This window comes from Shewanella sp. 125m-7 (assembly GCF_052977045.1).
In genome coordinates, this window is record NZ_JBRILQ010000027.1 from 1 (window position 1) to 57,671 (window position 57,671).

The following is a 57,671-nucleotide window of genomic DNA, read 5'->3' on the forward strand; positions in this document are numbered from 1 at the left end:
GCCGAATATATGGGTGCAATGAACTCTTCTCAAAATTGATATCAAACATCTTGCAAACTGGATGGGTCCATATATGCCGAACTGGCTTTTAAACATGGAAGTTGTTTGTTTTCGTTAAGCTCACATGGCCAATTCTGTTCCATACAGAATTTGGCATTTCCTCCATCCTTGGAGGTCCGATGTGCTTGCAGCGTGTCACGGCAGTATCTGCACATACGCTGGCCGCAGGCCATTGGAACCACTAATGGTTGATTTCAAGCAGTGCTTAAATAAGTTTACGTAGCCTCGCTGGTTCTAGGTCCTAGGTCCTAGGTTCTAAAAGAATAACCACCATTCAAAAACAACAAAAAAGGCTATGGGAAAACTCCCATAGCCTCTTGAAAATAGCCTTTTTAAACTAACTTTTTAGCAAAAAGCTAAACCAACTATTTGCCAGCAATCACTGTCTTAATGCTATACAGCATTGAGCGATCCGTTCGGGCTTTCTTAAGCTTGCGAACACTCTCTTTAAGCGATGCGTCAGCTAAGCGAGTGAAAATACCGTTATATTCTTTCTCGGCAATCTCATCGTCAGTCTCAGCCATCTCGGCAATATCTTGCGCAACGCGGCTAAGTTGAAACCAAGCGTTAGCAATGTAAAAACCGTGGAAGTCTTCTTTCGGCAATAGGTTCTTGGCGCTCGCAGGTAGTGCATCCCAACCTGCGCTGAACTTAAGATCGGTATCTTCAATTAGCTCATTGCAAAGGTTTGCATAGGCTTCGAACAAGCCCTCTGGAATGTCGCTCATCGGCATTACTGTGTTGCACACGTTTAATGCTACTTGCTCGGCGCGTTCTTTGTACGCTGCTGTTACTTCAGTCATTTCTTTCTCTCTACAGATATCGCTAAAAATTGTTTCTACAAACTGCTTCTATTCATTCACGCTAGAACTTACCGCTAACATATAGGCCGTAATGACCATTGCCAACCACTGGCGTGATGGTGATGCCTTTATATGGGTCGGTAAAGTATAGGCCTGATAATATGCCTATTGCGGCGCCAGCTAATACGTCTTCTACATGGTGCTTGTCGCTTTCTACGCGGGTATAGCCTACGTAAGTCGCACCTATATAGGCAGGTATAGCCCACTGCCAACCGTATCTTTGCTGCACAAAGGTTGCCGCGGCAAAACTGTCGGCGGTGTGCCCTGATGGAAACGAGTCATCGCCTGAGCCATCGGGGCGGTCTTTATCAACGCTGTACTTAAGGCCTTCCACGACTAAACGTGACACTATGCCCGTTTTGGCTAGCTGCCATGCGCCCTCAAAGTCGTCTTCATAAATAAGGCTTGTGCCCAATGCTGCGGCAGGAATTAATAGGTGCAATACATCACCTGACTTTTCTAAATCAGATGCTGCAAACGTTGACCCACTTGCCAGCAACAGTAAACAAGCAAAGACTGTTCTCATCCTTATGACCTTATTGACGAACTATTTTAAGGCCGTTGTTATACAGGCTGCTCAGCACAAATGCAAAAACTTGTCTAAGGTGTGATCTATTTGCGCTTACTAACAATTTAAGTTTAGTGAAACTCCGTTACCATCATGTATCCTACCGCATGAATATAAAGGACTTTAATACATAAAATAAATCTCAATGAACAAGCTGACTCTGTTACCTATTTTTATGCTCACCCTAAGCTTACTCTCTGTAAGCCACCCCGTTATTGCTACTGAAATCGATATAATTCAAGCTGACAAGCTATTTGATATGTTCGATAGCGGCGTCGTTGAGAATAACGCCGAGAGAAAACAATACCTAGATGAACTCACATCGTTAGTGCCTAAAAATGACATTGCTAGGCAGTTGCGTTTAACTCGCGCCACCTGCTGGTCGTTTAACATGAATGATGATGCTGAGACAGCCCAGGCTCTGTTATTCGCTAACAAGGCCCTAACCCGACCAGAGTTAGCCAACTTTCCCGAAGACAAATTGGATTTAGAGCTATGCTACGCTTGGTTTTCAGAGCAAAGAGGCGATGTTGACACCGCCACCACCTATTATAATCGACTCATAAATGAAGCCTATAAGCTTGAAAATTTACGCCTGATGGCTGACGTGCGCATGATGCGCGGATTTTTAGCATCCCTCCAAGGTAACTACACCTTGGGGCTAGAAGACTTAATGACTGCTAAAACCCTTTATAAAAGTCTCAATGTCACAACCTGGGTACAACACAGCCTATACGAGATCGCGACCATCTATCGCCGTTTAGGTGATCAAGACAATGCCATTCGCTATTTCAACCAATTACGTGAGAGCCACATTGATAACGAGCAGTTTGATAAAGCCAATGTTGTGAGCTCATCAATTGCCATCGCAGAAGAAGAAGCGAATAATTTTGCTGAGGCTAAAAAGCTGTTTTTAGAAAGTTACCACTACTGGGATAGCAAAGGTGAAGCGTTCAAAAAAGCAGGCGTAGCCGTTAATATGGCGGGAAGCTTAATCAAATTAGGAGAGATCAACTTAGCCCGCCAGTATTTAGACGAGGCCGCCCACGCTATCACTCCATCTGCGTCAGGGTTTTATAATTATATGCAGTTGTTTTATGCTCAGGTTTACTTGGCGCAAGGGCAATTTTCCCAAGCTCACAACAGCATACAGTTAGCTCGACAAGCCTTTCAGCGAGTCAAAAGCTTGCGGGGTCTGGTGCAGCTGCAACTGGTAGAAAGCCAAATATTTCTTAAGCAGTACGATTGGCAAGCAGCCTACCGATCGCTACACAAATATATGGAGCTTCATATGGAGCTCGATAAAAAAATATTCTCTCGCTACAACACAGAGATGCGAACTCGCTTTAATGCTGAACAAATAGAGGAGGAAAATCGTCACTTAATTGAAAACCATAAACTCAAAGAACTTGAGTTGGCGATGCTGGAACAAAATGAGGCGCAGCAATGGATTATCATTTTTATGGGCAGCATAATCTTGATTATCGTGTCAGCTTTCACCTATAAGCAAATACAAAAGAATCGATTATTGTCTGTGTTAGCGCTCACAGACGATCTCACTCAGCTGCCTAACCGACGTTACATTTACACTCAGGCCCAGCACTGTTTTGAACGAGCAATGAAAACTAAACAGCCTTTGTCTTTGATTAGCTTCGATGCTGATTACTTTAAACGCATTAATGACAAATACGGCCACGAAGTCGGAGACGTCACCTTAAAGCTACTGGCTGATACCTGTAGAAAAGTCCTCGGCACAAAATATGAAGCGGCGCGAATCGGCGGCGAAGAGTTCCTTATCCTTCTGCCTGATACCGACAAAGCGCAGGCATTTAAGGTTGCCCAAGACTTGGTTAACCAAGTACGCAGTGCGGATTTTAGTTCATTCCCGCCGGACTTCGCGATTACTATCAGTGCTGGCGTTTCGACGCTTCGCGAGAGTGACGATAAGCTGTCACTGCTACTAAAACGTGCCGATGACGCGCTTTACTTAGCCAAAAAAGAGGGGCGAGACCAAGTTAAAATGTGCTAAGCAACTAGGCACTGCTGCTTATTAGCCATATACCTAAGGCCTGCTATGTCTAATAGCAGGCCTCGCCCCTGAAATCCCCGTCCAAGTAACAGCCCCAGTAGCCGTCCCAGTTGCAGCCCCTATCCTCGCCAATAATGCTAGCTAAGCCGGCATTCGACTGTTAGAGATGCAATCACACGCCATAACTAAGCAATGCATTAAAAGAGGCATTTGATAATTAGCCATGATTGATTCTGTTAAAAAATAACTAAAATATATATTTTATCGTGTATGCTTGTGCATGATTATCAATGACTTTAATGCTAAGAAAGCGCTAAATGCCCAAACCGTTTTTATTAATAAAACTCATTCTGTTTTTAAGCTTACTTTGTGTGAGTGTTTTCGGCTATGCCGAGCAGAACTATGCCGAGCAGAACTATGCCGAGCACAGCTATGTTGAGCAAAGCAATGCAGAAAAAGCCGATGCGATTTTTACACTACTCGATAGTGGCACCGTTAATAAAAATGAAGTTCACCTCGCTTATATCGTCGAGCTTGAAAGCCTCATCGCTAAAGATGATATTCCAAGACAGATGCGCTTAACCCGAGCGCAGTGCTGGTCATTTAATGTATTTAAAGAGGGAGAGGTTGCCAAAGCGTTAGCATTTGCTCAGCATGCCCTTATCCACCCTGATTTAGCTCGCTTTCCTAACGACAAGCTGGATTTAGAACTCTGCCTGGCCTGGTATACCGAGCAAGACGGCAATGTTGAGCTAGCGCTGCAAGGCTACAACAAGGCGATCAATCAAGCTTATGCACTTGAGAACTTACGCCTCATTGCCGATGCCAGAGGTATGCGCGGTTACCTTCACTCTTATCAAGGTAACTTTACCCAGGGGCTAGAAGACTTAATCACCTCACAATCCCTCTATAAAAGTCTTAACTTACCCGCTTGGGTCAGTATTAACCTGTACGAAATTGCCACTAGCTATCGCCGCTTTGGCGATCAGAAAAATGCCATTCGCTACTTTAAAAAACTTAAAAAAAACTATATCAAGAATGAAGATTTTGATAGCGCTAATGCGGCTACGGTTTCTATCGCCATTGCCGAAGAAGAGCTAGGAAATTTAGTACATGCCAAGAAACTGTTTGAGGAGAGTTACTGGTACTGGAAAGCTAAAGGGCGCGAACTCGAGCAGGCAACCGTCGCGGTTAACATTGCAGGCACCCTCATCAAACTCGGTGAGTTTGATGAAGCTAAGCGATATTTAATTGAAGCTAAACCTTTTATTTTGCCATCTGATGAAGGTTTCTTCAGCTTCATGCATCTATTTCTGGCTCAAGTGGATTTAGCCGATGGTCAATTATCCCAGGCCCATGAAAACATAGCACTGGCGCGTAGTGCCTTTAAACGAATAAAAAATATACGTGGCTTAGCACAACTGCAGTTGGTCGAAAGCCAAATATTTCTCAGCCAAAATAACTGGAAACAAGCTTACCTCGCCCTTGCGGAGTACATGACTATCCATAACGAGCTTGATGCCAAACAGCTATCGAGCTATACCACTGAAATGCGCACACGGTTCAATGCCGATCAAATAGAGCAAGAAAACCATCATCTCATCGAAAACCAAAAGCTCAGAGAGCTAGAGCTGGCCATGTTGGAGCAAAACGAGCTCCAGCAATGGATCATCATCTTGCTAGGCGGCTTTTTGATGCTGATGGTGTCGGTGTTTGCTTACAAGCAGATCCAGAAAAACAAATTGTTGTCAGCTCTAGCGCTCACCGATGATCTGACCCAACTCCCCAATCGCCGCGACATCTTTGGCAAAGCACAAAAGTGCTTTGAAGCTGCGCGAACAATACAGAGTCCGCTTTCTGTCATAGCCTTTGATGTGGATAACTTTAAACTGATTAACGATAACTTTGGCCACGAAGTGGGTGACCACGCGCTCAAGCAGCTCGCCGAGATCTGCCGCAGCGCCCTCGCCCCAGAGCATCAAACCGCGCGTGTCGGCGGGGAAGAGTTTTTGATTATCCTGCCTGATACCGACAAGTCGCAGGCCTACAAAATAGCGCAAGCCTTAGTGCGAACCGTCTGTAATAGCAGCTTTAGTCAGTTCCCGCAGGGCTTTAGCATGACCATCAGCGCCGGCGTTGCCAGCTTAAGTTCAAGCGACGACAAGCTGTCGCAGCAGCTAAAACGCGCCGATGATGCACTCTATCTAGCTAAGAGCGAAGGCCGTAATCAAGCTAGAATGGGGTAGCCCACTGAGAGTCGAATAAGAGTCCAATAACATCTCAGGATACCTATTTACTCTCAATAACTGCTATCATTAGCGCTTACTTTAAGCCGTTACTTTTCGCCGTTAATAGGTCTATGTCTGACTCTCCTTCACAACTTGCTGCAATCGACACCTTAACGCCCACTCAGCTCGGCGAATTAGCCCTTAATATTAAAATATGGGGTAAAGAGCTAGGCTTTGCTCAAATCGGTATTTGCGATACAGACTTGAGCGCTGAAGAGCCAAAATTACAGCAGTGGTTAGACAAGGGCTATCATGGTGACATGAGTTACATGGCCAATCACGGCATGATGCGCGCTAGACCTTATGAACTTCACCCCGGCACTAAGCGAGTTATTTCCGCTCGCATGAACTATCTACCGCCCGAAGCCGGTTTTGCGGTTAACCTTAAAGATCCTAATCTTGGCTATATCTCGCGTTATGCTGGCGGACGTGATTATCACAAGATGATCCGTAACCGCCTTAAAAAGCTGGGTGATAGAATCGAAGCCGAGTTAACAGAGTTAGGCGTTAGCAAGCCAAACTCTCGCCCTTTCGTTGACTCAGCCCCTATCTTAGAGCGCCCTCTCGCCGATAAGGCTGGCCTTGGCTGGACAGGTAAACACAGCTTGTTACTCAACCAAGACGCGGGCAGCTGGTTCTTCTTGGGTGAACTATTAATCGACCTGCCTTTGCCCGTCGACATTCCTATTAGTGAAGGCTGCAACACGTGCGTAGCGTGCATTAAATCTTGCCCAACCAATGCGATTATTGAGCCCTACCTTGTTGACGGTAGCCGCTGTATCTCTTACTTAACCATTGAGCTACAAGGCGCCATTCCAGTAGAGTTTAGACAAGCTATTGGTAACCGCATCTACGGCTGTGATGATTGCCAGCTCGTCTGCCCAGTCAACACCAAGGCGCCTATAACAGATGAAAGCGACTTTCATACTCGCCCCTCACTTAAGCAGCCACAGCTACTTGAACTGTTTGCGTGGAGCGAAGCTGAATTTTTAAAGTTAACTGAAGGTAGCCCGATTCGCCGGGTTGGCCATGCACGTTGGCTTAGAAATATCGCCGTTGCGCTGGGTAATGCGCCCCACAGTGAAGCGATTATCGCAGCGCTTAAGGCTCGTAAACTATCGAACGAAACCGATGAGATGGTAATAGAACATATCGACTGGGCGCTTGCAGAACAAGCCTTAAAACAACATACAGCGCTGAGCAAAAATGAACAAATTCAGCCTGAAGCTGCGCCTATTGATGAAGCTCAAACGTGTAAAAAACTAGCGAGTACAAACCAAGCTAATACAAACCAAGCTAATACAAACCTGAGTCGCAAAACGCAAAGAGTGATCCGCTGTATAGAAAAGGGCTTGCCTAGAGACGCTTAAGGGCTATCAGCGCTTGTGTTTGCCGTGACGCTCACTTGCTCTAGTGTTAATTTAAGCCTTAACGTTTTACTTTAACACTATGCCTTTGGATCCAAGGTAAAGCCGACTTTGATTGTTACCTGCCAGTGCGCCACTAGCCCCTCTTCAAGGTGGCCGCGAGTTTCAATCACCTGAAACCACCTCAGATGTTTCAATGATTCATTGGCCGCAGCAATCGCATTCTTGATGGCCTCATCAGAGCTAATGGGAGATGATCCTGTTAGTTCGATAATCTTATAGGTATGGCTCATAGTAACCCCAACGATGATGAAAATAATAACCTTAGTCAGTATAGAACAACATCCAAGGTTGGCTGGTTAAAGAGCCACCATCCTTTACCCTTGAGGCATAGCTAATTGCTCACTTCAAAGCTACCCACACCAAAGTCGAACGTTTTCGCTAGACGGTTCCACGCATTTACCTGGATCACCACTAATGTCAGCTCACTGATCTCTTTATCAGAGAAATAAGCCTTTAAGCTGCTAGTGGCATCAACTAAACGCGTCTCCTCATGGGTTACGCCAGCATGAGGTAAATCGGTTAATGCCTCAGTCCAATTCAATAGCGCACGCTCTCTATCGGTGAAATAAGGCGTTTCTCGCCAGATAGTTAATGATGTTAATCGTTGAGCGGTTTCACCGGCTGCAAGGCCTTCTTTAAAATGCATATCGATACAATATGCACAGCCATTAATTAGTGACACGCGGTAACGAATAAGCCCCAACAACGTATGCTCAATACTGCAATTATTGACATAGCGCTCAGTCTTTAGCATGCAGCTCATTACACCGCTGCTTATCTCTGCACTATCTAGTGCCGCAGTAATTGAAAGCCTTTGATTAGTCGATTGAGTCATATTTCACCTCTTATGGATTGAATAGCAATTTGAATTAGTTGTTAGAACAGCAACTATTATCCACACATACAAAAAAGCTGGAATACAGACAAAAACTGCTTTACCTTTGCATAAAACGCAAAAGCAAATTTAAGGTTAATCATGCTAGGTGCAATGCGGATCTTCATCAAAGTCGTCGAGCTAGGTAGCTTTTCCAAAGCAGCAGAGGTGCTCAATATGGCGCCTTCTAGCGTCGCCCGTAACATCGATAACCTCGAGCAAGACTTTAATGCCGTGCTATTAAAGCGCAGCACTCGACAATTGTTACTGACCGAGGCCGGAGAGCAGTTTCTCACTGGTGCACGCAAACTTGTTAGCGATGAGGAGTCACTTAAGGCCTCTTTGTCGCAGCAAGAACTGCAGCCAGAAGGTGTGTTAAGAATTTCGGTATTTGAAGGCTTTGGCAGGGTTAAGGTGTGCCCTATTCTGCCAGGCTTTTTAGCTCAATATCCTAAGGTAAAGATTGAGATTGATTTAGATAATCAGCTTGTTGATTTGCATTCAGAAAACATTGATATCGCAATTCGTATTGGTAGCCCAGCCGACTCCAGTCTGCATGCCAGAATGCTGATGCCTAACCAAACCTCACTCTGCGCTAGCCCTCGCTATTTAGCCCAATTTGGTACACCCAAAAAACCAGAAGACCTGCAGCAACATAACTGCCTGTTACTCGACCGCGATCGGCAGCGCACCTATTGGCACTTTCGTAAAGCCAAGCAATATAAAAAAGTCCCTGTACAGGGTAATTTAACCTCAAGAGGCGGCACGCCCATTTTAGAGGCCGCGATTCATCATGGCGGTATCGTGTTGCTATCAAGTTGGATGATGGATGACTTAATCGAAGATGGCAGCTTAGTGCGCTGTCTCCCCGAATGGACGCCTTCTTTGTCAGAGCAATCCAGCGGTGATATCTACGCGCTATACAGTGGTGGCAAACATATGAGACCGGTGATCCGCGCCTTTATTGATTACTTACTCAAGTCGCTAAAGCTATAAGCAATAGCTAATCGCTATCTAAAAGTAATAAGCCACATACGCGAATGATATGCGGCTTATTATGTCAGTTTGTCTTAGCTCACTTTAACCCAATAACATCCGCCACCACATACCTGGTAAACTAGTAAAGCCGGTGGTATAAGACACCACTTTGCCTTCATTGATGATAATCAGAGTCGGTGTAACATGTACCGACCAGTCTTGGGCACTGCGATTATCAGCATCATTAATCACAGGAAAGTGATAATCATGTTCCTGCATATAATCATTTATCTCACGATTAGTGCCCGATGCAATGGCCACACTCACCACTGGGAAATAAGCCGAAATAGCCTCAACAGATGGGCTTACCGAACGGCAAATAGGACACCATGTACCCCAGAAATACACCAAAACGGGCCCATCGGTACTAAGCGTCGATACGTTAATCTTCTCGCCTGTGATAGCAACACCACTAATCACCGGAAAATCATTGACCTCTAAGTTTCTACTACGCCACTTATCCATGACCCAAGCTACGGCGCTCAGCATGATAAGCAAAATCAATAACTGCTTAATCCAACCACCAATACGGTGCTTCAATCTCGGCTTTTTTTCTGGCGATTGTTTTTCTGTCGGTAGCTTTTCTGCCGATTGTTTTTCTGTCATTTTCTTTTCGGTCGCTTTCTTTTCGGTCATAGCGCTCAGCATTATCCGCATCATATTGCGGCAGTAAAATGAATATGACTCTATAAGACCGGATAAGTAAACAAATAGTTCATCACAGCACTCACTCTGGCAGCGTCGCCCTTTAATCACCAAGCATTACAGGCAACACACTAGGCAAACGAATGCTGACGCCGAGCAAACTATCAGCTAATAACGAGCAAACTATCAGCTAATGACGAGCTAATGACGAGCTAATGACGAGCCAATGATGAGCCAATGACGAGCCAATGATGAGCCAATGACGAGCCAATGATGAGCCAATGACGAGCTAAAGCGCCGTTAGACGGGTAATGCTTTAGCTCGTTTGCTTAATTAACTCACTAGGGGAATAGCGCTAGCCTAATTTGCGCCGCAAAATCTTCGTCGCCTCAACAAGATTAACCAATGCTGGTTCAACTTCATCCCAAGTACGTGTTTTTAACCCACAATCTGGGTTAACCCACAACTGTTCAATAGCGATTTTACTGGCAGCCTTTTCCATCAAACTGACGATTTCATCAACCGTTGGCGTATTTGGCGAGTGAATATCGTAAACACCCGGACCAATTTCATTTGGGTAGTTAAAATCTTCAAACGCGCTTAACAACTCCATTCTAGACCGTGAGGTCTCAATAGTGATCACATCAGCGTCCATCGCAGCAATTGCGCCAATGGTCTCGTTAAATTCGCTGTAACACATGTGAGTGTGAATTTGGGTTTCGTTAGTCACTCCTGCGGCACTCAGTTTAAAGGCGTTAACAGCCCAATCTAAATAATGCTGCCAATCGCTCTTTTTCAACGGTAAGCCCTCACGAAAAGCGGGCTCATCAATTTGTATAATACCAATACCCGCATTTTGCAGTTCGACCACCTCATCTCGAATCGCTAAGCCTATCTGAATGGCAATCTGCTCACGGCTGATATCTTCACGAGCGAAAGACCAATGCAAGATGGTGACAGGCCCCGTTAACATGCCTTTAACTGGCTTTTCCGTTAGGCTTTGGGCAAACTCTGCCCACTCAACAGTCATTGCCAGCGGACGCGCTACATCACCATAAATAAGTGGTGGTTTAACGCAGCGAGAGCCATAACTTTGCACCCAACCAAACTGAGTAAAGCCAACACCCTCTAGCTGCTCGCCAAAATATTCAACCATGTCGTTGCGTTCAGCTTCACCATGAACCAGCACATCAATATCGAGCTTTAACTGACGTTCGATAGTGTCTCTGGTTACTTGGCGCAACTGCTCATTATAGTGTTCTACACTAATTTCACCTTTGCGCCAGCGACTGCGCAGGCCACGAATTGCAGGGGTTTGTGGGAAGCTACCTATAGTGGTGGTTGGCAATAGCGGTAAACGATACTTTTGCTTTTGCGCTGCTTGCCTTACAGCAAATACATCATCACGCAGATAATCATCCTCGGTCAATGCCTCGACTCTGGCTATCACCTCTTGATTAGCGGCTTTGGCACGGGCACCGCGTCTTGCTTGGCACTCACTAATAATGGCGTGGGCGTCTGCCGAATTTGGCTCGGTTAGCAAGACTTTGAGCTTATTGAGTTCTGCCAACTTTTGCTTAGCAAAAGATAATTGCAGCTTTAGTGCTGGCGCGAGCCCTGTTTCTACCTCTAAATCCACCGGGCTGTGCAATAACGAACACGAGGGGGATAACCATAAACGCTGCTTAAGATCTCGAGCAACACTCGATAGTTGCTCAGCTAAGTTATCAAGCTCAGCCGCCCACACATTGCGGCCATTAATCACCCCCGCCGATAATATTTGCTCTTGCTTTAAGGTCGCTGCAAAGGCGTTTAATTGCTCTGGTGCTGTGACAAGATCTAAATGTAAACCAGCAACCGCAAGCGACGACACCAGCTGATGATGATGTTCAATACTGCCATAATAACTGGCCAGCAAGATCTTGAGCTTGCTTTGAGCCAAGTCAGCATAAGTCAGGCTAATTGCGGCTTGCCAGTCACTTGCTAACTCTAGAGCCAAGATAGGTTCATCTAACTGGATCCACTCAACACCTTGGCTTTCGAAGCGGGCAAGGATCTTGTGATATGCCTCAATCAATGCAGGTAGCAAGCTTAGCTTGTCGAAATTTGAACCCACCGTTTTAGACAAATAGAGAAAAGAAACCGGCCCGAGAATAACGGGTTTGGCCTTATAACCTAAGGCCTGTGCCTCTGTCACTTCATCAAATAACTGCTCATAGCCAATATCAAAGCTTTGGTCTGCGCTGAGTTCGGGCACGATATAGTGATAATTGCTATTGAAAAACTTAGTCATTTCAGCGGCTGGCGCATCAATGCCTGTCGGTGCACGGCCACGTCCGACACGAAATAAGGTATCAATATCTGTTGCAGTATCGCCACGATGACGAGCGGGGATTGCATCTAACGTCGCGCTTAGGGTTAACACCTGATCATAGAAAGCAAAATCACCAACGGGTAATAACGCTACCCCAGCATCGGCTTGCCACTGCCAATGGCTTTGGCGTAATTCTTTGGCAATATCAAGTAACTGAGACTGCTCAATTTCACCACGCCAATACTTCTCTAAGGCAAATTTTAGTTCTCGTAAACGACCAATTCGTGGAAATCCCAAACTATTTAATTGCATATTGTATACCTTTTGGTGTTAAGATGAGCAAAATTCAGAGTTAGCGCCCGTCTGAATTTCATAAAACTAAACATAACAACGGGCGTCTGGACGTCTAGAAGTTTATTGTGTTAGCCTATGTATTCGCAATCGAAACGAATTCAAGCGCAACATGAACGAATTTCATGTGAGGATAAAATGATAGAGCTTAGACATTTACGTACGTTAGTTGCCCTAAAAGAAAGCGGCAGCCTCGCTGGGGCGGCAAAAAAACGCTTCGTCACTCAGTCAGCACTGTCGCATCAGATCAAGGAGTTAGAGACTCGAATTAACTCAGCTATTTTTGTGCGTAAGAGTAAGCCCCTCTCTTTCACGCAAGAAGGCGCGAGATTACTCAACCTTGCTGAAGATATTCTGCCAAAAGTGATCGAGACTGAAGTTGACTTAAAGAAAGGTTTGGCCGATGGAGACAATCATTTAGGCGTCGGCATCGAATGCCACAGCTGCTTCCGCTGGTTAATGCCTGTAATGGAAGAGTTTAGACAACAATATCCACAGGCCGATCTCGACCTATCAAGTCGTCATCTGTTCGACTCTTTGAACGCATTAGAAATTGGCGAGTTAGATGTGGTTTTGACCTCAGATCCGGTACCCGGCCAGTCAATTGCTTATCAGCATCTATTTGATTTTGAAGTTAGGTTAGTTGTTGCCAGCGATCATCCTCTGGCGCAGCAAGAATATGTCACACCAAAACAATTAGAGAACTTATCGATTTTAAGTTATCCGGTTTCACTTGAGCGTTTAGATATATATCGCCATTTCTTAGAGCCTGCGGGCATAAAAGCTGGCCCTCAGGTGAAGTGTGATTTAACCATGATGTTACTTCAGCGTATCGCCTGTAAAGACGGTATAGCCGCACTGCCGAGTTGGTCTATTAGCGAAGCACATGGACTTAGCCTAACGAGTGTAAAGCTTGGGCCTGAAGGCCTAAAACGCCCATTGTTTGGTGCGTATCGTCGCAATGGAGCCAATGCGCGTCTAGCTCAACATTGGCTAGAGTTGGTCGCCAAAGAAGGCTTAGCCAAACAGAAATTAATCTAGTGCATTTTACAGATGAAAAAGCCTGCTTATTGCAGGCTTTTTATTGAACGCTCATATTGGTTTAAGCAATAAGCCTCTTTTTGCCAATACACGCCTCAATACTAATCCAGGAGAATTTACATTATGAGTCTGACGTAAATTATGTGCGATTAAAAACTCTTCACGTAGATCTTCGTCTAAACCTAACGACTCGAATGCTTCAAGGGTTAATGTTTTTTGCTGGCCTTCAATCACCGATTTTAGGGCGCTAATCGGGTAGTTTTGCTCACCCTCTGAGTTCAGGTACGCAAATGCAGTCAGTGCAATAATGTCACCAAATACACTAAATAATGCCAAGGTTTGCACCTCGTCAGGGTTTATCTGTAGACCCTCCATTTGATACAGCTGATCAATCGCATCCACTGCAATCGCTTCCGTCAGTGCCCAATAGCCGTATACCAGCTTTTTATAAGGCTCATTCAATTCATCTAAACGCTCTTTTAGATAAAAAGTAAATGCATAGCGATAGATATTGACTTGCCCTAAGCGCACTAACGCATCTTTCAATGAGCGATTTTTACTCGATTGAGGCGTTGAGTGATCAGCGCTGTTACTACGCCAAAGCAGGTGGGCCGATAAAGCAGGATCTGATGAGACGATATCAATAACATTACGAATATCACCGTCTGCAATAATAGCTTTTTTCAATGGGATAAGGATCCCTCTACGACCAATTACCTGCTCTTCATTGCTGATAATGGCACGTACTTGAGTAAATACTTGCTGCTCAAGATCTGTCATGCGAAACGTTAAACCTTATTATTATTAAATAATTGTATGGACTAAATTATGTGCAAATTAACCCACAATAGTACGCTATAGGTTAAGCCATATAAGCGACTACCTTATCAAGTTTCTGCCGTCTGCGGAGCAATAATTTAACTCCATTGTATAAATTTGTGGATCAACCAACACTGTTTTACTGATACCACTCAAACATCTGCTCGATGGCGCTGTGAAAACCAACGAGCAATTCAAACATAACTAATTGTTAAATAGAGTTAAAAATAGCATTAGCGAGTACTAAATAGCCCTCATCATTCAAATGTATTGCATCTGACTTTTTACTTGGGCTTTTTAATAAATCACTCAAGGCATCTTCGACTAAAACCAGTTGATATTGCTCTGCAAGCTCCTCATAAATCGGCGATACCGATAGAAATAGACTTTTTTGCGGTACAGCAACCAATAAAACGGGGATCTGCTTCGATTGCGCCATTTCAATCATGGCGGCCAAATTCGACTTAGTCCTGGTAATAGAATGATTTCTCAAAAAATCATTGCCGCCTTCAAGCAAGACTAATAACTCTGGCGAGTATTTATCGAGTAATGGTCCTAAACGCGATACCCCCGCCGTAGTTGTCTCACCCGACACCCCGGCATTAATCACCTCAAAGCCACTTATTGTTGCAAGCTGACTTGGGTAATCCATCCCCTCAGAGGCGCCTACACCGTAGGTGAGACTATCGCCAAAAGCTAAAACCCGTGCGTTACCGGGTAATGGGGGAATGCTTGCACCAGAGCATGCCTGTAATAACAGTAACGCTGAAATCACGATCAATCGACTAACGCAGTTACGCATCAATAAAGGTTTCATTAATAAACTTTCGGCTGATGGTTTCTTCAAAAAATAACATAAAAAAAGCCAGACACAAGTTCTGGCTTAATATTCGCTTTTATCTGCGGCTCTAGAACGCTTGATAACTGACGCTCAAGAACAACTCTCTGCCTGGGCTAAAGTAGTTTTGATCTGAGATAATCTCTGCGTCAAACAGGTTGTTAGCTTTTAAACGCAGGCTCCATGCATCATCGAGCTGATAACCAAGACTCAAGTCCAGCTTATGATAAGCATCCAAGAACTGATCGTACCCAGCATAGCGCTTACCTTGGTAATGGTAGTTAGCCAACACATCAACACGCTCCCAGCTATAGCTCAACATATAGTTAAACTCATTCTCGCTGCGACCGACTAGCTGCTCACCAGTTTGTTTATTCTCCGCATCCAGATAGGTATAACCGAGCTGATGCTCAAGGCTGAACAACTGATAGTTTGCCGACACTTCGATACCACTAATCTCGGCATTATTGATATTGGCTGGCTTCCAGATATCCCAACCGTAATCATCTTTTTCTCCCGTAGGCGCCCAAGCAATCAAGTTATCAATGCTATTTTTAAATACACTGACATAAGCACGGATATCTTTAGCATTAAAATGCAACGTTAAATCATAACTTTGTGAAGTTTCAGAGATGAGCTCAGCATTACCCGAATCCGGCCAATAAAGGTCGTTAAAGGTCGGTGCTTTAAAGGCCGTGCCCGTTGTCGCAGCGAGTCGCCATTGGTCGTTAAACTGATAACCAAGGCTGGCATTATAAGACACTTCACTATCGACATTTTCTACGTCATCATAACGCACAGCCACTTCTGCGAGTAAATGCTCCCACTGCTTTTCAACTAGCCCGTATGCAGCAAAAATATCACGCTCATCTTGGGCATAATCGCCCTTAACAGACTCATTTGACCAATCGATGCCGCCCGTTAACGTCAGTTCATTTGCCGCTAAGTATTGGTTACTCCAGTTGATCTGGTCGCGCTTAGTTTCAAACTCAGAAATGGCCACACTGGCATCATCACCACGGAAGTTCTCGTTATAGTCGCGAGATTGGCTCAAGGCTAACTTACTGGTAAATCTGTCATTAGTGTATTGTGTTGCTAAGTTCCAGAGGTAGTTCTCATAATCTGACTCATCCGCCGAACCTGAGGCGTAGATATCATCATATTGAGTATTTCCCTTGTCGTACATGCCATTCCATAATGCTTGCCAATTTTGATTAATTTGCTGCGAGCCTATCAAAGAAAGTGCATTGCGCTTGTAGCCATCATCGTCATTTTCAACTTCAGCGCCGTTATACACATCATAACCGTCAGATTGTTCGTGGTTTACGCTCAGTGTGGTATTGCCGTTCCCATGTGTCATGCCTGCGCCAAATGAACCACGTATATAATCGTTAGTGCCGTATTCGGCTCCCGCAAACCACTCACCGCCTTTCAGCTGACGGGTAAATATTTGAATGACGCCGCCAATGGCATCGCTGCCCCACACTGACGCTCGCGGCCCTTTTAATACTTCGATTCGCTCAATATTTTCAGGTGATAAGGTGTTAAAGCTAACGGTACCTAATGTTGCAGAGCCGACCTTCACACCATCAATCAGCACTAACACATGGTTTGAATTACTACCACGAATACTAATTGAAGTGGCCTGCCCCGCACCGCCATTACGCGAAACACTAACACCGGGCAGTGTTTCTAAAACGTCTGCAACAGATTTGGGGTTAAGGCGTGCAATCTCTTCACGCTCAACGGTATTGATAACCGTTAACTGCTGCAGGGCCGTTCTATCAAAACGTGAACCGGTTACGGTAATCGTTTCATCGACGTTAACAGCGTTTGAATTGCCGTCCTCGGCGACTGCCGAGAATGTGGATAAACTGATAAGACTGCTAACTAGCAGTGCAATTTTTGATGGTTGTGTTCCCATTTTACCTTTGACTCCTAAAGGAAAACGGGGCAAATACGTCACGGTGACACGACCAAATAAATGGAAAATTCCACTCTTTGTCTTGCTCGTAAAATGCCGCATTTCGAGATCTGCCCGCCGAAATCATCGAAATCACTTTGTTGGCCGGTCTCCGGACTTAGGTTCTGTATTAACGTATTAATACCCGAATACAAGCTTTCAACACCTATCCATTAAGGCGCACTTGTCTCTCACCATTCACCGTTGCGGGGGCAGTGTCAGAATTTAACTGACTTCCCGATTATCCCTAAGTTACGCCGTAACCTGAGGCACCAATAAAGTTGACTGAAATTGTATTTTTTCTAATAGCATGCTTTTAATAACATGAGTTTGCGCTCAAGAGTGAAAAAACACCACTGTTGAGAGTGCGCGCATTATAGACGTCTATACGGTTAAATGTCTAACCTAAGCACAATTTAAACGCCGTCACAAAGACGAAGAATATTCACCCTCGTACACTAAAAAACACATCAAGATTAAAATCAACAACTTAACACCAACTCTCTGTACTTTCTTAATACATTAATAAAGGCTTAAGGGCATAATCGTCGATAGGAATTCTTGATAATTTTGCGCTTTGATGGGTGGATTTTCTTTCGTAAAAACCTCACCTCGAATCGATTTATGAATTAAATACAGATCCTGCTCGCCTCTCACTGCGGTGTAATGGCCAATCTCACCTTGGGTGAGCACCTTACCGTAAGCAATGCCTTGTACCGAATTAATATGAGAGTTAGGCATGTTAGTACAGCCTATAATCGCACTGGCTGTTTGATGATCATTGAGCGGCTCGCTCGCTAACGCTTCAAATACCGATTCGCCTTGGCAACTTTCAAAATAGACTTCAGCCATTGTCTGTAAAAATGCTTGTGGGCTAATGTCTTCTGTCAGCCCTTTAAAGCCTTGCACACACAACATTGATGACCAAGTTTGTAACGTTTGAGATGCTGGCACGAACTCGGCGGAGAACATGTCATCTTGCTGATTGGTAAAAGCCAACTTCCAGTCTAGCGGTAAACTGAAATTAAAAGTTTGGCTAAATATAGCTAGCTGTTGGGGTGTTTTATCAACTTCTACCTTAATAGCTTCATTGCTTAAACTGTACACAGGAAAAGTGAATAAAACGGTGCTCATCAGGGCACAATTTATACGAGGAAAGTATGACGTCATACCTTTACTATCCTTGTTGAGGGCACGTTGTGAGCAGTATTCTATCTGCGCATGTATCAAAGTGGTACTTAAAAATTCATTTCGGCTAAACACTCTGACATTTTCAGTGATACCCACGCGGTACAACACTTATTAAACAATTACTTATATAAACACGGCTTATATAGTTCAAGATTTATACAAAATAACTCTTGCACAATTCGATTACATTTGTAATCTTAAATATACATTACAGCTGTAATCGTAACAATAATGAGGCAAGGATAACCATGAAAGAGAGCTTATTAACAAGGATTTGCTATGAAAGAAATCAGTAATGCCGAGCTGTGTGTGCTTAATATTCTTTGGCAATCTTCGCCGATTAGCGCCAGTGATGTGATCAGTGAATTATCTCGCACTAATGACTGGCACGAGAAAACCATAAAAACATTACTCAATCGTCTGGTAAAAAAGCAAGCCATTGGATTTGACAAGCAGGGACGCTCTTACCTCTACTTCCCGCTCATCGAACAGAGTGAATACCAGCTCAAAGAAAGCGAATCTTTTATTGAGCGCTTGTTCTCTGGTCGCGTTGCTCCCTTAGTGGCTGGTTTCGCAAAACAAAACAAACTCAGCGCCGATGATGTCGCCGAGTTACAACAACTGATTGACACCTGGCAAAAGGACAACAAATCATGATGCTATGGATGGCACAGCAAACCCTATTACTCAGCCTGATTTGCGGTGGCTTATTAATAGGACACCGCTTTTTACAGCAGCGATTGGGGGCCCGTAAAACCTACCAGCTATGGTTAGCTGTCCCCGCTCTGCTGATAAGCTCTGCGTTAATCACAAGCATGCCCTACACTCTTGCTGCAGCCCAAGCAGAACAATTCGCTCACTATAGCGTTATCGCTAGCAAAACTATGGCTACAGTTCAAACCAGCGATTACGCCAAGATTGCACTGTCGATATGGTTAGTCGGCATTGCGGCTATGGTGACTCTGCTCAGCCTACAAGCGATTACGTTAACGCGCTTATTAAGCACTGCGACTAGAGTCAATCACACTGGCGCCAACTTACCGAGCTATAGCCACCCCAATGTGCAATCACCAATGCTCGTCGGGGTCCTTAACCCGAAAATCATACTGCCCTCTAATTTTATTCAACTTAACGCCGATGAGCAGCAATCGATTATCGCCCATGAGCAATACCACCACCAGCGCCGAGATCTGTTCAGTAATTTATTGGCTTACAGCGCACTCAGCCTGTTCTGGTTTAACCCTATTTGTTGGCTCGCTTATCGACGATTTCGAGATGATCAAGAGTTAGCCTGTGATGCCTTTGTCACTCAATCATTGAATAAACAACAAAGAATCAGCTATAGCCAAGTGCTGTTAGCCTACTCCCAGCAAGCTCATCATGGCCTGCTACACACACATTATGGAAATAAAAACATACTCAAGGAGCGTATTATGCAAATGAAGACATTTCAACAAGGTCAGAGCGGTTTTGCCATTATCGGTTTGACTATCGCATTAGGGATCAGTGGCTTGCTGCTCAATCAGCAGGTGCAAGCCGGCGATCACAACCATGACGCTGTTCACCCAACAACCCGTATCGAGCCTAAGTATCCTATTGAAGCTGCTAACGCTCACCAAAGTGGTTTTGTTGTCTTACAGTTTGATATCAGCCCAAGTGGTGCGGTTAGCAATGTCAGCGTTGTTAAGTCATCACCTGAAGGGGTATTTGATAGCTCTGCGACAACGGCACTTAAGCAGTGGCAGTACAGTGAAAGCAGTAAAGGCCTTAAACAGGCAAAGGTACAGCTTGACTTTATGATTGATCCACCAGCGACTGACGTTGAGCGCATCAAAGTTACGCCTTAAACAAGCGGCTATCACTTAAACGAGCTCTGATAAAGAATCTCGCGATATACATGTGATGTGATAAAAAATAGCTAAACCGATAAAAGCGCCAGCAGCTGGCGCTTTTATCGGTAAAAAAATAATGATATCAATAGGTCAAACCTCAACCCTTGTTTATCTAAACCTTAGCTTATTTAAACTTTAACTTATTTCAATAAAACGACCGCTTCTTTCAACGCCGCTACAAGTTCAGGATTTCTCAACACTTGCGTTTCCATATCGAAGTTATCAAAAAAGCTTGGCACTGAGAGCGTTGCCCTGACATCTGCAGCAAAGTATGGCGCAGATCCTGAAGCTGCAGCTAATACGCTTGATGCACCGCCCGGCCCAGGAGAGGTAGCAAGTAATAGCATTGGCTTGTTTTGAAACACTTTCATGTCGATACGTGATGTCCAGTCAAACAGGTTTTTATAAGCGGCAGTGTATGAACCATTATGCTCAGCAAAAGAGATAATAATGGCATCGGCTTCACCAATCTTGGCAAAAAACTGCTGCGCCAGCTCTGGGTGACCAAGCTCTTCTTCTCGGTCCTGACTAAAAAGTGGCATCTCATAATCGTTAATATCAAGAATTTCAACCTCAGCTCCCTGCACTAATGATGCTGCATAGGTTGCAAGTTGCTTGTTAATTGACTTAGTGCTGCTGCTGGCTGCGAAGGCTAATAGTTTCATAATAGGACTCTCATATTCAGTGACTGCAGTTAACTCTGCAAAATGCGTTGGGTTCAAGTACCGTGCTCACAATTAAGCAAAGGTTAAGTTTAGAACGACAACTCGATGTAGAGCAGTGTATATTGATGACAAATAAAGATTAATAACCTCAAAAGATAATCACTATTTCCATATAGCTATTAATCAAGGGATGAATATGACTATAAATAAGCTATTTGATGGAATTGTAATATTTGTCCAAGTCGTAAAAAGTGCTGGCTTCTCAGCCGCGGCAGAGGCTTTAGGTCACTCTACCTCTTATGTGAGTAAAGAGGTCAATAAGCTTGAAGCTCGACTTGGGGTCAGGCTACTCAATAGAACCACCCGCTCTATCGGCTTAACACCCGAGGGAGAGGCTTACTATCAGCAGTGCTTACAGTTAATAATTGATGCCGAACAGGCGGTGGGCTTGGTCACTCAACATGATGTCAGCCCCCGCGGTGTACTTAAATTAAGTTGCCCGGTCGGCTTTGCGCAAAACTACCTTAAGCCTATTATTTCTGAATACCTGCAGCGATACCCCAATGTAAGTTTAGACTTAGATTTAAGCGATAAACGCACCGATGTGATTGCCGACGGTTATGATTTAGCTATTAGAGCATCAGCACACCTTGAAGAGTCGAGCCTTATTTGCCGCAAACTTTATAGCTGCAAAGCCTACACTGTGGCGTCGAAAGCGTATATTTCACGCCACGGAAAACCCCACCATCCCAGAGAATTAGAAACACACTACGGCATCTGCTACTCCAATCATAAGCAGCCAAGCCGCTGGGATTATATTGATCATGACGGCAAACATTTTGTCGTTGATATTCGCCCAAAAATACTCTGCAACAATGGTGATATGCAGCTGGATATGGCACTGGCGGGTCATGGCATCACTCGTTTACCGAGTTTCTATATGCGAGATGCGCTTGAAAGTGATCAGCTAGAGATTTTATTTGAACACTTTCCTAATTCCGATATCGATGTTTTTGTCGTTTACCCGAGCCGTAAACACTTATCGCCTAAAGTCAGGGCATTTATCGACTTAGCGGCTAAACACTTAACCCGCTGCTAATGTTAACCTTTATGCCCAAGTTTTAAATTTATTGCTTTAAAGTAAACCAATACCGAACTTATAATAAATAACATTTCCCAGTCACAGTTAACGCTTCTTTTTAACTGTGCTAAAAATCTTTCCACTGGGATCTCAAACTACTTAGGTGATGTGCGTGCTAAAGAAAGCTCTTGCAATGTCCAGCTCAACCCAGATGTTAGTGGCCATGTTTGTTGGTTTTGCCGTGGGGCTGTTTTTCGGGGAATCCATCGCTTGGATGGCGACCATAGGCACAGGGGTGATCTTGCTGATGCAGATGACGGTACTGCCCTATATCGTTGTGTCACTCGTTGGCGGTATTGGTAAACTGCAAAAAAACACAGCCAAACTTATTTTTAGCCGCGCCGGTCTTATCATGTTGCTGCTTTGGCTATTAGCGATTGTAATGATTGCTTTAATGCCGCTGTCTTTCCCTGTTATCGAATCGGCCTCCTTCTTTAGTACCAGCAGCATTGAACCTGTTACACCAATCGATTATTTCAAGCTGTATATTCCCTCTAACCCCTTTGAGTCCATGGCTGATGGTTATGTGCCTGCCATGGTGGTATTTAGCATCGCTATGGGGCTTGCGCTTATCGGCATGCAAGGCGAGCATAAGCAGCAAATACTGACCTTTATGCATACCAGCTCAGAAATTTTTTCGCGCATTACTCAAGGTCTAGTGAAAATTCTACCTATCGGTATTTTTGCTATGTCGGCCTCGGCAGCAGGCACCATGGGAGTCGATGAGTTTGCCAGTATGCAGGTTTACCTTATCAGCTACTTTGTGCTGTGTTTGCTACTCACATTTTGGGTATTGCCCTGGATTGTGGCATCACTGACGCCCATTACCTTTGCTCAAGCTCTGCGCATTTCTAGATCTAGCCTAGTCACCGCTTTTGCTACCGGTAACATCTTCATCGTAATCCCGGTGATTGTTGAAGAGTGTAAGCAGGTGATGCGCGAGCACGATGACTTATGTGAAGACGGGGCAACCTTGATTGAAATTTTGGTGCCTATTGCCTTTACCTTCCCTAACATCGGTAAGCTCACCGTTATTATGTTCGTCTATTTTGCTGGCTGGTTTAATGGTACTCCCGTGGATATTGCCAACATTCCATCGTTATCGTTCAGTGGGCTATTAGCACTATTTGGCAGTGTCTATGTGGCAATTCCATTTATGCTCGATTTAGTGAAACTGCCTGCCGATCTGTTTCAGCTATTCGTGATGTCTGGCTTTATCACAGGTAAATTTAACTCGATTGCGGCGGTAATGAATCTGTTTGCACTCACCTTATTAACCGCATCGCTGTTTCAAAAGTCACTAAAAATACGCCCGCCGCAACTATTGAAGATGAGTTTAGGCATTGCTATCAGTGTGTTTGCAACCTTATTAGTTTGCCGCGTCGGCATGGGGATGTTTATTCATAGTCCAGAGATCACCAGTGGCGTTATCGCCAACATGCAGGTTGCCGATAAAGTGCCTACAAAGGTAAAGAAGCAATTCCCCATTGTTGGGCAAACACCCACCACACCCATTAGAAGCGTACAAGCGATTAGAAATGCAGGCACCATACGCGTAGGTTATATCCCTAGTAACGTGCCCTTTAGTTATTACAACAATGCTGGACACTTAGTCGGGTTTGATACCGCTATGGCGACGAAACTTGCAGAAGACTTAAAGGTGAAAATTGAATTTATTCCCTTTAAAAAAGACCAACTGGTCGCCTCTCTAAAAGCGGGTTTTTTTGATATTGCCATGTCAGGCCTTGCCATGGACATCGAGCAGATGGATGCCTTAAGTTACGCTAACCCAGTGCTGGAGCTTAACCTTGCTATAGCGACTAAAGACTATTTGGTGAACGACTTTAAAAGTAACGAAAAAATTAAAGAGATGCAGGGCATGACCATAGCTTATGTTGAACATAGCGACGCTATCGAAGAGGCTAAGCGTTTCGCCCCCAAGCTCAAGTTTGTAAAAATTGAAGGCTACAAAGACTTCTTTAGGCAGAAAAAACACAAATATGATGCGGTAGTGATCAGTGCTCAGGCAGGCTCTGCCTGGACCTTGTTCTTCCCGGGCTACGGTATTGCACTGCTGGAAAATAAAACACATTATCCTGTGGCGTACGCAGTCGCACAATATAACCAGTCGCTGCTCAACTACATCAATAATTGGCAGCGCTTACGTAAAGTTGATGGTACCCAAGCAGCTATTTACGATTATTGGATGCTAGGTAAAGGCGCTAAAAAAGTAGAGCCGCGTTGGTCAATCATTCACAATGTACTGCACTGGACTGACTAATCGCCAAATGAAGCAAGTGCCGAGTGAGTTTGAGTTTGAGTTTGAGTTTGAGTTTGAGTTTGAGTTTGAGTTTGAGTTTGAGTTTGAGTTTAAGTTTGAGCCGAGTGGTTACTTAGCTGACGATTCCTTTAAGGGCCGTGTCGGCGTTGGTGTCGACAATTGCTTAACTTCAATCTCGCTCAGATAGCGCCACAGCCCCAGCTCAACATCGAGTTTAAGCTCGCCTATCTGCTCACGATGCAAGCCGTTGACGCGATTACCCACAGCGGCAAACATCCGCTTCACCTGATGATACTTGCCCTCGGTAATGGTGAGTAACACCTCTTTAGGCGTGACTATCTCAAGCTTCGCAGGGAGTGTTAGTGCCTTTTCATTTTGCAATTGCACACCCTGTATAAACTTTTCAGCAACGTCTTCGGCAACCGGGTCTCTTAAGGTCACTCGGTAGGTCTTTTCACACTGTTTGTCGGGTCTGATAATATCAAACGACCAACGACCGTCATCGGTCAGTAGCACTAAGCCTGTCGTGTCGGCATCAAGCCTACCTACAATGTGTAAATCTTCCACTCTTTCGAGCTTAATACAGTTAAACAGGCTTGGATAATCGCCATCAACATTCGAGCTTAAGGTATGGATTGGCTTATGTAGCATAATATAGCGCGACGGCCGTGCAACCAACCTCTGCCCTTGAAACAAGATGGCATTGCTTTCATGTACCTGAAAGCCAACATCTGTGACCCATTTACCATTGACGCTAATTTCAGCGCGCTCGATACACTCGCTAGCCTGCTTGCGAGTCAGTTCGGTACTTTTACAGATAAATTTGTCTAAACGCATACCAGCTTATTTCAGATAGAAAGAGCGGGGAATTATCGCAAGCAACAAAAATAGCACAAGCACTATCTGAAATATTACTCCTGAGTCATCGCGCTTAGTGTCAGCTATGAATATTTAGCACGGATTAAAGCAGGGTTAGTTAAGGTTCAAGCTATTAAGCTCATGCAATTTCAGGCACAATACAGCGCTTATAAAAAAGCCTAATACTTTGTCGTAAACGCTTAGGAACCTATAATGACGCAGATCACCCTACTTACCCCTGACGATTGGCACCTTCATTTTCGCGATGGCGATATGTTGCAAGAAACCGTTCCAGCAACTGCTCGCTTGTTCCAACGTGCAATCGTAATGCCTAACCTTTTGCCACCTGTCACTGATGCCAAGATGGTAACTGAGTATCGTGAACGTATTTTGGCTGCGCGCCCTGCAGGTTCGACTTTTGAGCCGCTAATGACCATCTTCTTGACCAACAACACTACAGAGCAAGACATCATTGATGCTAAAGCTGCCGGCGTTGTTGCAGCAAAGCTTTACCCAGCTGGTGCAACCACCAACTCAGACGCAGCAGTCAAAACGCTTGATGCGCTGTTCCCTGTGTTTGAAGCCATGGCTAAGCACGGTATGTTGCTATTGGTACACGGTGAAGTCACTGAATCGCATATCGATATTTTCGACCGTGAAGCCATATTTATTGAGCGCTACCTTGCGCGCATCGTTGCCTCTTTCCCAAGCCTAAAAGTGGTATTTGAGCACATCACCACTAAAGAGGCGGCTGACTTTGTTATGTCAGCAGCAGACAATGTGGCGGCAACGATTACCCCGCAGCATTTATTGCTTAACCGTAATGACCTGCTTGTTGGTGGCGTGCGCCCACATAACTTCTGCTTGCCAGTCCTTAAGCGCAGCACCCACCAAGAGGCGCTTCGCGCTGCGGTTGCAACAGGATCAAGTAAGTTCTTCTTAGGCACCGACTCTGCGCCGCACGAGAAGCACCGCAAAGAATCAGCTTGTGGCTGCGCCGGTTGTTACAGCGCGTGGAGTGCATTAGAGCTATATGCACAGGTCTTTGATGACTTAGGTGCACTAGATAAGCTTGAAGGCTTTGCCAGTAAGCATGGTCCTGACTTCTATGGCCTTGCGCGCAACACCAGCACGGTAACGCTAGTGAAAGAGAAATGGACTGTTCCGAGCGAAATCATCTTGCCAAACGGTAACCCTATCGTGCCCTTCTTTGCTGGTGAAGAAGTTAATTGGAAAGTGAAGAGCGCTTAACAAGCTTAGGTTTCAATCGTTAAACTCACGCTTTGATTAACAGTAAAGCCCGCTTATTGCGGGCTTTTTATTTTTAAAGTCTCACTTAGATATCCCCATATCAGCACCAAATACACATGCTGTTACCTGCAGACATCAACTGAATTGAGATAAAGATAAAGATACAATTGTATACAAAGTTAGCACATCTTTTCTTATTAGCTTGCGCTTAAATAGCTCCATGCAAACGCATAGCTTAAAGCTAATTTAAGTTCATAACGCAAGGAGCAAACGATGAAGAAAATGATTACATTAACCGCGATGGTACTAAGCTCTATCACCTTTAATGCATCAGCAGCAATGGAACCTAATTTAGAGAAAACACTCATCGCCGTCTGTAAAACAGGCTTAAGTAACAACCTCTTTTTGTTTAACAGAACCATGCAGGAACATAAAATCAACAAGCGCAGAGTGTTTCCTAAACTCATGTGTAACGGTCAGAGTTTCCATCAATTCGCACTCTCTAATGGCGCTAATAAAATTGCCGCTAAAATTGCACCTTATAGCTTAGGTACAACAACGATTACCGATATCGCAATGACGTCCCCACAAGACGCAAACTACTCAGTCACGTTTTAACACCGTTAAGCTAACGAAAAGCCCCCCGTTTTTCGTTAGCTTCTCTGATTTAAGATGACTGCTACTCTCGCCCTATCGCATCACCTAAAGGCTCAAAATAAGCGATGAGAGTTTTAAAAATCGCTTGTCTATGCTCAAGCGTCGGATAACCGCCCGCATCAAATAGTGACGACTTTACCGTTTCATCTACCAGGTAAGGATTACTAATATCTTGATAAGACTCAATGCAGCTCTCAAAGGCCCGCGCCATTAACTCGGTTGGCCGTGAAAAGTACTGAGTACTGTACTGCTTATCGAGCGCAATTGCCCGACTGACATAGTCATGGCCATCGCTGCCATTATCAGAAAGCATCGTCACCTCAAATACCCGCTCTAAACGCTGATTCAGCGGATGCTTTATCGGCTTAACATCGGCTATCCAGCTGTGGCTAGCAAAGGAGATCGCACCCGCTGCCGTATGAAAAGATTTAGGCGCAATATAATGGTCAAACGCATGCCAGAACTCATGAGCAAGCGCGCCTGCGCCAGCATTTTTAGCCAAGGCTAACTCTCGCTTATGCGGCGCATAATGGGCTTGTACGCCTTTTTGGCCGCCGCTGCCAAACGCAAGATTTAAAGTTTCACGCAGGCCAAGAGCTTTAGGTGGCAACTTTAAAATAAAGGCTAAATCTGCTAACGAATCAAAAATCAGGTTAGCCGCTTTATCCCGCTCCTCGTTTTCAACCCACTTACCAAGGCGAATATGACCAAGACCGAATACCTGTTTGATATCAACAAAACTCACTTGTTCATCAAAGCGATAGTCTGGACCTATACGTTTATAACTGCGGCTTTTTAACACTTATCGGTTCCCAACTGAGACTGTTATGTGACTTTAAGGCCATCATTATAGAGCAAGCAATAACGACACACGAATGCGTATATCAGCGTCACTTTAGCTTAACGCTAGCCTAAGACACACCATAAACGATATAATCTCGCCCATTAGTTTCAAATTATATAGGCCTTAAGATGGCGCGCACTGCAGCCGCATTACACATTTTGGTGAAACACCAAACACTTGCCGAAGATATTATTAAGCAGCTCAATAAAGGGGCTAAGTTTGACGTACTAGCCAAGAAGCACTCAACTTGCCCATCGGGTAAGAAAGGCGGCAGTTTAGGCGAATTTAAGAAAGGTCAGATGGTGCCGCAATTTGACAAAGTTTGCTTTACAGGTGAGCTCATCACACCGCATTTGGTTAAGACTAAGTTCGGTTGGCATGTGATAAAAGTGTTGTACAGAACATAAATCAGCCAACCAAGTTACTGGCAATGATCACGTAACTAAAGTGTTGTACAGAACTTAAGGTTAGAGCATAGGCCCTAGAACCTAGGACGCTTCGCTGCGAGGACGGGCTTCGCCCTGCTAGGAAAAGCACAAGCTTGACGGGCTAAAGCCCGACCTACAACAGCCACCGCTTTTCCGACTTTCCTAGGACCTAGGACCTTTCTTAGCTTTTCCTAGAACCTATCTTTTAAGCTTATAAATATTGCCGCTATCAGTACTGAAATAGATATCGCCTTTGGGCGAGACTTCAATATCTCGAATCCGCTCGCCAAGCTCTGACATTATTCGCTGCACGGCAACAGCCTCATCAGCATCATTAATGCTAATCACATTGATGTGAGTTAGCTTCAATGCGCCAGCAAGCAGCTTACCCTTTAACTGCGGAAACTTATCGCCTCGATAAAGCACTAAACTACCGGGTGCGATAGAGGGGATATACACCTTAACCGGTGGTTCAACCCCTTCTTTTAATTTACCGTCGCCAACACTAAGCGGCCCCCAATACTCTTTACCGTGTGAGGTTATCGGCCAGCCATAATTTGCGCCCTTTTTAATAAGGTTAAGCTCATCGCCGCCGCGAGGACCATGCTCAATTGACCACAGATTTTGGCTATCGGCATCAAAGAATAAGCCTTGTGGATTGCGGTGTCCGTAACTCCAGATCTCATCTAGCACAGCTTTATTGTTAATAAACGGATTGTCGCTTGGTGTGCTGCCATCTGGATTTAAACGCAAAATAGCGCCTGCATGAGTTAAGGTATCTTGACCGTTCTCACGTACGCCGCGATCGCCAATGGAAAAGTACACACTGTTATTATCAAAGGTGATACGACTACCAAAATGCCTGCCGGTGTCTGAGCGGGAGTTTGACACAAACACGTCCTGCCAATCTGTCAGTTTACCGTTTTGGTAGGTAGCGGATGCCAGCACGGTCGCGCCCTGACCTTCTACGTCTTTGCTGTAAGTGAGATAAACTGTTTTACTGCTAAGCTTGCTGTTTAAATTGGCATCAAAAGGAGATAGCGCAATATCCAGTAGTCCCCCCTGCCCCTCAGCCCATACATTAGCGGGCTTGAATAAGGTCTTATGCTCACCGGTTTTAAGGTTAAGCTGTTTAATCAGCCCATCTCGCTGGGTAATGAGCATGGTATTGGCATCAACGTAAGCCAGCCCCCATGGAACCTTGAATCCTGAAGCGATCTTCTCAGCCTCCAATGCGTTAGCACTCGCTATCGCTAAAAGGCCTAGCATTAGTAGGCTTATTGCTTGGAACATTCGTTGACTTATTCTCAGGTTCAGTTTCATCGACTTGTCCGCCCTGTTAGTTTTTTTTGTCTTAGGTCCTACAAAGCAGCATAAAGCAGTAAGTTACAGATGCAAACAACTCAGTCGAACGGGTCGATTATCATTAAGGCCAGAAACAAAAAAACGCCTTACTCCATTAGGAACAAGGCGTTTTCATTATGCTGTATCTGCTTACAAGCTGAAATGCTCGCAACGGCTGATTAAGGTTAGCGGATTGCCGAAACCAAATAATCAATCACTGCAGTATCGGCAGATGATTTGTGCTTAAGCTCAAACAACGGCACTGGCTTTTCAAGCATGTTACGGTCAACCATTTCGCTAATGATCGACAAGTCCAAAATACCAGCTTTACCCACTAATAAATTATCTAGCGGCGTTGTTTTGCTGAGGTTAACGATATCTCTAAAGCCCTTTAGGTAAAGGAAGTCTTTAGTGAAGCCGCCACCACGATAAACACGCGTGGTTAAGGTAAAGGCTTGCTCAGTTGTTTGACCATATTCACGCATTAACGTTTGGAAGGTCATCGAGAAATCACGCTGCTCTAGCATCAGGTTTACTGCAACCACACGCAAAGCCAAGATTTTAAGGCGATTGAGCGTCAAGTTACCTGAGCAATACTCACTGTAAATTGCCACACCTTCTTGAGTATGGGTGTTACCCACAAGCCCTAATGACAGCACTCTTAACTTTTGGCGACGCGCGTTAACCGTAGTCAACATATGCACGCCCAGCTCGTGGTTAGCAAACGCGATAAGCTCTTTAGCAGTGAACATCGCATCTTTGTTGATCAATAAGCAGTTTCTCTCGCTATCGACCATGGCTTTAGCAACGATACGCGATGACTTTTCGACCTTACACTTAAGGCCCCACTCATCGGCCTGCTGTTGGAATGACTTAACCGCATGACTTGCATCAAAACTCGGCTCTACTTCATCGCCTTCGATATCTGGCGCACGCAGTAAAAACTCTGCGTTAGCAATATCGTCTTTATCAGGCTGACCGTAGTATTTAAGCGAGTTATAAACAAAGTCGTCATTGCCAATAGAACATAGCAGGTCAATCTTAGTCGCTAAGTTATCAATTACATGGCGATAAAGTTGCTGAATGTCAGCATCCATTACGTTTTCAACGGGTAGCTTATATAGCTGCTCGCGGAACTGATATGGATTAAGGTTTAGCTGCTTATAGCGAAACTCTGGTGCCACAGCGCCTTTGCGAGCCAAAAACTTTTTACGCTCACTGGCAATATTAATCGGGTTAATATATTTCAGTGTGGCAACGTTATTGGCTAACTTATATAAGCTTTTATCTAATGATAAAATCTCAGGCGATAACGTCGATGACAATAAGTCGACATTTCTCACTGATTTACGCTTACCAAAACGGCGCATAAAGAATGCGGCAGTTTCAGATATCGCCTGCTTAATACCTGCTTTTAGCTCTTCTAAAACCAGTGGGTATAACTCACCCGTGGTTTCATCCATAAACACTTTTTTGACTTCAACGGGTAGCACCAAGGTGTTGTCAAAATGCGCGTTTACATGAGCAATTAAATAGCCGCGGCCTTGAAACACTTCATCGGTGGCAGCGCGCACAGCAAGGTTTGGCAGCTCAATTTTATTAAGTTGCTTCTCAAACTGGCTAGGCGTGCCTGCCCAACGTTCGATATCAATCTGGCTGGTGCCAATATTAAACGTCGGCGTATCGGCTTCAATACGCTGATGGTTATATGAGTGCGTATCGAACACGATACAGTTTTTAAACTGCTTCTCAAGGCGCGCAATCAAAGCGCTCAGTACGTTATAAAACGACTGATGCTTAGCATGGCTTTCGCTACGCTGTTTAGTGCTTAGTGGCTTTTGCCAAACTTGCTTGTCCCACGCGGTTTTGAAATAGGTTGAATGCGCCTTTGGGCGGTTCAAGTCATATTCAAAACGTGAGTCGTTACCTATTAAGACAATAGGGAATGACGACAGCATTTCATCTGTGTATGGGTCTTCTTCATAAAAGCGCTCTTCTTTAGTCAGCAAGAAGGTCTTTTTAAGGTCATCGCGCAGGCGATGACCATTATGAATAGCCGTACATACAACAGGAGAATACTCATCAATCTTTACGATAAATGAGCCGCCTTCAACTTCAGCATGAAAGCACTCGCCTTTACTTATTAACGCAATGCACTCTTTTTCAGATAATGTGAGCATCATCAATCGCCTTTCTAAACTCGCTTCTTCTCTGTGTTAATGCTTCTTTGGCATTGACTACACTTTCAACAAAATCAATGACTTTCTTTTGAAGCTTAACGTTATTTAGCTTATTGATACGCATAATGCCACCAGGGCTTTGTACGTTAACTTCAATCAGCTTTTCGTTAATCACGTCGATACCAACAAAGAACAAACCGTCGCGTACCAGCTTAGGACCGATGTGCTTACACAGCTCTTTTTCTTTCTTGGTCAGTACGTGCTTAACCACACTGCCACCAGCGTGAATGTTCGAACGAACCTCACCTTGTGCTGGAATACGCTTCATTGCGCCAATAGGCTCGCCGTTTAGCATTAAAATACGTACATCGCCTTGCTCAGCGCCCTCTACGTACTCTTGTAAAATAACGTAGTTGCCACCTTTGCCACTGTTGATGTAAAACTCAAGCAGTGAGTGGAAGCTGCTTTGTGCGGCCTTTTCTACCAAAATTACGCCTTGACCACCGTAGCCATCAAGCGGCTTCATGATCATCTTGTCAGTCGTAGACTCGCGCAGTACTTCTTCTAAGTACTCAGGTGTTTTTGACACGTGAGTAACCGGAATAAACGTATTATTAGGGTCATCAAACGAAGCGGTGTAAAGCTTATTGTTAGCAATACGAAGTCCATCGATATCGTTCATGATGAACACGTCATCACGCACTGAATCTAGGAAGTTAAGCGCGATAGGATCTAGCGGTGGATTAGCACGCATAATAATGCTGTCAAAGCCTGCTAGCGGTAAGCGTAACTTCTTAAATTCTGCTCTCTTGTAGAAAGACACGATATTAGTCGGTGTAACCTGGTCTTTATTAAACACCTGGCAAAAAGCACTGGCTTCTGAATCACGCATGGTTAGGTTGCTAGTCGTCGCTAACGCAACCGTATGCCCCCTTGCTACACACTCGTGAATTAAACGCAGTGTAGTGTCGGTTTCAGGCTCAACGCTTGACCATGGGTACATCAGAAATAAAATATTCAATGAAACTCTCTTTAAAAAAGGGAATGCTCTAAAGATCTTGGGCCGAGTGATGGCTTGGGGAGGTGTAGAGTATCCAAAATAAATAACACAATGGCTCAGAAGAGGGATTATCTGAGTCAGTCAAAGGCATCTATCTATCAATACAAGTTGAACTAGATTAGGTGGCGTAATTTACACCATATTTAGGATTTGGAATATAAAAATATTCATCCAAAATAAAATAAAATAAATAACTAACACTCCAATAAATCAATAACGCTACAGCCCCTGATATGAAAGGCTCTCAAGACATTGTCCAGCTAAAAAAATGACTCTAACGACTCCTTCGGTAGCGACACTCATTGCTTTCATTCACTCTTTATGACCTCATTAATAATTCTAAAATGAGGTCATAAAGTAAAAAGCTTTTCTATTCACTGTTACTGACACTGACACATGGCAGATGCCCCACAGGGATCAGCCTGAGCAACCATGCACATGCCACTGCTATTGCCTGTGCCCACACACCAAGCATCGCAATCAAACACATCTGGATGTCCGGTATCATCACCATGGCTATGCAATACACCTTTTCCAGGGTTAGATTCCACCAGCAGTCCATTTTCGAGACAGGCTTCACCAAAGGTGCGGCCGTTCAAATTTCCCTCTTCATCGGTCGCGACATGGCAACCCGCTATATCTGGCGCAACCCCGTCAGTGTCTTTCCACCAAGTGATTTCACCCGCAATCCAATCTGTTGGCTTAAAGGCAAATGTTCCCTTTGCACCGGGTAGATCTTTAGCGCCTTTCGATGGCGCGTCGTAGTGTTCTTGGGCGCTTACCATTGAAGCAAAGATAAGGCAGGCGATTAGTGTAATTCGTTGTAACTGACTCATTTAAATACCTTTTGACTGAGAGCTTATTCATAAAAAATAAGCGTTTAACAATAGCGTGGTGTAAAAAACGTAGTCGTTAACCGCTAAACATTCAAGGCTGCTAAAGCGGCAAAACCGCCACATTGACCTAACTAACGTCCAATACTCAGCCCTGCTTTCCCAAACACTAAAAGCCTCTATCTAGCCTAGCCCTATCGACTTTGTCAAAGCGCTAGCCTTAGGCGCCGATGGTGTTGCGCTATCAAATAGCGCTATGCAATCCATTGGATGTCGCGGCGCGCATGTGTAATACCAATAACTGTCCTGCGGGCATCGCCACTCAAAAACCAGAGCTTCGCCAAAGGCTCAACATTGATAAATCTGCCACGCAGTGGCATAACTTTTTTGAGGCATCTGTTCAGCTTATGCAAGTGATGGCTTGCGCTTGTGGCCATAATGACCTGAGTCAGTTTAATAAGGATGATTTAGCCGCATGGCATATTGAGATGGCGCGCTTAACTGGGGGGATTTATGGAGCCCTAGAGTAACCCAACGAATCTTAAACAATGACATGACAATGACAAGGTAGGGCTCCGTACATAGGAGCACATACATTAGCCTTGAACAATAAAGCCCTATTGAGTTGAACAGGGCTTTATTTTTATAACAGTAATACCTATCAGTAAAAGGAGCTTTACAGCTGCACGCCTTGCATAAAAGCATTATCAGCCAATGCCAACATAGCTAAGTCTTCTTTGGTGTCACCATAAGCATAAATTGAACTGTACTGGCTCAAAGCAAATTGTTTACTGACGTTGTCAGCCTTTACATCGCAGCTGCAATCATCTGCGATATAGCGGCCAGTATAGCGCTGATTTTGACTCGCCATTTCGCTACAGATAAGGTGAATATTCATCATCTGGCACCAAGGCTTAAGGTAGAGATCGAGCGAAGCCGATACTAAGACAATCGTTGCGCCATCCAGTTGATGTTGTTTGAGGGTTTCTAGCGCGTCAACTCGAAGATATAAGGGGATCACTTTGTCAGCGTAGTTTTGCCCTATGGCATCCACTTGCTGCTTATTACGGCCAGCAAAAGCAAAAAAACTCACCAAGGGTCTGAGTTTTCGCGCCGGAATAAGACCTAACTTGTACAATAAATAAAGCGGCGACATAAAGACTAGGCCAAGCACTAATCTCAGCGGCGTTGCAGAATAAAGAATAAACTTGGTAAACATATCTCTATGGGTCAAAGTGCCATCAAAATCAAATAGAACCAACTTCAAGCCTATCTCCCGCATATCTGCCATTTAATCGCGTATTCTAGCAAACGTTATGCAATCTCTTCCTCAATAATATCCACTAGCTTTAGCTGTTCATCAAGGTTAAACGCGCTTTTCTCCGCGTTGGATACTAAAAATACGTTTTCGGTACATTCACCTAACGTACTGATCTTTGCCGAATGGATACTCAGGTTTCGCTCAGACAACAGATTACAGATCTGCTCTAAGTAGATAGGATCGTCTAAGGTATTTACCTTGAGTAAGGCTCGGTTTTTCTTTGTAGTATGCAGTACTGTCACCACTGGCGGACTATCAAAATTCTTTAAGGCTCTCGGTGTCATCAGTTTTCTTGGTCTGTCTTTTTGGTCAATCGCTCGATAGATACGTTTAACGATTTGCTCTAACCTAGGTTCATCATCAATCGGTTCATCTTTATGATCTAGCACCTTGATGATTTCCAATACTTGACCATTTTTGGTCTGCATCATCTGCGCATCTTTTACCTTGAGCTTAGAGCTGGCTAAAGTCTTAAACAGATCGACAAACAACTTGGCCCGGTCTTGGGTATAAACAACAATCGTGGTAAAGCCATTATCGCCATTTTTGCCGACTAACACACGAGTTGTGCCAGCTTCACCTTCTAAAATACCTTGGCTGATCTCAACAATATCTTCTACAGAATTCCCACTGAAAAAGTTATTCGGCAAACTATGCCAGAACCGGACAAGACGATCCTCTTCAACACCATGCCTTAATAGCTCTGCCTTGGCGTCTGCTTGATTTTCACGAATGACGGTTCGCACCTCGAAGATATTCTCAATCCCCTGCTTTAACGTCTCACGAACTGCCATATACAGTTGCGTTAATTGGCTTTCTTGCCAGTCATTCCAGTAGCTTTCATTTGTTGCCATCATATCGGCAATTGTAAATAAAAACAGTGAGTTAAGCTTCCCTTCTGAGCCAATAGCCTTAGCCAGATGTTTAATCACATCAGGATCGCTAATATCTTGGGTTTGAATGGCACTAATGAGTAGATCTTGGTTCGCTACTAGCCAATAAATAAGCGAGGTTGTCGAGCCTTTAAGCAGATGGTCTTCGGCTAACTCTTTGGCTTGAATTGCGCTTAATTCACTATTCTCAATCGCCTGCTTACCCGATAAATGATGGCACAGAGTAGCAAATACCAACGCAAAGCGATTACCGATATTTTGATAAATTGAGTAGGTCAGGCTGTTTTTCTTATTGAGGGCGAAACTGTCGATATATTGAATCGCTTTAAAGGTATGCTCATCCACTGTAAATGCGTTGTGCATATCAAACTGCATCTGCCCTTCAATAGCGTGCCATTGGGAGCAATATGCCGCTAATACACCATAACGGTGCATTAACCCTAAGCATTTTCGTAAGCCTTTAGGGTGCGCAAGAATCGCTAAAAACTCTTCACGACAACCTTGATAATCTTGTAACTCCCCCAGTAATCCACGGCGGGTTTGCCTGAGCAATCTCAATGTCTGTGGCGAAATGCCATCGATATTATCGTTCTCAGCAATAAGCTTAAACATACGTATGACTTGGCGCTTATCAATAAATGCCTGATTAAACTTAACCTCAATTAAGCCGTTATAAACACTGAAGTACTTATCAATAGACTCGACATTACCACGCTCGGATTTATTTAGGGTATCGAGCTTAAAAGAGTCACAGATGATCTGGTTTAACTCGCGCACTCGCGTCATGGCTCTAAAAAGCTGGCGCATCATACGCTCAATGGCTAGTTGGCTATTATCGCCCTGACCAAATTGCATAAACTCGGCCACACTAGCTTGATGCTCAAATAACAATACATCTTGTGCCGATTGTGTCACACAGTGCAGTGCCCACCTAACTCGGCAAATAAAATCATAAGCTTCTAATAACTCATACACTTCATCTTGTTGTAAAAAACCTATGGTTTTAAGCGCATTGGCATTAGCCAGTGAGAAGTGCTTTTGCGCTATCCACATGATGGTATGCACGTCACGCAGTCCACCGGGGTTGTTCTTTAAATTGGGCTCTAAATAAAGAGCGGTGTTCAGTGCCTTATTGTGCCTAAGCTGCTGCTCAAGCATTTTGGCATCGTAAAAAGACAAACTGGTCCACAACTCATTTTGATAAAGCTGCTCTTTAAGAGTTTGCGCATGCTTCTTGGCGCCAACTAAACAGCGGATGTCGAGTAGATTGGTGGCGATGGTGATATCTTCTGCGGCGGCATCGATGGATTCGGGTAGCGTTCTAACGGTTTGGCCTATATCTAGACCAAAATCCCAAAGGCGGGTGAGGAAAAGCGATAATTGTTCTTGCTGATGCGGGGTTAATTCTTGTTCAATGATAATAGCTAAATCGATATCCGACCTCGGATGCAGCGCCCTTCGACCGTAGCCTCCCACCGCATTAAGCGACATCGAGGTATTATGCAGGTTGTACATCTTCCATAATGAAACCAACATATCGTCTATATGCTTAGCACGCCTCTTTAAAAGAGTCTGTACTGGCAGTGTTAAAAACTGCTCATTAAGCTTTTCGTCGAAGGTTTTTATATGAAACTTCAACTCCGATAGAGAATTCAGTTCCAATATACTAGACATAATAAGGCTCTTTCCTATTCGCTATATAACCACTGATTTGTACCTTAATACATTAAGGTCGATGACAACAATCAATGCTCTAATTAGTCCGCTGAAAACATGATTTGACTGGATTAATTGCGACACAACCATAACAATTATAAGACTTTTTTTCAACAAAACATAATTTTAGCTAGCCGTCCCCTAGCAAAGTCAGCTCAGAACCATCAATCAAAAATGAATTGGAGCCCCTATAATTCAGCCGGGATAATCACACTAACAAGTCAGTATAACTTCTCAATAATCACCTTGAATAATAACAAATTAACGATATTTACCCGCTTGTGTGAATAGCGTAATCTGTAACGTTAAACTGACAAAACTAAAGCCATTACGACCCGCATTTAAACAACATTGGCTATAACCGACTAAAGGCGCCCCTATGAAACAGAAAATAGTATTAGTGAAGAGCTATTTCGCCAAGATTGAAACCGACAAACGCGAAGAGGTATGGGCCGCTAAACCAAAAAAATCTGAATTTGAATATTCCACCTGCAAGATTGATAGCGAGCGCCTCAATAACGATCTACAACTGGCAATTGAAACCTTAAACAATGATGGCTATAAAGTGGTACAGATAACCCCTGTCACTTCAGGCGATTTCGCCTTTCGCGACCATTTCAGCGACCCACACTTTCTAGGTAACGGTGTGAGTACAGAGGGGGGCTATGGCTATGGCTTTTCTTATACAGACAGTTTAATTATCTTAGCCGAGTACATTGCAGAACCGTTAATCACAGCGCCAGTTTCCCTCGAAGTGTTTAATACTGAGCATGAAGCCCCCATCGCCGAGCTAACTCAAGCAGAATAAGTGATTGAGCTCTGGGATAACGAACGTCAATTATCCCCATGGCTCTTTAAACGTTTTGAAACAGTACTTCTAAGGTAAACGTTAGGATAACTTGATTGATACGCATCGAAAACTCATCCTCTTTACTCCAGCTATACTCAGGGGTAATAGCAAAAAATAACCAATCTCTGGCAAAGTTCTGCCGATAAGTCACGCTAACGCTAGCATTTTTCACATAATGATAAGGCTCATTAACGCCGTAAATACTGGCTTGATAACTTAGCGCTTGTTTATTATTGATGTACTGATACAGCTTGGCGCTAGAGCCAAGCTCCCAGCCATTATCTCGATTCTCGTATTGTGCAACTGCGCTCCAACGGCCAACGAATGTTGCGTTAAAAGCATGCTCAACATCAAACTCAGTCGACTCTCCGGTCACCTTCTTCTCTTGATACAGTTTCTGAGTTAACCGGGTCACTGTGCTGTCGGAGATGGGATAGGTATAACGCCAACGCGCCTCAATCTTTGGTTTGAAGTTAGCCTTAATATTAAAGCTGACACGATCTTTGTCATACCAGTCGTACCGCAGGCCGATATCCCTTTCATTATTGTTGTCTTGAGATTTAATAAAGGCAAAAGGATCGTCCTCACCCGTTGAATCCAAGATTAGCTTTAAACGTTTAGTCACGCCGGGTAAATGTAATCTAGCGTTAAGATTGGCTCGGTACTTAAAGCCCTCTTTTTCATAATAAGAAAAATCGTTATACAAACGCACTATGGTTCCGGCCCTGGCATCATCCTCGACTCTGTCATCAACAAAGAAGTTATCGAACCATATCGCTGGCTGACAAAACTTAGTATTGAGGTAATCAAAGGCTTGGTCTATCGCGCCTTCCATCTGTGACTGGCTATAACAGGGATCATTCTCTGAGCTCCCATTTACTGCGTCTTGTTCTTGTTCTTTATTTTCACTTAGTCGGGTTGTTTTACGTTGAGCTTCGCTGCTTACCGTTTCAGCGTTAGCCGTTGGTATATCAGCAGCTTGCGCCACAGAGCATGAAGCGCAGCAAGAGGCTATAATCAAGTTGAATAACAATCGTTTAGTCAACAAACGTGACACTCAAAATACCAAGAAACATTGCATAACAATATCATTTGCGCCATCGCTTTTACATAAGTACTTATTTTATATCGGCAAAGCTTTCTAAAAGTACTGTTTTCAACTGTGCCGTTTTACATCGCTGGCCAGCGATCCCCGTCGCCGAGTATGACAACTAAGTTGCGGTCTAAGACCGCTCTTGTATATCTGTTAGCTGACTCGTGTTAATGGGCTACGCCGTTACCCAAACAAACTTAGGCAGTTGCATGAGATCTAAGCAGTCACCTTGCTCCGCTATCACACTGTGAGCGGGGGCATTACTGGCATCTTTATTGAGTGCCTGCAATAAGGCTTGCTGCGCCTCCGTCTCGCCATGCACTAATACAATGGGTGGAGTGTCGTTAAAATGGCGATACCAGTGTAGCAACTCGGCCTGATCGGCATGAGCCGACAGTCCGCCAACGGTATGTAACTTCGCTGCGACATTAATACTCTGACCGCTAATAGTTAAGCTTGTCGCGCCATCGACTAACAGTCGTCCAGGAGTGCCCTGCGCTTGATAACCACAGATAATCACATCTGACTGACTATTGGCGAGGTTATGTTCTAGATGGCAACGAATACGGCCACCATTACACATACCGCTACCCGCGATAATGATCAGCCCTTGGTGAATATGATTCAGCTCCATCGACTCTTCAGTGGTATCGATAAAATCAGCATTCGACAGTAAGGGGTGTTTACCCACAGACATACGCGTAAAACGCTTAAAATCCTCATCCATCAAGCTATAATTTTCGACATAGATCTGGGTCGCTTTAATCGCCATCGGGCTGTCGAGACAAATACGCCAGCGAGAGAGATCCCACTCTTTGGCATAGAGGTGAAACAGATACAGCAGTTCCTGCGCTCGGCCAACCGAAAATGCAGGTAGTAAAATATTGCCTCGACTCTGCTCTATAGTACGCGCAAATATTGATTTCAGCTCTTCAAGGGTATCGCCCCAGCTACGATGCAAGCGATTACCATAGGTGCTTTCCATCAATACCAGATCCGCCGTATCGATGAGCGCTGGGTCATCTAATATCGGCATTCCTTCACGACCTAGATCGCCACTAAAGACTAACTTTTTAGTTGAAGCTCCCTCACCTAGCCAAAGCTCAACCACTGCAGAGCCTAAAATATGTCCCGCATCAGACAAACACACATTAAGCTTTGGCGTCACTTGTGCCCTCTCGCCATAATCGAGCGCCACAAATTGCTGCATGACCCGGTCAACATCGGCATCGTCAAATAACGGCTCTAGTAAGGGTAAATCGTTCTTGGCGCGCTTCTTATTGAGTCTCTCTATATCTCTAGCTTGGAGCATGGCGGCATCTTTAAGCATCACCGCGCAAAGCTCTACCGTCGCCTTGTGGCTATATATTGGCCCAGTAAAGCCAGACTTCACCAGTAGAGGGAGTCGACCCGAGTGATCGATGTGGGCGTGGCTTAATACCACCGAGTGGATCTCTGATGGCGTAAAAGCGAAAGGCTCATGATTACGTAATACATCAGCCTTGCTGCCTTGGATTAAGCCACAATCGAGTAATACTTGCTGCCCATCAATATTGAGTAGGTGACAAGAACCCGTCACCTCTTGCGCCGCACCAAGAAAAGAGAGTGTCATCTGCATAGCTATCTTCCTTAAAAGGCACCTTAACCCCTTTTCGATTACTTCAGTATAGGGGGAGTCATCTCTGGTGCTTATGCTTAAAAGATAACCCCTTAAGCTGATTCCATCTAGCTATGCCCTAAAATATTTTGTATTGAATTTTTGTCATAAAAAAAGCAGGAACAAATTAATTTTCCTGCTTATCAATGGGAACCTTGAGGTAAACCTAACTCTAGGCTCAATACGACTCTTTAAGGCTTACGCCTAGCAATCTTTAATATTTTGCTTGCAGGGTTACCCACAATTTATCTGTATCATTTGAGAAGCTATAGCCAGCATCAGCACCACTGAAGCTGGCATACTTAACACCTACGCTGTAGTACTTAGCAAATGGATAGGTAGCAGAAACGCCCCACTCTTTACCCATGTCAATATCGCCATAGTCAGAATCAAACTTGTGGTATTTAGCCAGTAACTTGAGCCCTGCAAGCTTTGCTGTCAAAGTAAAGCTAGTGTCAACTAGGCCATTTTCCCAGTTACCTTTACCGCCAAATAGGAACTTATCGGTCCAACCGTTAAAAGCATGTAGTGTCGCTAACGGGGTAATAAAGCCAGCTTTACCGTCATCAGATCCCAGTACTTCGTAACCTACTTTTGCGCCAAAAGCATCAAAGTTAATTCCAGCACCTAGGTGGTAATAAGACGCGCTATAAGTCTCTGGGTTATCGGCTGCTTCTGATTGCTGAGCGAGTTCAGCTTGGTAGCTTAACTTCAACACATCAAGCTTGATATCACCGGTAGCACGAATACCATAAGTGTCGGTAGAGAAAGCGGGGACATCAAGATTATCAATTAAATATGCATAGCCTGAGATCTTCGCGAAATCCAAAGCCTTATAATTGATATTGACTAAATTAGTTTCACTTTCATTCTCTTCTTTACCAGAACCTTCTGGGAAGATACGGTTCACATTCGCCACATAAGCGTAAAATGCGGTTAAACCTTCAATAGCGGTATTCTTAACGGACACTGCGTCATAGGTCTGTTCGTTTTGACGAAAACCTACACCACCAACAAAACGCTGATTATCAAGTAAAATACGCTGACGACCAAGCAAGGCTAAGGTTTCTGCTGGGCCTTTATAGCCAATATAGCCTTGGTTGATTTGAGTGTACTTATAATCTCCAATCAAAGGCTCATTCTTAGATGAACGCACGTCATCAATTTCTGCAACGGCGTATAGATTATAGATATCGCCAGTTTGGTAGTTTAAGCGTGTGCGCAATGTGGTTTGGTTTTGCTGGTCTACATTCGCAACATCAACATCTTCATAGCGAAGACGGAACTGCACTTTAACTGCAGAGTCATCGATAAACGCTTTCTTTAATGGGTCTACAGTTTCAGCAGTGGCTGCTGTTGAAGCTAAGCTTGCGAGTACAGCTAAGGTAAGGGCATGGACTTTCATTTATTGTAATCCTTTTGTTTCATCATTCTCACAAGTAGTTATATTAATGAAACAGTTGTGACTTTTTGATCTAAAACAATGTTACAGCCTGATTACAATTCGTTTTCAATATATGTGACAAAGATCATCATCGAACACTAATTTAGAGGTACCTATAATTAGGTATTTCGCTTTATTTCCCTAATGCTTTAACTGCTTAAATAGTTTGTGATAGCCGCTTATTTTAGTGAACTAAGCTAGATTATCTCTATAACTCATTTGAAGAGACTCTAAAACAAATAAACAAAACAATAAAAAATGACGACTAAAAATCACTCTTTGAGCAAAACAGTCTCTGTATAATGAGTACGTTAGTGACATTAATCGCTATCCCCTTATCCGTATCGCGCAGACAGTCCCTATACCAATTGCATTTGGTATTATTCAATACAAACCATAATTAATGATAAAGATCCTATTGACCCGCCTATAGGTAGAGGCTTGAAACTTCACGCTGGCGTCAAGGCTAGGATAAATTATGTATACCGTTACCCAATTGGCAAAACGTGCAAATATATCTCGAATCATTAAGTATTGAAGCTGCAGAGATAAAGCGTATTCGCGCAATCTAATTGACATTCAATAAATGCCTGCGACTACTGCAGGCTGTATATTTACGTGGTTTTAAATAAAGCTCATGAGCTATATGACCTAATAGCAGCTCGATAATTAAAGCAAAATGAAGTGATAAACCTCCACTAATCAACTTGTAATTCCTCTTGCTATTAGCTTTACTTAACGGGCAACAATACTGTTAATTAACGATTTAGGGGTTGATATGTTAGGTGAAAACCACTCAATTATGCATGAGTTTCCTGAGTACCAAGATATTATTGTTAAGCTTTGCCAAACTGATGACGCTTTTGCTAAAGACACCAAGCACTACAATGCGCTAGATAAGGAAATCCGCAACTTAGAATTAAGGGGGGCGCCCATTGATGATGAAGCCATGCATCAATTGAAACATGATAGAGCCGAGCTAAAGGACTCACTGTTTCATCGTCTTAGTACAGACTCCTAATAGCTAAATTACAAGTCAATAACGAGCTGATTAGCAGATAACAAAAAAGGGAGCCGAAGCTCCCTTTTTTAGTCATTGTTATTCATTACTGAGGCATGCTGCCCTGAATGATTGTCGCACTATTATGACTTCCTACAGAAGTCACTGTAGCAGTGTTACTTGCATCGTACTGAGTAACAGAAACATGATTACCTACGCCACCATAAACATGCACATCAGTAATATGAGAGTCACCCGTTTGTGCAACAGTGATATCGTTTTGCTCTCCCCACCATGATTCAACCGATGCCTCGTTGAAGTCACCAGTCTGAGAGATATCTACAGTAGACTGATCATGTGCTGCATCGGCATAAACGCGGTTACCTGTACCATCTTGAGAAACCATAAGGATATTATCAGCCCCCCAAGTACCCGCTCCAACGGTGTCACCATAACCACTTGGTGTATTACCACCGCCCATGATGACGTTATCAGTACCTTGCTGGTCAATCGTTATTTGGCTACCAGAACCAAAACGTGTGCCTGCTGCAGCAAAGTTACCTAGACCATTTTGATTAATGCTAATGCTGTTACCATGGCTGTCGTCTGCTTGTTCTACTACAGCAGTGTTGCTTTCGCCAAGTTGAGTAATGATGGCTGAATCACCGTCACCCAATTGGCTAACTGTTGCTGCATTACCGTTACCCGCAGTGCTGCCACTCTGAGTTAGTGAAAGCTGGTTATTCATACCACCTTGAGTCACGTTTGCAACGTTCGATTCATCAAACTGAGTAATAATTGCAGATTGCACAGTACCAGTTTGATTAACTGTCGCGCTGTTGCCAAAATCTTGCTGGTTTAACGAAACAACACTTAAATCACTTGCTTGAGTGATGCTAGCGCTTTGGCCTGCACCAGACTGATTCACTGTTGCCTGGTTTTCATTACCAATTTGATCAATCGATGCGGACTGTGAAGTCCCCGCATCCGCAGTTTGATTTACATAGATGTTGTTAAGGTTACCAGTTTGGCTAGCGCTTAACGTATTACCTAAATGCTCTGAACCCGCTTGATTAGCAAAAAGGCCGTTACCATTGCCTGTTTGTGTTGCGGTTACACTGTCTTTAGCTTGTTGGCTAATAAATCCTTGGTTGTTATTACCAATTTGATCAAGGTTAGCTACAGCCTCTTCACCAGTTTGAGTAACACTGGCAATGTTTGCATCACCTAACTGACTAACATTTGCCGTGGTTTGCATCGCAGTTTGGCTAATATAACCATTGTTACCGACACCATTTTGATTAAGAGTGGCACTGGTAGAATCAGACTTATCGTAAAACTCATCTGCATTGGTAAATTGGTCGATAGCACCAATATTCGCACTACCCGTTTGATTTAGCTCTGCAGTAGCATAATCAGCATCACCTTGTTGAATGGTTGCGTTATTACCGCCACCCACATTTTGAGTGATCGTTGCGCTAGCATGATCTGTCGATAGATTATTGATAAATGCTGTATCGCCAGAGCCGTTCTGAGTAATGCTTGATAACGAGCCATCGGCACTGTCTTGGAAAATAGTCGCGTTGTTGGTATCACCATTTTGAGTGATGATTGCAGTCGCTTCTTCCTGCGTACCACGTTGCTGTCTAATGCTTGATACGTTCGCGTTACCCGTGGTGTCGATTGTTGCCGTTGAGGTGCTGATCTCGTCATTCTGCTCAATGTTTGCTTGGTTGCCTTGACCGACTTGGTCGATATCAGCCGTTGCATTTGCCGTTTCAGTTTGTGAAACAGAAGCTTGGTTTGCACTACCGTTCTGATCCACTGTCGTAGTATTGCTCACACTTTCGTTGGCTTGCAAAACATATGCTTGGTTACTGTCACCATTTTGAGTTACATCTGCGTTATTGTTGTTGCTTCCCGTCGCATAAGCGCTTGTCGATGCAAAAATAGCTGATGAGACCAGCAGTGCAATTTTAGTGTGTTTCATATCCCTATACCTTTCCCTAAATTAACAATATTGAGGTAACAGACTTAGCCCGCTTACCACGACAAGGAGCAATCGCTCTTATATAAAATCCATGAATAATTCTGAGTACTCGGCTGGCAGCAAAAGATGTTTACTAGCATGCAACGGGGACAATCAGAATTTCGCCACCGATTATGCTTAGAGAAAAAGAGCTCTGAGTCCGCTCAAAGTATTAAGCCGAACTAGCCTAAAGTCGTAAAATTCGACTAGATATAGACTTAACTACTAGTAATTTCGACAATAAGTAGCAAGCTGAGCTAGAAGAAAAGACTACAGAAATGCGGCAAGTCAAAGCGATCAACTAACACAAGCTCACTTACCACCCAACAACAGCGTATAAAGTATACCGTCAAGGTTGCCAGCCCTATATTCTAAACTCACTAACACTGACTCAAAGCAAAGTACTCAACAAGTGAAAGCAAACGTCACACTGCATATTGTTTCCGCCCCTCTTCCTACAAGTCACAACTAAAATCACAACAAAAAAACCACAAACGTTTCGGCGAGACTGTTTTTACTGGTATCTTTGCTGCGCATATTTAAAAAGGACACAAAAATGCCGCAGCAAAAAGCAAAATTAGCTCAATTTTTAAAATCTATGTCAGTGATAAAATTACTGCCTCTGGTACTACTTGTTATCACGATTTTTAATTCCTACTTCATTGTCGTTGAAGGACATGTTGGCGTTGTTAAACGTTTTGGCGAAGCCAAAGATCAACAAAACCCGGGGTTACACTTTAAGATCCCTTTTATCGAAACTGTCGAAATGATTGAAGTCCGTACGCGTAAAAATGCCGAAAAAATGGCTTCAAGCACCAAAGAGCAAATGCCGGTGACTATCGAAGTCAGCGTCAACTGGACGGTAAATAAAGAGGCGGCATTAGATCTCTTCAAACGATACGGCGGACTGACGCAGTTTGAACAACGTATTCTTGATCCTCGTTTTCGTTCAGCAACAAAAGACACCATTCCTCAATTTGAGGCAGAACAGCTGATCCAAGATAGAGCCAGTGCGATTCAAGGGATAGAACGACGCTTAGCCGAAGAGATGGAAGGTTTCCCCGTTATCGTTGATAACATTCAAATTGAAAATATTATTCTGCCGCAAAAATACATCAATTCGATTGAGATAAAGCAGACAGAGAAGAACCTCGCGGCAGCAGAAGAGCACAAGCTTGAACGTCAACGCCTTGAGGCGCTGCGCGCAGTCAACACCGCAGATGCCCAAGCCAAAGGTATTTTAAAAATCGCCGAAGCTGAAGCGCAATCAATTCTATTAAAAGGTAAAGCCGAAGCCCAAGCTATCGAAGCAAAAGCGAAAGCCCTGAAAAATAACCCGTTGATTGTAAAGCTTACCGAGGCACAAGCGTGGGACGGTGCACTGCCAACAACAATGATGGGCGAAGGGGCAATGCCTATTATGGATATTAGAGACGCGAATAAAACTAACTAAGGTTAGTTGCCTCTATTTACTGATGATAAAAAGGAGCCCTTCGGCTCCTTTTTCATTTTATTGTCTATCACTTATAGGAACAAATTTCGCAATAGAAGCAAATTTGCCCCCACTGGATGTATAGCCAACCAAATTCAGCTTATTCATATACTTACACCAACCACATTAAATATGTTAGTTTGCGCATCTCAAACAGATATATCACTAATTGGTTAGATGACGCTGACTCGAAATAAACAACCGATATCGAGTCAGCACAGAAGGATAAGCATCAAATGACATCATCGAAGTTAACCGTCGGCCTACTGGCATCTAGCCTGTTAGCATTAAGTGGCTGCGCCCTCACACAAGCCCCAACACGAGTAAGCGAGGTTCAATTTACCGATCCACAATTTGCGCTCTGTGTTCAGAGCGCCGGAATAGAACAGCTGGAGCAAATCACTGAGCTTAGCTGTAACAAGCAACAAATAACCAATGTTGACGAAATTAGCTTGATGCCAGCACTGACAGCATTGGTGTTGCTGGATAACCAAATCAGCCACATTGATGTCAGTCATCTAGAGCAACTTGATAGGCTTATCGTAGGTAATAACCAGCTTACTGATATTGATCTGTCCAACAACCCATTACTCATTGCACTCAATATTTCAGGCAATAACATTACCACTGTCGATGTGAGTGAAAACCCACAGCTTATAAGCCTTTATGCCTATAAATTACCACTGACTCAAATTGATACCTCTACGCTACCAAAACTAAGAGATTTAGGCTTAAGCCGCCATCAACTGACCGAGATTGACCTGTCTCATAATCCTGAATTACAGACATTAAATCTATCGGTTGGCACCTTGAGTAAAATAGATCTGTCCCATAACCCTAAACTTAATCACCTTTACCTACCGAGCAATCAACTTACCGCACTGGATCTCGAACACAACCCTGATCTCAGAGTTGTTGCGGTCAGAAATAACCAGCTCAAGCAATTGGATTTAAGCCACAATCCACGCTTAATAAAAGTCAAAGCCGATTACAACCAGATTGATGATATGACATTGAGCCCTGCCGCACCTTTAATTGAACTAGAGCTCAACAATAACCGCATCACAGAGTTAGACATTTCAGCCTTTAACAAACTGAATAAGCTCGTTGCATTTAATAACCCGCTACAAAGTTTGATACTTGATCCGCAATATCATCCTAAAATGCTATCGATAGAAGGCACACCGGTTTCAATCGCCAATAACGCCTTAAATCAACAGGATATCTCAAACCTATTATCGCCCCGAGTCAGTATTATAGAAGCCGGTACCATTACCCAGAATGGGGCTCAATATGATGTCAATTCCAGTCAATTAGTGATGCCAACACTTGGCCAATATATCGGTTATCGTTACGCGGTTAATTTACCTAAAGATGCCTCAGGTAAAGTCGATTCTCACCTTGCCAAGCAAAACCAGTTTCCCATTACAGTTCGCATGACTCACCCAGAGATTGTCGACCCTAAAAGTGGTAAAGGCTTCACCACCTCAAGCTGGACAGACACCATGTTCAAACACGACCAAAACCTGGCAATGTGGTATTTCGGTGATGCTCATGAGTTGGTCACTGGCCGCTGGACACTTGAAATTCTTTATCGCGACTCAGTGGTTGCCAAAAAGTCATTCATGTTGGTGAATATGGATGAAAAAACCGTACTAGAGGGCGGGAAGAATAAGGCTGTTGAGCAAGCCTTAACGCTAGAGAAGTTAATCACTCAAGGTGAGTATTACCTTTGCAATCAGGATAAATACCGGCGTTGTTTAGGTTTTAAAGATACCAAAAGCTGCGCAATTAAACTGCAGCCTTTTAAATCTCAATGCTTGAAGGACGCATTAACTGCGGTTAAACAACAATCGGCACTGCCAATGAATGACCAGTTAAAAGAGTTCTTTAGCCATTACACCGCTTGTATGGGCGGTGGATACATTCAAACTACAGCGCTTAACCCACAGCAAGTGGGTCAATGTTTAAGCCAGTAAAAAGCAATCATTTTTCACGCCAACAAATTATAGCCCGCCGATAGCGGGCTTTAACTCTCTGCAATTATCAGTCTCGTTCCTGCGGCTAATTTAAGCTAGGGGTAATCTCACCCAATTAACGCTGTAACAAGGATAGGACAAACCTTAAGCTGCAAGCAATTAGGCCTGAAACAATTACTCACCCATGGTCGGATATTTTTTAGCGCATATAAGACGCCGTTTTAGGATTCGATAGTAAGGTTTCAAACACCCTCCAGCGACGCTGAGCCTCTGTTTCCGCCAAAGTTTGCTCTGCATCCTTATTGGCTGACTTTGCAATATAATCGATAACAATATCCGCCCCTAAATTGTAATTAATCACATAACTGCCACTGGACTTGATAAACCTTAGATTATGCTTTGCTCTTACTGGCGAGTTGAGGCTGTAATTTTGCAGCCAGTCAATGATCGCCTCATCTGTAGCTTCACCGCTCATATACAAACGAGCGGCTTCATTGCGGCTGTAACTTAATTGCGCCAAAAGCTTCTTTAACTTGTGATACCTATGAGCCTCACTCGGATCGAGTCCTGCCAGAGGGAACAAAATTTCACGATCAAAGCTTTCCCATTCATCAGCGGGAAATACCATAGCAATCCCAGCATCGGCGCTGCCTTCAGATAACAGACTATTCGGGCTCGACAGTGGATAAACTGAATACTCAAGCCAGTTTTTCCCCTCCACCAGATGCGTTTCTTGCAGTACATTAAAGACGTGATGCCCAGGATAGCCTTCATGAGAGGCTAAATTCACTGCGGCATCAATAAATATCGGTAAGCTGGTATTTATCTGGATCAAACTCTTATGCTCGCCTTTATACCAGTTATATGCACTCCAAGGGCGATCCTGCACATACTCGATAAGAAAGTCTTCATCTTGGGGGAGAGTGATATTAGCCTTAGTACGCTTACGGGCCTCCTCTATCGCGGTTCTAAGCACGAGATCTAGCTTATCAGCAGGAATTAAGAACTGACGTCGATATACATCCACCCTTTGATATAGAGGTTTTTCACCAGGCACCAGCGTATCAATTTGAGCAATGATGTCCTCAAAGTGCTCAGCGCTAAAGTGAGGCGGTTTAGCATCATATAAACGTACGGCCTCGCCATCGAAATCAAAGGAAGTGCCACTCAGTGTCGCGATAAAGTGAGGGATTGAATCAAGTTGTTTACTTAAAAATTGATGGCGTTGAACTAGCTCTTGGTCAAGCCCCCGCTCTTTGAGTCTAGCTAAACGAGTACTTAATGCTAACGCGCGTCCAGCTAACCTTTCATGTGGAATTTTCAGCTCTTTAACCTCAGGCTTTGGACGCCAAGTCTCAGGGCCATAATAGGCATCCACATAAGAGGGAGCATACAATCCAATCTCAAGGACGAGTTTGACATATCCCTCGGCAATACTATCAAACTCATTATTTAAAAGTGGCTTATCAGAGCCCACAGTCTGCGCTATAGCCTGCTCGCTTCCAGCATTCTCTCCCCCGCGGCAGCCAATGAGCGTCAGCCCTGAAATACAGATAACTACAATAAACAAAAAACAGAGGGCAAAGGTTTTCATTGTTCAATCCTAGAACTGATAATCTTAATGATTTAGAGAAACGGCCAATGTTAACAGAAGGTTGCATTTAGCTAAATAGAGGATTTCTCATCAAAGCTATTAAGAGATACCAATGAGTCATCAAGATTAAAAAGGTTTATTCCATGACATCACTCATGTGAACAAAAGTTACATTAACCCCAAAGAACTTAGCCGACAATAAATCTAAAACTGTTAGGCCCATCACGCGTCTTTACACTTATTTAATTGCAGTTGATAGTGAGATTGATTACCATTCGCGAATGTTTTATCTAACCTCAATCTTTAGTTTAAAAACAGCTTACAAATCAGGCTGTTTATAACAATAACCTTAAGATCCCCCTTTTTTGTCATAGGCCTGTTTTGCCTATACCGATTTGAGAATGTAAATATGAACGCTGTTGCGACGCTAAAATGGTTCCATAATTGGGTCGGTTTCTTCATCAGTATCACCATGCTGATTGTACTCACTACTGGTGTATATCTAGGTAGTGTTGATATGTTTAAGCGACTTGATGATAAAGGCCAGCAATATGCGCCACTATCTATCGAGCAAAAAGCGCATACCGTAGAAGTCTTATTTGAACGTTATCCAGCAATGAGTACCGTGCGCTTTCCAACAGAGCATACTCCTTATATTCAAGCGGCAACCCGAGGAAAAACCATAGCATTAGACAGTGAACTTAATGAGCTTTCAGTCAGCTCATTTGGTGATATTCCTGGCTACCGCACCGTATTTTGGTTACATCGCAACTTCTTATTAGAAGACTTTGGTGGTAAATACATTAACGCTTGGGCATCTTTGCTTGGTGGTGCGGTAACCTTAGTCGGGATTTATCTATGGTGGCGTATACGTAAGGGCTTTAGATTAAAGCAAAGCATTCCAGCTAATACCCGCTCAAGCAGCTTAGTAAAAAGCCATATTCAGCTAGGTCTGTTTATCTCTATTCCACTATTGATTCTGTGTATCAGCGGCTTTTTAATCACTTATAAGAGTCTATGGATAGGGGCACTAAAGCAGCCTCTCGCTGAGATTAGCTACCCTGCCAGCCAAACAAGTCACTGGCAAAGTCAGCTACAAACAGCGCAAGATCTATGGCCAGAATCAAACCTAGTCGCAATCAGCAAGCCGCGCATTAAAAAGGGCGAAATAGCGACTGAACTCAATTACAGCATTCGCTTCGATAGTCACAACGACGTATGGCTACGTGAAGCAGACCGTATGACGATGAGCTTCGAGAAAGGCATGATTAAAGATGCCATCAAGCACAGTGACAGACCATTATCAGGGCAAGTTGCAAGTTTTGTCAGGCCATTACATGACGCTCTTAATATGCCGTTTAGCTACTCATTGTTTATTACGACAGTGTCACTGATAGCTTGCATGATATTGATGTTTAGCGCAGTGACTTTCTATCGCCGAGTCTTTAACAGAAACAGAAAATCGATAAATAAAGCCGCTACAGCGTAAACTCGTCGCCTTTATCTACAATTAAAAATAGCAGCCAAATAGCTGCTATTTTTATATCCGTAACCCCTTCTATTGCAGTATTTTGATCTTGCTAAAAACTTATTAACAATTCAAATATTGACATTTTATGCCAATTCTAGAAGATAGCTTAGTTAACAATAATAAAAAGTTTATTGAAAAATCATAATAAGAACCGTTACAAAATCGATAAAAACTAATTGGCAAGGAAGAGATTAACATAATGAAAAAGTCCCTTATCGCAATGGCGCTAGCAACAACCTTTTTAGGTGGCTGCGGCGCATCAGATGTGAATACTCAAACGAAAGAAACCAAAACAGAAGTTACCAAAAACGCCAACACCAAAGCCGAGCTCGGTAGCTTTGGCGTCGACTTAAGCGCGCGTAACGAAGCTGTAAAACCCGGTGATGACTTCTTTATGCATGCTAGCGGCACATGGTACGACAACTACGTGATGCCAGCTGACAAAACCCGCTTCGGCGCCTTTACGGGGTTAGCTGAGCGCAGCGAAAAGCAAGTTAAAGAGATCATCGATGATATCGCCAGCCGCAGCGACCTTAATGCAGAAGAGCAGTTAATCGCCGACTTTTACCAGTCATACATGGATACCGAAACCATCAACAAGCTTGGTATCACCCCTATCCAAGCCACACTTGATCAAATCGGTGCCATTAAGTCTACAGACGACTTAACTGAAGTATTTGGTCAAGCTTGGTTAACAGGTGCCACCTCACCTATCTCGGGTGGCATGTGGTTTAACCGCCTCGATCCAAACCAGTATGAGATGTCTATCGGTGCTGGCGGCTTAGGCTTACCAGATCGTTCATACTACCTAGAAGATGCCGAGCGCTTCGTTAACATTCGTCAAGCTTACGTTACTCATATTGCTGAAATACTAGCATTTGCAGGCATTAAAGATGGCCAAGCCCGCGCCGAGGCTATCTTAGCATTAGAGACTAAGATGGCTGAAGGTCAATGGCCACGTGAAAAGCGTCGTAACCGCGACCTCACGTTAAACCAAGTAAAGCGCACTGATTTAGCAAAAGAGTACCCAGGTTTTGATTGGGACCTTTACTTTGCCGAAACTGGCTACCAAGTGCCACAGCTGAATATCTCTCAGCCAGAACCTGTTAAAGCCATGATTGACTTAGTCAACCAGCAGCCACTTAACGTATGGCAAGATTACTTGACCTTCCATACCGTGAGCAACAACGCCGGCCTATTGTCTGAAGATATTTACGCTGCCAATTTTGGTTTTTATGGCAAAACCTTAAATGGTCAAGAAGAGCCGCGCCCACGTTGGAAGCGTGCAGTCTCTGAAATGTCAGGTACCCAGTCACTTGGTTTTGCTATCGGTAAGGTATATGTCGCGCGCTACTTCCCAGAGTCATCTAAACAGCAGATGGCTGAGCTAGTTGAAAACCTACGCACAGCCATGGGTCAGCGTATTGACGGTCTTGATTGGATGGGCGCCGAAACTAAAGTGAATGCTCATGCTAAACTTGCGGCATTTAATCCAAAAATTGGTTACCCAGATGTGTGGCAAGAGTTTGATGGTGTAGAGCTAACCAACAAAAATCTAGTCGGTAATATTCAAAACCTACGTCAGTATTTTAATGCCGATAGTGTCGCTAAAGAGCTTAAGAAAACTGACCGTAACCGTTGGGGCATGACTCCACAGCGCGTTAATGCCTACTACAACAGCTCGTTTAACGAAATTGTTTTCCCAGCTGCGATTCTACAGCCACCGTTTTTCGATCCGAATGCCGATGCAGCCGTCAACTACGGCGGCATTGGTGCGGTTATCGGCCATGAAATGGGCCACGGTTTTGATGACCAAGGTTCTAAGTCTGACGCCAATGGTATTCAGCGCAACTGGTGGACAGATGCCGATCGCGCCGCATTTGATGCTAAAGCCGACCAACTTGCCGCGCAGTACAACAAGTATGAACCTATCCCTGAGAACTTCGTTAACGGCCGCAACAGTCTAGGCGAAAACATCGGTGACGTGGGTGGCCTGTCAATGGCTTATCACGCATACAAACTTAGCCTTAACGGTAAAGAAGCCCCTGTGATTGATGGTGTTACCGGTGATCAGCGTTTCTTCCTTGCTTGGGCACAAGTATGGAAAGAAAAACGTACTGAACAAAGCATGCTAAACCAGCTACGTGCAGGCACCCATGCTCCGGGCCGCTACCGCGCTCAAGCGCCACGTAACCACGATGCTTGGTACAAAGCATTTGACGTAAAACCGGGTGACGAGCTGTATCTACCAGAAGATCAGCGCGTTCGCATCTGGTAATACGCTTGGGCTACACTAGCTCGAAGCTAGAACTAAGCTAAACAAAATGCCAGTCAGTTACCTGACTGGCATTTTTTATTCCGTCTCTTTTATTCCTAAGCCATCTCAACCAGATTAAACGGTTATATCCATAAGGGTTTTAAAACCATAATTTACCCCGATATCTATACTGTTAACCCAAAGCCATCAAAGTCGCTTATAACAACACCATTGACTGGGCGGATTCCCATAGGACATAACATGAAAAACCAATACACTCCCGCAAAAGTTTGGATCATGGATAATGAAAATGGTGGCGAGTGGGCCAGCATCAATCGTCCAGACTCTGGTCCAAGACATAAACACGTATTAGCCAAAGGTAATCATCCGCTACAGCTGCATTCGCTGGCGACACCTAATGGCCAAAAAGTCACGATTATGCTGGAAGAGTTGCTCGCTAAAGGCATAAAAGAGGCTGAATATGATGCCTATCCGATCAATATTGGTGAAGGTGAACAGTTCGGCTCAGGCTTTGTCGAAATTAATCCAAACTCGAAAATCCCCGCGTTGCTTGATACCTCAGAAGCCGAGCCAATCCGAGTCTTTGAATCCGGTAATATCTTGCTTTATTTAGCTGAAAAGTTTGGTCACTTGCAGCCAAAAGAAATTGCCGCTAAAACCGAAGTGATGAACTGGCTATTTTGGTTACAAGGTTCCGCACCCTACCTTGGTGGCGGCTTCGGCCATTTCTATGCCTATGCACCAGAAAAGTTCGAGTACCCCATCAACCGCTTCACTATGGAAGCAAAGCGTCAGCTTGACGTGCTCGATAAGCAACTTGCTAACAATGAATATATTGCGGGTGACGAGTACAGTATTGCCGATATCGCCATCTGGCCTTGGTACGGTAATTTAGTGCTTGGCAACTTATACGATGCCGCCGAGTTTTTAGATGTCACCAGCTACCCTAACCTGCAACGCTGGGCACAACAGATCAGTGTTCGCCACGCAGTTAAACGGGGTCGTATCGTTAACCGCTCATGGGGTGAGGAGTGGGAGCAATTAGCTGAGCGCCATAGCGCCGCAGACATTGACGCCGTGTTAGCAAAGCAGCCTTAACACTGTCACAATAAGATAATGCCAGTCATCGACTGGTATTACGCTTTAAAAATAAACATTTACCCCTCGTTCACACTGTTGTGGCTAAGTTCACTATATGTTAACTTTCGCATCATCGCTTATTTGAGCAAGAGCTTAACGCCTTTTGTTCAATAAGCTGCCATCGTCTGAAATAAACCCGCCCTGTAAATTGACAAGGATGCCTACGTGAACACAGCGACCACAGCCAAAGAAACACACAGCCTTTCACCACTTTCTAACGCCATTGTTGATAAAGCCATAGATAACGTCACTCGTAAGCTGGTTGGCGGAGTAAGAAACAAAAATAACTCACAAGCTGGCAGTAAGCACCCTAGTGTAAAAAAAACAATCGAGGACACATTTGCTGCAACATCAGCAATAGATGTCATGGAAGTGGCTAATAGAGGTGTAGATTGGAAAGAGATGATTAGCAAAAGCTTATCTCATGGGATCTCGTCACTATCTAGCATGCAATACGATGGTCAATTTACTGTAAAAGATGGTATGGCGGAGGGGTTACACCAAGTGCCGGGGAAGCCAGGGGTTTATGTCGTGTTCGATAAAACCAATACGCCCGTTTATGTTGGTGATAGTGCGAACATTCGCAGTCGCTGGCATGCAGGCCACCTCAATGAAAACCGTCAAAAGCTCAATAATGGCGAACAATATAAGCTTTCAGAGCAACTAACCGAAGGTTGTGTGGTGAAGTTTATCTCTTGTGAATCAAAAGAAACCGCCGCGGCGATTGAAGCGCATCTAATTAAAGAAGCACAACCAGCGGTTAATGCTCGCGAGGAATTACTGAACGCACAAGGAACTCGCTCAAATATTGAAGCTAAGAAAATGAAAGATGCTTCAGGTAGCACTGCTAGCCTTACTGCTGGTGCAACTAAAGCCGCTGTGGAGAATGTCGGTTGGAGCGTACTAGAAACGCTGATAACAACTTGTATTAAAGCCCTCAAAGATGAACTTGTCGATATTGTTTCCGGGGGCAAAACCAAACTTAAAGACCGTATAAAACGCCTCTTCAACAAAGTGTGGTCTGTCATTACCAATATTCTGAAAAATCCAGGTTCACTGCTAAAAGGTATTTTTGAGTTTATTGTTAACGCCTTTTCGAGTGCTATCCGTAAAATCTACCAATTGGCTCGTAATATTTACGACCTAGGTTACGCTGCATGGCAGCTGTATAAGGGTAAACAGACTCTGAGTAAGGCAGAGCTTGTGCAAAAAATATCGGAAACCATCATCACCAGTGGTTGTTTAGTGATTTGGGATGCGCTCGATCCCATCATTGAGGCACAGTTGACTGCACTCATTCCGCCTATCGCGCCATTTGCGCCTTACATTGCAGCAACCATAGCCGCAGTTGGTTTTGGTGTTTCTAGTCACTACTTATCGGGTTTTGTGCCACAAATTGTCGAGAAAATTGTTAACTACAATCCGATGCAACATCAATCTCTAGAGCAGCAAAGAAGCGCCTGTAAGCAGTTGGTGATTAATGCAGAAAAAGAGTTAATAATGATCAATGGCCTTGAAGATTACATGCGCTCATCCCAAGAGTTGTTACTCGACTTATCCTCTCAAACCAAGCAACTTAAACAACACCAAGCCATCGAACATTTCAGCATCGAAGACAGACTAAACAGTATTTCCTTAGGAGCAAAAGCGTGACACTAGCAAAAGCCAAACAAGAGCTTATTGAAAGACAAGAGTATCAAGTGTTCTTTCAAGATTTTGAAAGCAATTTAACTAAACTCACCCAAGCATTAAAAACCACTAAAGATGTGCAAAAGCTTGCTAACCAAATCAATGACAAAGGATTTTGGAGTAACGCCTTTGGCAGCATTTCAGGCCGCAACGATAAAGATCTCGCGGCTATGGTTGAAAACCTTGGTGCGAGTCTAGAAGTCACCCAAAACATCTTAA

At 44.0% G+C, this 57,671-nt stretch carries 45 protein-coding genes, 1 pseudogene and 1 riboswitch (1 of these 47 running past the window's edge); of the genes and pseudogenes, 22 read left to right on the forward strand and 24 right to left on the reverse strand.

Going from position 1 to position 57,671, the window contains the following annotated elements:
* Positions 1-425 precede the first annotated feature (425 nt).
* Complete coding sequence (locus ACVBIL_RS13065; RefSeq protein WP_447160739.1) at positions 426-863, reverse strand: DUF3069 domain-containing protein; 438 nt, start codon at positions 861-863, stop codon at positions 426-428.
* A 61-nt stretch (positions 864-924) separates the two neighbouring features.
* On the reverse strand, positions 925-1,449 hold the full coding sequence (locus ACVBIL_RS13070) for a phosphatase PAP2 family protein (protein WP_447167411.1): 525 nt from the start codon (positions 1,447-1,449) through the stop codon (positions 925-927).
* Positions 1,450-1,636: 187 nt separating this feature from the next.
* Here ACVBIL_RS13070 and ACVBIL_RS13075 point away from each other — a divergent pair, with 187 nt between their 5' ends.
* The 3 genes from ACVBIL_RS13075 to queG all read left to right on the forward strand — a co-directional run bounded on the left by ACVBIL_RS13075 (position 1,637) and on the right by queG (position 7,178).
* Complete coding sequence (locus tag ACVBIL_RS13075; protein WP_447167412.1) at positions 1,637-3,520, forward strand: diguanylate cyclase; 1,884 nt, start codon at positions 1,637-1,639, stop codon at positions 3,518-3,520.
* A 317-nt stretch (positions 3,521-3,837) separates the two neighbouring features.
* A complete protein-coding gene (locus ACVBIL_RS13080) occupies positions 3,838-5,766 on the forward strand; it encodes a diguanylate cyclase (protein ID WP_447167413.1) in 1,929 nt (642 codons plus the stop codon).
* Positions 5,767-5,879: 113 nt separating this feature from the next.
* Positions 5,880-7,178, forward strand: a complete 1,299-nt coding sequence (gene queG, locus ACVBIL_RS13085) for a tRNA epoxyqueuosine(34) reductase QueG (protein WP_447167414.1) — start codon at positions 5,880-5,882, stop codon at positions 7,176-7,178.
* A 77-nt stretch (positions 7,179-7,255) separates the two neighbouring features.
* Here the strand turns inward: queG and ACVBIL_RS13090 are convergent, their stop codons facing one another.
* Together ACVBIL_RS13090 and ACVBIL_RS13095 are read right to left on the reverse strand one after the other, a co-directional pair.
* Positions 7,256-7,468: a dodecin gene (locus tag ACVBIL_RS13090; protein ID WP_447167415.1), complete on the reverse strand. Its 213-nt coding sequence runs from the start codon at positions 7,466-7,468 to the stop codon at positions 7,256-7,258.
* Between the two features lie 101 nt (positions 7,469-7,569).
* Positions 7,570-8,073, reverse strand: coding sequence for a carboxymuconolactone decarboxylase family protein (locus tag ACVBIL_RS13095; protein WP_447167416.1), 504 nt, complete (start codon positions 8,071-8,073; stop codon positions 7,570-7,572).
* A 141-nt stretch (positions 8,074-8,214) separates the two neighbouring features.
* Here ACVBIL_RS13095 and ACVBIL_RS13100 point away from each other — a divergent pair, with 141 nt between their 5' ends.
* A complete protein-coding gene (locus tag ACVBIL_RS13100; protein WP_447167417.1) occupies positions 8,215-9,108 on the forward strand; it encodes a LysR family transcriptional regulator in 894 nt (297 codons plus the stop codon).
* An 84-nt stretch (positions 9,109-9,192) separates the two neighbouring features.
* Here ACVBIL_RS13100 and ACVBIL_RS13105 read toward each other — a convergent pair whose 3' ends face one another.
* Complete coding sequence (locus tag ACVBIL_RS13105; RefSeq protein ID WP_447167418.1) at positions 9,193-9,786, reverse strand: protein disulfide oxidoreductase; 594 nt, start codon at positions 9,784-9,786, stop codon at positions 9,193-9,195.
* Between the two features lie 364 nt (positions 9,787-10,150).
* Positions 10,151-12,421, reverse strand: coding sequence for a 5-methyltetrahydropteroyltriglutamate--homocysteine S-methyltransferase (gene metE / locus ACVBIL_RS13110; protein WP_447167419.1), 2,271 nt, complete (start codon positions 12,419-12,421; stop codon positions 10,151-10,153).
* Between the two features lie 177 nt (positions 12,422-12,598).
* Here metE and ACVBIL_RS13115 point away from each other — a divergent pair, with 177 nt between their 5' ends.
* Entirely contained in the window at positions 12,599-13,501 is a 903-nt protein-coding gene (locus ACVBIL_RS13115; protein WP_447167420.1) for a LysR substrate-binding domain-containing protein, read from the forward strand.
* 51 nt (positions 13,502-13,552) lie between these two features.
* On the opposite strand, the gene ACVBIL_RS13120 is transcribed toward ACVBIL_RS13115, so the two are convergent.
* From ACVBIL_RS13120 to ACVBIL_RS13135, 4 genes are all read right to left on the reverse strand, one after another.
* Entirely contained in the window at positions 13,553-14,281 is a 729-nt protein-coding gene (locus ACVBIL_RS13120; protein ID WP_447167421.1) for an HDOD domain-containing protein, read from the reverse strand.
* A gap of 250 nt (positions 14,282-14,531) precedes the next feature.
* Complete coding sequence (locus tag ACVBIL_RS13125) at positions 14,532-15,137, reverse strand: GDSL-type esterase/lipase family protein (protein WP_447167422.1); 606 nt, start codon at positions 15,135-15,137, stop codon at positions 14,532-14,534.
* Positions 15,138-15,228: 91 nt separating this feature from the next.
* On the reverse strand, positions 15,229-17,082 hold the full coding sequence (locus ACVBIL_RS13130) for a TonB-dependent receptor domain-containing protein (RefSeq protein WP_447167423.1): 1,854 nt from the start codon (positions 17,080-17,082) through the stop codon (positions 15,229-15,231).
* A gap of 125 nt (positions 17,083-17,207) precedes the next feature.
* Positions 17,208-17,413: riboswitch (cobalamin riboswitch) on the reverse strand.
* Between the two features lie 230 nt (positions 17,414-17,643).
* A complete protein-coding gene (locus ACVBIL_RS13135; protein WP_447167424.1) occupies positions 17,644-18,255 on the reverse strand; it encodes a hypothetical protein in 612 nt (203 codons plus the stop codon).
* Positions 18,256-18,591: 336 nt separating this feature from the next.
* Between ACVBIL_RS13135 and ACVBIL_RS13140 the strand changes: the two genes are divergently transcribed.
* Positions 18,592-18,969 carry a BlaI/MecI/CopY family transcriptional regulator gene (locus tag ACVBIL_RS13140; protein ID WP_447167425.1) on the forward strand — a complete coding sequence of 126 codons (378 nt, stop codon included), beginning with the start codon at positions 18,592-18,594 and terminating at the stop codon, positions 18,967-18,969.
* Positions 18,966-20,159, forward strand: a complete 1,194-nt coding sequence (locus ACVBIL_RS13145) for a TonB family protein (protein ID WP_447167426.1) — start codon at positions 18,966-18,968, stop codon at positions 20,157-20,159. The genes ACVBIL_RS13140 and ACVBIL_RS13145 overlap by 4 nt, the downstream gene beginning before the upstream one ends.
* 185 nt (positions 20,160-20,344) lie before the next feature.
* Here the strand turns inward: ACVBIL_RS13145 and ACVBIL_RS13150 are convergent, their stop codons facing one another.
* Positions 20,345-20,869 carry an NADPH-dependent FMN reductase gene (locus tag ACVBIL_RS13150; protein ID WP_447160725.1) on the reverse strand — a complete coding sequence of 175 codons (525 nt, stop codon included), beginning with the start codon at positions 20,867-20,869 and terminating at the stop codon, positions 20,345-20,347.
* A 196-nt stretch (positions 20,870-21,065) separates the two neighbouring features.
* Between ACVBIL_RS13150 and ACVBIL_RS13155 the strand changes: the two genes are divergently transcribed.
* Together ACVBIL_RS13155 and ACVBIL_RS13160 are read left to right on the forward strand one after the other, a co-directional pair.
* Entirely contained in the window at positions 21,066-21,968 is a 903-nt protein-coding gene (locus ACVBIL_RS13155) for a LysR family transcriptional regulator (RefSeq protein WP_447163958.1), read from the forward strand.
* 175 nt (positions 21,969-22,143) lie between these two features.
* Positions 22,144-24,291 (forward strand): cation:dicarboxylate symporter family transporter, encoded by a 2,148-nt coding sequence (locus ACVBIL_RS13160; protein ID WP_447167427.1) that lies wholly within the window; start codon positions 22,144-22,146, stop codon positions 24,289-24,291.
* 108 nt (positions 24,292-24,399) lie between these two features.
* On the opposite strand, the gene ACVBIL_RS13165 is transcribed toward ACVBIL_RS13160, so the two are convergent.
* Positions 24,400-25,128 carry a pseudouridine synthase gene (locus ACVBIL_RS13165; RefSeq protein WP_447167428.1) on the reverse strand — a complete coding sequence of 243 codons (729 nt, stop codon included), beginning with the start codon at positions 25,126-25,128 and terminating at the stop codon, positions 24,400-24,402.
* A gap of 234 nt (positions 25,129-25,362) precedes the next feature.
* Between ACVBIL_RS13165 and pyrC the strand changes: the two genes are divergently transcribed.
* Together pyrC and ACVBIL_RS13175 are read left to right on the forward strand one after the other, a co-directional pair.
* A complete protein-coding gene (gene pyrC / locus ACVBIL_RS13170) occupies positions 25,363-26,400 on the forward strand; it encodes a dihydroorotase (RefSeq protein ID WP_447167429.1) in 1,038 nt (345 codons plus the stop codon).
* A gap of 273 nt (positions 26,401-26,673) precedes the next feature.
* The gene (locus tag ACVBIL_RS13175) at positions 26,674-27,018 is read left to right on the forward strand and encodes a DUF3718 domain-containing protein (protein WP_447167430.1); all 345 of its coding nucleotides are present in this window, start codon (positions 26,674-26,676) and stop codon (positions 27,016-27,018) included.
* Positions 27,019-27,079: 61 nt separating this feature from the next.
* Here the strand turns inward: ACVBIL_RS13175 and ACVBIL_RS13180 are convergent, their stop codons facing one another.
* Positions 27,080-27,859, reverse strand: a complete 780-nt coding sequence (locus tag ACVBIL_RS13180) for a CLCA_X family protein (RefSeq protein WP_447167431.1) — start codon at positions 27,857-27,859, stop codon at positions 27,080-27,082.
* Positions 27,860-28,029: 170 nt separating this feature from the next.
* Here ACVBIL_RS13180 and ppiC point away from each other — a divergent pair, with 170 nt between their 5' ends.
* Positions 28,030-28,308, forward strand: coding sequence for a peptidylprolyl isomerase PpiC (ppiC, locus tag ACVBIL_RS13185; RefSeq protein WP_012156435.1), 279 nt, complete (start codon positions 28,030-28,032; stop codon positions 28,306-28,308).
* Positions 28,309-28,527: 219 nt separating this feature from the next.
* Here ppiC and ACVBIL_RS13190 read toward each other — a convergent pair whose 3' ends face one another.
* The 4 genes from ACVBIL_RS13190 to ACVBIL_RS13205 form a co-directional block, all read right to left on the reverse strand.
* Positions 28,528-29,652 (reverse strand): PQQ-dependent sugar dehydrogenase, encoded by a 1,125-nt coding sequence (locus ACVBIL_RS13190; protein WP_447167432.1) that lies wholly within the window; start codon positions 29,650-29,652, stop codon positions 28,528-28,530.
* Positions 29,653-29,858: 206 nt separating this feature from the next.
* A complete protein-coding gene (locus ACVBIL_RS13195; RefSeq protein WP_447167433.1) occupies positions 29,859-31,856 on the reverse strand; it encodes a flavohemoglobin expression-modulating QEGLA motif protein in 1,998 nt (665 codons plus the stop codon).
* Positions 31,837-32,874, reverse strand: coding sequence for a glutathione synthase (gene gshB / locus ACVBIL_RS13200; RefSeq protein WP_447167434.1), 1,038 nt, complete (start codon positions 32,872-32,874; stop codon positions 31,837-31,839). Before gshB ends, ACVBIL_RS13195 begins: the two co-directional genes overlap by 20 nt.
* Before the next feature lie 419 nt (positions 32,875-33,293).
* Positions 33,294-33,749 (reverse strand): hypothetical protein, encoded by a 456-nt coding sequence (locus ACVBIL_RS13205; RefSeq protein WP_447167435.1) that lies wholly within the window; start codon positions 33,747-33,749, stop codon positions 33,294-33,296.
* Positions 33,750-33,939: 190 nt separating this feature from the next.
* On the opposite strand from ACVBIL_RS13205, the pseudogene ACVBIL_RS13210 reads away from it, so the two are divergent.
* Positions 33,940-34,276, forward strand: a pseudogene (locus ACVBIL_RS13210) (glutamate synthase-related protein); the annotation flags it as partial.
* A 146-nt stretch (positions 34,277-34,422) separates the two neighbouring features.
* On the opposite strand, the gene ACVBIL_RS13215 reads toward ACVBIL_RS13210, so the two are convergent.
* Both ACVBIL_RS13215 and glnD read right to left on the reverse strand, forming a co-directional pair.
* Complete coding sequence (locus ACVBIL_RS13215; protein WP_447167436.1) at positions 34,423-35,013, reverse strand: HAD-IB family hydrolase; 591 nt, start codon at positions 35,011-35,013, stop codon at positions 34,423-34,425.
* A gap of 47 nt (positions 35,014-35,060) precedes the next feature.
* Positions 35,061-37,634, reverse strand: coding sequence for a [protein-PII] uridylyltransferase (glnD, locus tag ACVBIL_RS13220; RefSeq protein ID WP_447167437.1), 2,574 nt, complete (start codon positions 37,632-37,634; stop codon positions 35,061-35,063).
* A 421-nt stretch (positions 37,635-38,055) separates the two neighbouring features.
* On the opposite strand from glnD, the gene ACVBIL_RS13225 reads away from it, so the two are divergent.
* Positions 38,056-38,484, forward strand: a complete 429-nt coding sequence (locus tag ACVBIL_RS13225) for a hypothetical protein (RefSeq protein WP_447167438.1) — start codon at positions 38,056-38,058, stop codon at positions 38,482-38,484.
* Positions 38,485-38,530: 46 nt separating this feature from the next.
* Here ACVBIL_RS13225 and ACVBIL_RS13230 read toward each other — a convergent pair whose 3' ends face one another.
* The 3 genes from ACVBIL_RS13230 to ACVBIL_RS13240 all read right to left on the reverse strand — a co-directional run bounded on the left by ACVBIL_RS13230 (position 38,531) and on the right by ACVBIL_RS13240 (position 42,681).
* Complete coding sequence (locus ACVBIL_RS13230) at positions 38,531-39,583, reverse strand: hypothetical protein (RefSeq protein ID WP_447167439.1); 1,053 nt, start codon at positions 39,581-39,583, stop codon at positions 38,531-38,533.
* A 211-nt stretch (positions 39,584-39,794) separates the two neighbouring features.
* On the reverse strand, positions 39,795-41,237 hold the full coding sequence (locus tag ACVBIL_RS13235; RefSeq protein WP_447167440.1) for an MBL fold metallo-hydrolase RNA specificity domain-containing protein: 1,443 nt from the start codon (positions 41,235-41,237) through the stop codon (positions 39,795-39,797).
* Between the two features lie 253 nt (positions 41,238-41,490).
* Positions 41,491-42,681, reverse strand: a complete 1,191-nt coding sequence (locus ACVBIL_RS13240; RefSeq protein ID WP_447167441.1) for an alginate export family protein — start codon at positions 42,679-42,681, stop codon at positions 41,491-41,493.
* 817 nt (positions 42,682-43,498) lie between these two features.
* On the opposite strand from ACVBIL_RS13240, the gene ACVBIL_RS13245 reads away from it, so the two are divergent.
* On the forward strand, positions 43,499-43,741 hold the full coding sequence (locus ACVBIL_RS13245) for a YdcH family protein (protein WP_447167442.1): 243 nt from the start codon (positions 43,499-43,501) through the stop codon (positions 43,739-43,741).
* Between the two features lie 85 nt (positions 43,742-43,826).
* On the opposite strand, the gene ACVBIL_RS13250 is transcribed toward ACVBIL_RS13245, so the two are convergent.
* Positions 43,827-45,710, reverse strand: a complete 1,884-nt coding sequence (locus ACVBIL_RS13250) for a beta strand repeat-containing protein (protein WP_447167443.1) — start codon at positions 45,708-45,710, stop codon at positions 43,827-43,829.
* A gap of 595 nt (positions 45,711-46,305) precedes the next feature.
* On the opposite strand from ACVBIL_RS13250, the gene ACVBIL_RS13255 reads away from it, so the two are divergent.
* Together ACVBIL_RS13255 and ACVBIL_RS13260 are read left to right on the forward strand one after the other, a co-directional pair.
* Positions 46,306-47,202, forward strand: coding sequence for a prohibitin family protein (locus ACVBIL_RS13255; RefSeq protein WP_447167444.1), 897 nt, complete (start codon positions 46,306-46,308; stop codon positions 47,200-47,202).
* A gap of 275 nt (positions 47,203-47,477) precedes the next feature.
* Positions 47,478-49,220, forward strand: a complete 1,743-nt coding sequence (locus tag ACVBIL_RS13260; protein ID WP_447167445.1) for a leucine-rich repeat domain-containing protein — start codon at positions 47,478-47,480, stop codon at positions 49,218-49,220.
* A gap of 199 nt (positions 49,221-49,419) precedes the next feature.
* Here ACVBIL_RS13260 and ACVBIL_RS13265 read toward each other — a convergent pair whose 3' ends face one another.
* Positions 49,420-50,814 carry a hypothetical protein gene (locus ACVBIL_RS13265; protein WP_447167446.1) on the reverse strand — a complete coding sequence of 465 codons (1,395 nt, stop codon included), beginning with the start codon at positions 50,812-50,814 and terminating at the stop codon, positions 49,420-49,422.
* A gap of 409 nt (positions 50,815-51,223) precedes the next feature.
* Between ACVBIL_RS13265 and ACVBIL_RS13270 the strand changes: the two genes are divergently transcribed.
* The 5 genes from ACVBIL_RS13270 to ACVBIL_RS13290 form a co-directional block, all read left to right on the forward strand.
* Positions 51,224-52,303, forward strand: coding sequence for a PepSY-associated TM helix domain-containing protein (locus tag ACVBIL_RS13270; RefSeq protein WP_447167447.1), 1,080 nt, complete (start codon positions 51,224-51,226; stop codon positions 52,301-52,303).
* Positions 52,304-52,544: 241 nt separating this feature from the next.
* Positions 52,545-54,623 (forward strand): M13 family metallopeptidase, encoded by a 2,079-nt coding sequence (locus tag ACVBIL_RS13275; protein WP_447167448.1) that lies wholly within the window; start codon positions 52,545-52,547, stop codon positions 54,621-54,623.
* A gap of 240 nt (positions 54,624-54,863) precedes the next feature.
* Complete coding sequence (gene yghU / locus ACVBIL_RS13280) at positions 54,864-55,721, forward strand: glutathione-dependent disulfide-bond oxidoreductase (RefSeq protein WP_447167449.1); 858 nt, start codon at positions 54,864-54,866, stop codon at positions 55,719-55,721.
* Positions 55,722-55,928: 207 nt separating this feature from the next.
* Entirely contained in the window at positions 55,929-57,416 is a 1,488-nt protein-coding gene (locus ACVBIL_RS13285) for a GIY-YIG nuclease family protein (RefSeq protein WP_447167450.1), read from the forward strand.
* Positions 57,413-57,671 carry the beginning of a hypothetical protein gene (locus ACVBIL_RS13290; RefSeq protein ID WP_447167451.1) on the forward strand. Its footprint extends 728 nt past the window's final position, so only the first 259 of its 987 coding nucleotides appear in the window; it begins with the start codon at positions 57,413-57,415; its stop codon lies beyond the right edge, outside the window. The genes ACVBIL_RS13285 and ACVBIL_RS13290 overlap by 4 nt, the downstream gene beginning before the upstream one ends.

Bases quoted from the DNA above. Each gene is read 5' to 3' on its own strand.
- ACVBIL_RS13150 (WP_447160725.1), bottom strand. From the start codon at position 20,869: ATGAAACTATTAGCCTTCGCAGCCAGCAGCAGCACTAAGTCAATTAAC.
- ppiC (WP_012156435.1), top strand. From the start codon at position 28,030: ATGGCGCGCACTGCAGCCGCATTACACATTTTGGTGAAACACCAAACA.
- ACVBIL_RS13260 (WP_447167445.1), top strand. From the start codon at position 47,478: ATGACATCATCGAAGTTAACCGTCGGCCTACTGGCATCTAGCCTGTTA.
- ACVBIL_RS13075 (WP_447167412.1), top strand. From the start codon at position 1,637: ATGAACAAGCTGACTCTGTTACCTATTTTTATGCTCACCCTAAGCTTA.
- ACVBIL_RS13245 (WP_447167442.1), top strand. From the start codon at position 43,499: ATGTTAGGTGAAAACCACTCAATTATGCATGAGTTTCCTGAGTACCAA.
- ACVBIL_RS13140 (WP_447167425.1), top strand. From the start codon at position 18,592: ATGAAAGAAATCAGTAATGCCGAGCTGTGTGTGCTTAATATTCTTTGG.
- ACVBIL_RS13190 (WP_447167432.1), bottom strand. From the start codon at position 29,652: ATGAAACTGAACCTGAGAATAAGTCAACGAATGTTCCAAGCAATAAGC.
- ACVBIL_RS13270 (WP_447167447.1), top strand. From the start codon at position 51,224: ATGAACGCTGTTGCGACGCTAAAATGGTTCCATAATTGGGTCGGTTTC.
- pyrC (WP_447167429.1), top strand. From the start codon at position 25,363: ATGACGCAGATCACCCTACTTACCCCTGACGATTGGCACCTTCATTTT.
- metE (WP_447167419.1), bottom strand. From the start codon at position 12,421: ATGCAATTAAATAGTTTGGGATTTCCACGAATTGGTCGTTTACGAGAA.
- ACVBIL_RS13165 (WP_447167428.1), bottom strand. From the start codon at position 25,128: ATGCGTTTAGACAAATTTATCTGTAAAAGTACCGAACTGACTCGCAAG.
- ACVBIL_RS13250 (WP_447167443.1), bottom strand. From the start codon at position 45,710: ATGAAACACACTAAAATTGCACTGCTGGTCTCATCAGCTATTTTTGCA.
- ACVBIL_RS13235 (WP_447167440.1), bottom strand. From the start codon at position 41,237: ATGCAGATGACACTCTCTTTTCTTGGTGCGGCGCAAGAGGTGACGGGT.
- ACVBIL_RS13090 (WP_447167415.1), bottom strand. From the start codon at position 7,468: ATGAGCCATACCTATAAGATTATCGAACTAACAGGATCATCTCCCATT.
- ACVBIL_RS13255 (WP_447167444.1), top strand. From the start codon at position 46,306: ATGCCGCAGCAAAAAGCAAAATTAGCTCAATTTTTAAAATCTATGTCA.
- ACVBIL_RS13265 (WP_447167446.1), bottom strand. From the start codon at position 50,814: ATGAAAACCTTTGCCCTCTGTTTTTTGTTTATTGTAGTTATCTGTATT.
- ACVBIL_RS13240 (WP_447167441.1), bottom strand. From the start codon at position 42,681: ATGAAAGTCCATGCCCTTACCTTAGCTGTACTCGCAAGCTTAGCTTCA.
- ACVBIL_RS13205 (WP_447167435.1), bottom strand. From the start codon at position 33,749: ATGAGTCAGTTACAACGAATTACACTAATCGCCTGCCTTATCTTTGCT.
- glnD (WP_447167437.1), bottom strand. From the start codon at position 37,634: ATGTCTAGTATATTGGAACTGAATTCTCTATCGGAGTTGAAGTTTCAT.
- ACVBIL_RS13125 (WP_447167422.1), bottom strand. From the start codon at position 15,137: ATGAAACCTTTATTGATGCGTAACTGCGTTAGTCGATTGATCGTGATT.
- yghU (WP_447167449.1), top strand. From the start codon at position 54,864: ATGAAAAACCAATACACTCCCGCAAAAGTTTGGATCATGGATAATGAA.
- ACVBIL_RS13145 (WP_447167426.1), top strand. From the start codon at position 18,966: ATGATGCTATGGATGGCACAGCAAACCCTATTACTCAGCCTGATTTGC.
- ACVBIL_RS13275 (WP_447167448.1), top strand. From the start codon at position 52,545: ATGAAAAAGTCCCTTATCGCAATGGCGCTAGCAACAACCTTTTTAGGT.
- ACVBIL_RS13195 (WP_447167433.1), bottom strand. From the start codon at position 31,856: ATGATGCTCACATTATCTGAAAAAGAGTGCATTGCGTTAATAAGTAAA.
- ACVBIL_RS13065 (WP_447160739.1), bottom strand. From the start codon at position 863: ATGACTGAAGTAACAGCAGCGTACAAAGAACGCGCCGAGCAAGTAGCA.
- ACVBIL_RS13135 (WP_447167424.1), bottom strand. From the start codon at position 18,255: ATGAGCACCGTTTTATTCACTTTTCCTGTGTACAGTTTAAGCAATGAA.
- ACVBIL_RS13080 (WP_447167413.1), top strand. From the start codon at position 3,838: ATGCCCAAACCGTTTTTATTAATAAAACTCATTCTGTTTTTAAGCTTA.
- ACVBIL_RS13155 (WP_447163958.1), top strand. From the start codon at position 21,066: ATGACTATAAATAAGCTATTTGATGGAATTGTAATATTTGTCCAAGTC.
- ACVBIL_RS13100 (WP_447167417.1), top strand. From the start codon at position 8,215: ATGCTAGGTGCAATGCGGATCTTCATCAAAGTCGTCGAGCTAGGTAGC.
- ACVBIL_RS13115 (WP_447167420.1), top strand. From the start codon at position 12,599: ATGATAGAGCTTAGACATTTACGTACGTTAGTTGCCCTAAAAGAAAGC.
- ACVBIL_RS13175 (WP_447167430.1), top strand. From the start codon at position 26,674: ATGAAGAAAATGATTACATTAACCGCGATGGTACTAAGCTCTATCACC.
- queG (WP_447167414.1), top strand. From the start codon at position 5,880: ATGTCTGACTCTCCTTCACAACTTGCTGCAATCGACACCTTAACGCCC.
- ACVBIL_RS13160 (WP_447167427.1), top strand. From the start codon at position 22,144: ATGTCCAGCTCAACCCAGATGTTAGTGGCCATGTTTGTTGGTTTTGCC.
- ACVBIL_RS13120 (WP_447167421.1), bottom strand. From the start codon at position 14,281: ATGACAGATCTTGAGCAGCAAGTATTTACTCAAGTACGTGCCATTATC.
- ACVBIL_RS13095 (WP_447167416.1), bottom strand. From the start codon at position 8,073: ATGACTCAATCGACTAATCAAAGGCTTTCAATTACTGCGGCACTAGAT.
- ACVBIL_RS13130 (WP_447167423.1), bottom strand. From the start codon at position 17,082: ATGGGAACACAACCATCAAAAATTGCACTGCTAGTTAGCAGTCTTATC.
- ACVBIL_RS13105 (WP_447167418.1), bottom strand. From the start codon at position 9,786: ATGACCGAAAAGAAAGCGACCGAAAAGAAAATGACAGAAAAACAATCG.
- ACVBIL_RS13225 (WP_447167438.1), top strand. From the start codon at position 38,056: ATGAAACAGAAAATAGTATTAGTGAAGAGCTATTTCGCCAAGATTGAA.
- ACVBIL_RS13070 (WP_447167411.1), bottom strand. From the start codon at position 1,449: ATGAGAACAGTCTTTGCTTGTTTACTGTTGCTGGCAAGTGGGTCAACG.